This window comes from Metabacillus litoralis, assembly GCF_003667825.1.
Classification (GTDB): domain Bacteria; phylum Bacillota; class Bacilli; order Bacillales; family Bacillaceae; genus Metabacillus; species Metabacillus litoralis_B.
The window spans coordinates 4,392,672-4,450,000 of record NZ_CP033043.1 but is presented as its reverse complement, the minus strand read 5'-3'; the positions used below and the strand labels follow the sequence as shown (position 1 = coordinate 4,450,000).

Sequence of the window (57,329 nt, the reverse complement as noted above, 5' to 3'; positions counted from 1 at the left end):
TAGTACAAAGATGACAAACAGTCCGTACATAACCGGGTGAATTTCTTTTCCTCTACCCTTCATGATCATTGTAATTGGATAGAAGATGAATCCAACTGCAATACCTGTTGCAATACTGTAAGATAAAGGCATTGTAATAATTGTCAAGAATGCTGGTACAGCAATTTCAAATCGTTTCCAGTCAATTTGCCCTAAAGATGATACCATTAGAGCCCCTACAATGATTAATGCAGGTGCGGTAACTGCTGAAGTAATAACTCCTAAAAGTGGAGAGAAGAATAAGGCCAATAAGAATAGGATAGCAGTTACGACTGATGCGAAACCTGAACGAGCTCCAGCGGCAACACCTGCAGAAGACTCAATATATGAAGTTGTTGTAGATGTTCCTAAGACAGAACCTACTACTGTTGCAGCTGAATCTGCGAATAACGCTTTTCCTGCTCTCGGTAACTTATTATCCTTCATTAGACCAGCTTGGTTAGCTACTCCAACAAGGGTTCCAGCTGTATCAAAGAAGTCTACGAATAAGAACGTTAAAATAACAACTAACATTTGAACAGTAAAGATTTGATCTAAGTTCATAAATGCTTGTCCAAACGTTGGTGCTAAGCTTGGAATTTGGCCAACAATTTCAGTCGGAACAGCAATTTGATTAAAGATCATTCCTACAATTGCTGTAATAAGCATTCCATAGAAGATACCACCATTTACTCCACGAACCATTAAAATAACTGTCACAATAATACCGAAAATAGCTAATAACGTTTGAGGATTAGTGAAATCACCTAACCCTACTAAAGTAGCATCATTATTAACAATAATGCCTGCACCTTGAAAACCAACAAATGTTATGAATAATCCGATTCCGGCACCCACTGCAAACTTTAGTTCTGCTGGAATGGAATTAATAATCTTTTCGCGAAGACCTGATAGTGTAAGAAGAATAAAAATAAGTCCTGATACTAAAACCCCTGATAAAGCTGTTTGCCATGGTACTCCCATTGTCAGGACAACTGTGAATGAGAAAAACGCATTCAACCCCATACCTGGCGCCAATGCAATTGGGTATTTGGCTATAAGGCCCATTAACAATGAACCAACAGCTGCCGCAATAGCAGTTGCTGTAAAGATAGCTCCTGTATCCATTCGCATTTCTGCAGGTAGATCTGGAATTGACGTCATGGCTAATGTGTTAGGGTTAACAAATAAAATATAAGCCATTGATAAGAACGTTGTTAAACCACCAATAATTTCACGTCGATAATTTGTACCTAATTCATCAAACTGAAAAAACTTCTTCATAAATAGGTGTTCCTCCTCAGTATTAGTTCAAAAGCTTTTACTACCAAATACATTGTCCCCTAATAATATTTCCAAATAAAAAAGCGCACACCTATACGTGAGCGCTTGACTTTGAAAATATTAATGGCCGGTAACAAACAGTAGTTACCTCTGCTATTAATACCTCGTAGTCAAGCCATTTACGGTAGCTTGGTAGAAACTTTCGAGCCATATCCTCGACATTATACGACGTATTTCGACTATATTGATTACTTTTTTATTTTATCAGTGTATCGTTTGCTCGTCAATACAAAAAACGAACATTATTTAAAATAATGTTCGTTTCGTTCGTTTTTTACTCCCACTCGATTGTTGCAGGTGGTTTACTTGTAATATCATAAACTACACGATTAATGTGCTTTACTTCATTTACAATTCTTGTGGAAATCACTTCAAGTACATCCCAAGGAATTCTAGCCCAATCCGAAGTCATTCCATCGATTGATGTAACTGCACGAATACCAATAGTATAATCATAAGTTCTAGCATCACCCATTACACCAACACTACGGATATCAGGTAGAACCGTGAAGTACTGCCAAATATCACGATCTAGTCCAGCTTTTTTAATTTCATCACGTAGAATATAGTCTGATTCACGAACAATCTCCAATTTTTCTTCCGTGATTTCACCTAGCACACGAATCCCCAATCCTGGACCTGGGAATGGTTGTCTCCAAACGATTTCATCTGGAATACCAAGTTCTGTGCCTAATGCACGAACTTCATCTTTGAATAATGTATTTAGAGGTTCAATAAGTTCGAATTCCATATCCTCTGGTAGCCCACCTACGTTATGGTGAGATTTAATCGTTTGAGCTGTAGCTGTTCCACTCTCAATAATATCTGTATATAGAGTACCTTGTGCTAAAAATTCAATTCCTTCTAATTTAGCTGACTCATCATCAAATACATAGATGAACTCATTACCAATGATTTTACGTTTTTGCTCCGGATCTGAAACACCTTTTAACTTATTCATAAAGCGATCCTTTGCATCCACTTTAATAACATTCATATTAAAACCTTCAGTGAATGTTTTCATAACACTATCAGCTTCATTTTTACGTAACAGCCCATGGTCAACAAAGATACATGTTAGTTGATCACCAATCGCTTTGTGAATTAACACTGCAACAACTGAAGAATCAACACCACCACTTAACGCACAAAGCACTTTTTTATTGCCTACTTTTTGTTTGAGTTTATCTGTTTCCATTTCAATGAAATTCTCCATTGACCAGTTACCAGCACAACCACAAATGTTAAAAACAAAGTTCTTCAATAAGTCATTACCATATTCAGAGTGACGTACCTCTGGATGGAATTGAACACCGTAAAATTTACGGTCTTCATTACTCATTGCAGCAAATGGACAAGATGTACTTGTAGCATCCACATGGAATCCTGCTGGAATTTCTTTCACCAAGTCACCGTGACTCATCCATACAACCTGTTGTTCCGGTAACTCAGCAAATAACGCTGGTTTTCCATGAACATCAATTGTTGCTTTACCGTATTCACGGTGATCTGCTGGCTCAACTTTTCCGCCAAGCTTATGAGTCATCAGCTGCATACCATAGCAAATACCTAATACAGGGATACCTAAATCAAAGATCGCCTCATCACAGTCAAAAGCATTTTCACCGTAAACACTGTTTGGACCACCTGAAAGGATTACTCCTTTAGGGTTCATTTGTTTAATTTCTTCAGCCGTCAATGTGTGAGGGTGTAACTCACTGTATACACCAAATTCACGGATACGTCTTGTGATTAACTGATTATACTGACTACCGAAGTCTAAAACTACTACCATTTCATGAATGTTTGCCACCATCGTCACCTCATCGTATTTTCATGCACTATTGTTAGTATGCTATTAAGACTATTAAGATCATACAAAAAGTATCATAACCCAGGAAATACTTACTAATATGTCTATATAGCAAAAAAAACTGAATTCACCTTCAATAAAGAAACATGACTGATCACCAAGTAAAGGTACGAGTCTAATTTCCTTATATTAAAAGAAGGCAGAATCCAGCTGACTTTCGAACTTATTCTGCCTTCATAGTCGGATGTTTTAAGGTTACCCGGTAGAGACTCTCGAACCGTATTATCGAGGATATATGAAGGGTCTATTAATTTTTTCTATTCTATCAATCTCTTATACAATTGGTCAAGACGATGTTCTTTTAATTAAATTTTCCCACAATTCAACTGACTTATTCCATTCTTGTTTTGCATCATCGCGTCGATACAATGCTCTTTCATAGTTTTCCGTTAAGGCTGTCATATGGCCCATATGAAAATATCGATCAATATACCGAGCATAATCCCTCAAGGTTTGGCCTTCTTTCCTTTTAATACCACGCCGGGCAAATTGTTTTAATAGTGATTCATAAGCTTGAAAGAATACTTGGTCATCGTTACGGTTTTTATATTTTAAAATGATAAGCTTTGGTATCCATTTCGTCCTAGTTTTGAAAATCGCAAAAGCTAGTATTGCTGTAACGATCATAATACCATATAAACTGGTACTCCCTAGACGCAGACTAAAGAGACCGAAGAAATCACTTGTAGAAGAAGATGTTTCTTTGTTAGTTTGCTCAGGCTTTTCTGGAGTTTCTTCAGGTTCCTTTTCCTCTTCTTCAACAGGTTCCTTCTCCTCTTCTACCTCTTGCTGATTTGGTGTATCTTTATAGTCACTTACCAAATCATAAGGGTTTACAAAGCCTTTAGTAGGTTCAAACGGAACCCATCCCACTCCAGTGAAATACACTTCAACCCATGAATGGGCATTATTATTTGTTACTTTATATTCGCTATTACTGTTCTCTACAGTTTGAACAAAGTCACCTTCTGTGTATCCTTTCACCCATCTTGCAGGAATATCAATTGATCTTAGTAAAACAATCATAGAAGTAGAAAAATTATCACAATAACCTTTGAATGTTTCAAAGAGAAATTGATCTACATAATCTTGATCACCTTCAGGTATGGCCACATCTTCCTTATCATAAGTAAATTCCGGCCTTCCTAAATAGTCTTCTATTGCTTTCACTTTATCGTATTGATTAGATTTTGTTTCTGTAAGAGACACAGCAAGTTCTCTCACCCGTTCAGGTAATGTATCAGGTAGCTGTGTGTATCTTTCAACAAACCCATCAGGTATATTTTCAAAAGCCTGTGCTTTTTTCATTTCATTTAATGGATAAGAGGGAAGCTCATACTCAACCTGATAAGTTAAGAATTCCTCTCTTGATCCGTCGCCTTGCTTCTGAAAAGGAGAGATTAATTCTGTATTTCGGTTCAGATAAATTGGTAAATTCGCCTCTGTCTTTATAGCCGTTAAACCTAAAGGATAAATAACATGTAAATATCGGTATTCTTCATTGATTGTAACGGCCGATTCCAGGCTTTTTGTCTTCACACGATCATCTATCCAAGTAACTTCATCTTGAATTGATGTAATGACTTCACGTTCTGCATCAGGGTCAGAAGCTTCCCATCCCTTCCCTGTATACACATCCTTAGATTCTACTCGCCAATAATGTCGATCACTAGATATATGGGTGAAAACTTCGGTATCATCCCCTACGAATGATCCACCTAAGTTTTCATCATTTGGGCTATACCCAATTTTCTTTGTACCGCTACCCCCTTCATCTTCTCGCCCAACAGCTGTAATATACGGAACTGGATCAGGCCACTGTGGTGATGCCTTAGGAGCTAAAATGGCTAGAATCATAGAAAGCATGATAAAAGCAAGTAGTGGCATGATCCATCTAAGGGAAGCAAGCTTTTTCACTTTTAAATTCTCTAGTTTCTTCAATCGGTCAAAATACAGGAGCCCAAGCATAAAGAAACCTATTAAAACAACTCTTACAATTGCGTAGGATGCATCGTATGGAGTAAAGGTATCTAACACTGTAATGTAAAGGAGCGTTAACACAAAGAAAAAGAAAATTCTCTTTTGGAACAAAATCCAATAGTGTATTAAATAAACAAGTAACCAAAGCAAAATAAAAAATAACAATGATCGAAAAGCTGAAGTCATCCCCATCCATTCCGCACTTGGTACTAACGAAAGATTAAAGGCAATATCACCAATTAGGTCCTTTATCCAAAGGAAACTAAAAAACATTCCTTCAAAATATAACCCGTGAAGCATAAACAAAATAATGAACATTTTTACCGGAAATGTGATGAACCATCGCAACCTGAAAAATGTCATAACAAAACTGACAGCAATAAAAAACACAAAAATAAAGGTGTTCGCTGTATCAGTAAATTCCCCAAGAGGTCTTAACCATTCCCATAGCAGGATAAATGCAAACAGATAATACAGAAGAGTAATAGATATCCCTTCCTGGTCTTTAGGTGTTTTCACTAGATATTCACCTCTTTAAAACGCTTATTTGCATCCTGTTCTTTTACTACACTTACATGAACTTGACGCTGCTTCAATCTTTCAACTAAAACAGACTCTTCTTTTGAAAGTTCATGAAGCTTCTCTTTTATAAGGTATAGAATAAATGTCTGCTGACGAGCTGATAATAACTCGAGCTTTCTCGCCAACTCCATGTTTAGAGCTGAGGTAACAAGAATACTGGTAACTTGTTTCATTTCCTTATTTAAATAGTTACCTCCAAGTACAGCAGAAAAAGGTGTTTGGCTATCCCAATCAACTTTTGCCAAATGGTAAAAGATGCTGCTTACATGCTGCTCATCAGCCTGCAGCGGAAACATCTTTTGCTGCTGCCCAACTGAAACTAACCCTACCCTAGCGCCACTTTTAACAACAGCGCGAATCATTGATGCGGTATAGGAAACAACTGATTCAAATGCCTCAGAATGTGACCTGTCAATAAATACAACAACATCGTGACTTTGCATTTGTTCAAATTCCTTTGTCATAATTGAATCTCTTCTAGCCGTAGCTTTCCAATCAATCCAAGCAAATTTATCTCCTGGTTGATATTCCCTTACACCGACAGCCATGGTTGAATCCTGCCAATACTTAGTTAATGTTGATGCTGATCCTTGCTCATACTGTTTTTGCTTTGAATGATAAGCTAAATCAACAGTTGAAGGGTAAACTAGAAAATAGTTTTCAACCTCTAAAGAAACTTCCTTTTCAATTAGACCAAATAAATCCCCTGTTCTTATGCGGACCGATTTAAATTGGTGTTCACCTCGAGGCATCTCAAGAAGGGCATAGCTAAAGGAGATCGACTTCTTAAACCACGGAAAAAAGAGTTTTTTTGGCTCTTTAAGTTTTTGAACACCCTTTAATTTATCATTAAGCTCATCTTCAACTAATAAATAAAATAACGGGAAAGGAAAAGATCTTTTAACCGTTATTGTACCTATAAACCTCTGTCCAACTGAAAACTGCTCCTGATTAATCCTCCTTGTTACTTGGAAGGTGCGGATTGGGTAGATCATTAGTAAGAAAGAATAGAGAGCAAACGGTAGAAAGCTATAAAAAAGAAACCAGCTAACAAATCCACCTTGAAACATTGCATAACTAAATGCTGCTAAGGTAAGAAATAAGAGGGATAAGACCTTCCAGCCAGCTTTAAATCTCGTTAATAATGTCATGATTTACCACTTAAAGACCTTTGAACCGGTACTGGTGTTTTAGAAATAATATCATGTATAAGTTCATCAGCAGATTTCCCCTCAAACTTCGCCTCTGACCTTAAAATAATCCGGTGAGCCAACGTATACGGAGCAAGGTATTGAATATCATCAGGAATAATATAATCTCTACCCAAGATAAACGCATATGCTTGTGCGGCCTTCATTAACGCGATTGACGCACGTGGACTTGCGCCAAGATAAACAGAAGGATGCTTTCTTGTTTTCCCAGTGATTTCAATAATATAGTTCTTAATCGTATCATCCACATAAACAAACTGAATTTCATTTTGCAACTCAACTAATTCTTCATTTGAGATTACACTTTCTATTTTATAGATAGGCCTTTCTCTTTCTGCTAATGTTAACACTTCAAATTCTTCCGCTTTGGTTGGGTACCCCATCCTTAACTTAAATAAGAAGCGATCTAACTGAGCTTCCGGAAGCGGATATGTTCCTTCATAATCAACTGGGTTTTGTGTAGCCATAACAAAAAATGGTTTCGTAAGTATTCTTGTTGTACCATCAACAGTAATGCTTCCTTCTTCCATTCCTTCTAACAAAGCGGACTGTGTTTTTGGAGAGGTACGATTAATTTCATCTGCCAAAATGATATTTCCAAAGATAGGTCCTTCACGGAACTCAAATTTTAATTCTTTTGGATTATAAATAGAAACTCCCGTCACATCCGAGGGAAGTAAGTCTGGTGTAAACTGAATTCTCTTGAATTCGGCCCCTATCGATTTCGAAAGAGCGCGAACCATCATCGTTTTTCCGACACCCGGAACATCTTCAAGCAGCACATGACCTCCAGCTAGAATGGCCACAAGGCTTAAAATACTAACATCACGTTTTCCTACCATTACGTTTTCGATATTTTCAATAACTCGACCGAGTTTTGGATGCATTGCTTCATATTGAGACATGATTATCCTCCTAGGGTGAATTTCTCCTTATCTTCTATTATAGTATTCTGAAAAAGTTAACAAAATCCTTTTGTATTTAGCAATATGTTCTATTTTTACATATAATTAATAAATTTGATGATAATTGTCGTCTCCTAACCTTCCTATTGTAGTTTCTTGTATAATTATGTAAAATTTCGTTAATAGTATATTAGTTGATAGGGGGGTTCAATTATTAAACAAAACAAAAAAATTAAATTTATTATTTTCCTATCGATAACCATCTTTCTATGCTTAATTACTCTTAACATATCAGTTTCTTATTTTACTGCGAAAAAAGCAGCAGAAGTTTCTGTAGCAAATAACGCTATGGAAATGGCAGCCTCAATTGCTAAATCAATCGATGTTGAGGCTTATGAACGTTTCCTTGAAAATCCAGAAAGAAATACAGATTACTGGAAGATAAGAAAATCGTTAAATGAGGCAAAGCAACATACCGCCGCCTTATATGTATATACTTTATCGTTTGACGATCCTAATTCACGTCCTAAAGTCATGATTGCTGGATTTCCATCAGATGATCGCAACTATTATGATATAGGTATGGATTGTCTTGTTCCTCTTGACCAAATCAAAGAAGCATATGCTGGTAAGCCATACTTTACAGGAAAAATTAGTGACCCTCATTATACAGAATATATTTCAGCCGGAGCACCTATTGTAAATAAAGCTGGGGAAACCATAGGCTTTCTAAGCATTGATATTGAAACAACGATGCTTGATCGAATTGATCAAACTGTTGTTAAAAACAGCACCCTAGGTTTTATTCTAAGTGGGCTGTTAATCATCGTATTAGTATCATCGTTCATGCTTATTCAAAAATGGTATAACCACGAGCTAAAAAAACAAGTGGGCGATACTGAGGAAACCTATCATTCTGAACTTCATTCATTAATACAATCTGTCCGCTCGTTAAGACATGATTTTGCTAATCACATTCAAGTTCTCAACGGATTATTAAAGCTAGGCAAGCAGCAGGAAGCGATTGATTATTCCAACTCAATGCGCGAAGAGGCACAATTACTCTATAAAATTCCGATTCAATCAAATAATCCAGCATTATCTGTTCTTTTTCAAACAAAATCTCTGTCGGCACAAAGTCATAACATCAATATTCAATTTCATCACTCTAACGCTTCATTTGAGTTGATTCAACCAACTGATTTAGTCAAAATTTTATCAAATCTCATTGATAACGCAATAGATGCTACTAAAGAGATCTCAAAGGAAAATAGATCAATTGAGGTATATTGTGAGAAAAGAAATCATGAGTATATCTTTAGAGTAACAAACTCAGGATCTGAAATATCTCAAGAAGAATTAACGAAGATCTTCATACCAGGATATTCGACGAAATCAGGAGAAAATACTGATAAGCAAGTGAGAGGACAGGGACTTTATATTGTAAAGCAAATTGTTGAGAATTATAATGGGAGAATTATAGTTGAGTCGTTAAATAGAAAGACTTCCTTTGAAGTGAGAGTCCGGGTGTAAGAAATATGGGCTCCTATGTCCCGATCATAGGAGCCTAAATAATGGTTATATCAAATCTTTAAAGGATATATTAAGAAAACTTACAATGGTAAAACTAGCAACGTTTTAAATAATAACCCTCCCTATAGAAGATAGTTTTAAAATCAGCCCCCTACCATTCCTTGGATATCTTGAAGAATACTATCAATAATATTGCCTATCGTTCCAGATCCATCCTGTACAGCAGTAGAAATAATCGCCAACACCATAATTAATAATGCTGCTAACCCAAGCCATCCTAATGATTGGGCACCTCTTTCATTGTTAACTAATGTTATAAACTTTTTATATAATCTATTCATCTTATTCTCTCCTTTTTATTTTCTATTTCCTTCATTCAGTGGTTACAGTGTCTTGCTAAAAAATAGCTAAAACACCACCTCCTTAAAATGTTTTATTGGAATAACTTAAATAGATTTTGGTTTGCGGAAAACATATACCTTGAACTTACAGCTAACAGAAAGGCAAGTGATAGAAAAATAATGGCTCTTCTTTTTGACTCCAACATACAATGTGGCCTCTTTTCGTCAAATATATTTAAAATAGGAAACTATTACTTGTTTTTACAAAAAAATACAAACTTCAATCTTATTTTAATGACAATTGACCTTTTTTCAACTTATACAAAACCTATTAAAACGTATTGTCGAATTCTGTCTGTTAAATTATGCCTAGTTTTTACTTCGAAGCCGGAGAATAATAAGAATAAGGTTCTTGTACGGTTGTCACATTCATCTATAGAAGGATTAATAATAGGGATTATTAACCTAAGAATGAATCCTAAAATATTTTTTTATGACTTTTCAATCATTTTTTGGTAAGCAAATTTATAAGTATCACTATATGGTAAATAAAAGGAGATGTAGGATAGGACGCAGTTTTCCTTTGCGAGGAAGTAAACTAATACACCAGACATTGTACCTAAAGAAAAAACCAGTGTATTCTGCTAAATGCAAAATAACACTGGCTTTTTCCTTACATATTTATATTGATATTTTTTCTCTCTTTACGTTTTTGAAAGAACTTTATAATAGCTGGATAGCTAATTGATAGGATCGTTAAGAAAATGAGAGTAATTGAAATTGGTGATGCAAAGAAAATGTCGATACTACCATTAGAAGATAATACGGCCTTTCGGAAGTTTTGCTCCATATCTGCTCCAACAATTAAAGCTAAAACCAGAGGGGCAATTGGAAAATCCAAAACTTTAAGCATAAGTCCGAATAATCCGAAAACTAATAGTAAGAAGAAGTCAATAGCGCTATAGCTTAATGTATAGGTTCCAATGAAAGCTAGTAACACGATGATTGGATAAAGCACCTTCGCTGGTGTATCAAGAATTTTAACAAGAACACCCACTAGTAAAATATTAATTATCACTAAGGCTATATTCCCGATAAACATACTGTTAATTAAAGACCAAACAGTTGTTGGGTCATTTTCAAAAAGAAGTGGTCCGGGTTTAATTCCGAGCATAATAAGTGCCCCAAGCATAACTGCTGTTGTTCCAGACCCCGGAATTCCCATTGTTAATAACGGGATCATTGCACCCACTGATGCAGCATTATTCGCAGATTCCGGTGCAGCAAGACCTTCAACAGCACCCTTACCAAATTCCTCAGGCTTTTTAGACATTTGCTTTTCCGTAGAATAACTGATCATGGACGCAATAGATCCACCGGCTCCAGGAAGCACCCCAATAATAAATCCAAGTGGTCCAGATCTTAGAATTGGCCACTTTGAACGTTTCCATTGTTCTTTGTTAAACCAAATCTTCCCGACCTTTTTCTTTTCCTTCTTAAGCTGATCAATTGTTAGGAAATTGTACAACACTTCACCAATTGCATAAACCCCAATAATCACAATTAAGAAATCGATTCCTTCACTGAAATGAGGAATCCCCAGCGTGAAACGGTAAACACCTGTTTGTGTATCAATTCCGACTGTACTCAATAACAGTCCCAATGACATGGCCAAAAACCCTTTGATCATTTTGCCGATTGAAAGTGATACAATTGCAGAAAGTGTCAGAAGCATTAAAAGAAAGTATTCCGCTGGTCCAAATTTCAAAGCAAAATTTGCAAGTGGCTCAGCAAGGAAGACAAATCCTATTACAGCCATAATTCCGCCAATAAAGGAGGCTACTGCTGAAATAGCCATTGCTTCACCCGCTTGGCCCTTTTGAGCCATAGGATATCCATCAAAGGTTGCGGCAATAGCTGATCCATCACCAGGTGTATTTAATAAAATCGAACTCCTTGATCCCCCATACATGGCACCATAGTAAATCGCTGCCATTAGGATGATTGCACTGATCGGTTCCATCCCAAATGTAATGGGTATCAATACCGCTACAGCTGTTGCTGGCCCAAGCCCTGGTAACATCCCAACGATTGTCCCTAAAAACCCGCCAACAATAACCCATAATATATTCATTGGCTCTAAGGATGTCATTAATCCTTCGAGATAATTATTCATATCCATTCAAGTCACCTCCTATGGTAAGCTAACACCTAGTAACACACTAAATGCATACCAGGATAAAAATGAGAAACAAACCGTTACAATCAAATTAACCTTCCACTTTTGTTTGCCATTCACGACAAATAACAGTGCGCCTAGAAACAGAACTGTCGAAAACAAAAATCCAATGATCTCAAAAATGAACGCATACCCTACGCCTAATAAAACGGTTATACCAATAAGTTTAGGTGTTCGCCCAGAAAGCATTTGTGTGATTTTCTTGTTTTCTTTATTTAAGGTTTTAAGTTCTTGGAAGAGATATAAAACACTAAAAATCAATAATAAAAAACTTAATCCGATTGGAAAATAAAGAGGACCATTTGGATTGCCTAAATTTGCTTTTGGTAAATTGAAAGATCCAATTATGAAAACAATGCTTAGTAGGATCAAGAAGATTGGCATTCCCATTTTAATTATTTTCATTAGAACTCGCCCCTTTCTCTATTTTTTTCTAACTAAGTATCCTTACTGATGAAAAGTTAACCTTCCCGATGGGAAGGTTAACTTTGTAATTAATTTACAAGTCCAGAATCATTAACTAACTCTTTATACGATTTTTCTTGTTCTCCTAAGAAGGTTTTTGTATCTGAACTATTTTTATAAAAATCGTCCCAATCATTATTTTCAAGTACTTTTTGCCATTGATCTGTTTTTACCAATTCTCCGATTTTTTCATCCCAGTACGCAATTTCTTCTTCTGTCATATCAGGTGGTCCCATGATTCCTCTCCAGTGAGGGAAAACCATGTCAACACCTTGCTCCGTCCACGTTGGAACATCATCAAGCTCTTCTACTCTTTCCTCAGATGAAACAGCTAGAATTTTAAGCTTCCCAGCTAAATGCTGATCTTTCACTTCAGATAATGCAGTTGTAATCACATCTACGTGATTTCCTAGTAATGCTGTTACAACATCTCCGCCACCTTCATAAACAAGAAAATCAAGTTGAGAAGGATCTCCTCCGTATTCACTAAAAGCTTGAACAAATGATAAGTGATCATTATTTCCAAGTGCTGGACCTACTCCAATTTTTAATGATTTAGGATCTTCTTTTAACTTTTTCATTACTTCTTCTGCTGATTTAAATTCAGAATCAACTGGAACGGCAATCGAAATCCATTCAGTAGCAAGTGTTGCTATTGGTGTAAATTCCTTGTGTGTTAACTGACTTTGCCCTAGTAAGTTGTTTGTAAGAAGTAAGCTTGAATTTACAGCTAAGAAGTGAGCATCCTTAGATTCTAAGTACTTCCAACCAACTTCTCCTCCGCCACCAGGCTTGTTGATTACATTTATATTGCTATCTACTAAACTATTATCTTTTAAACCTTGCTGAATGGATCTGGCTGTTAAATCCCAGCCACCACCTGGTGATGCAGGAGCAACGATTTCAATATTTTTATTTGGAAATTCCTTGTTACCTGAGGCTGAATTTGAACATGCTGTTAAAATCGCCATTAATAAAAGTAAGATTCCTATCTTTTTCATAAAAACTAACACCCCTTATTAACAATTTTTGATACACATACCCTCTTGCTATAAAATGTGTGTTGCTTTACCTATAGATATCGTATCGATTAAGCTTTTTTATGTAAACGTTTTCAAAATATTGAGTAATAAATAAATTAAATTTAGTTTTGTTCATTTTGTTCACCAAGCAGCAGAGAGACGCTACTACTCTGCTTTTTTCGAGTAGTAACGTCTCTCTGGTCTTCCAACAATTCCATATACATGCTCTGATATAGCTTCACCCGTTCCAACTAAATATTCGAGATATCTCCTCGCCGTTGTTCGTGAAGCACCCATTTTTTTACCGACTTTCTCTGATGTAATTCCATCAAATTCAGTTTCGATGATTTCCTTTACTTTTTTTAAAGTAACATAATCTATGCCTGATGGAAGCAGAGGCTTTTCAATTTGCTTATCTCCTGATCCAAATAGAGAATCAAGAACATCTTGATTCACATCGGTTACAGACTTCAACAACTCTTTTTTCTTATTATACTGATCCATTACTTCTTTAAATCGTTCAATGGTGATCGGCTTTATTAAGTAATGTTCTACTCCATAGTTTAGTGCTTTATTTATAAAGGCCTTGTCTGTTGCTGCTGTAATCATGATAATGTCAACTTCAGGATAGGCTTCTCTTACTTTGGCTAAAAGCTCTGTGCCTAGCTGGTCAGGCATGTACACATCTAATAAAAGTAAGTCAACATCTAATTTCTCCAATAATTCAAACGTTTCCTTAGCATTGCTTGCTTTTCCTACTAAATTCATCTGCTTCACTTCTGCTAAATATGCCTCATGAATTTGAGCAACCCGAAAGTCATCCTCAGCTATGATGACGTTAATCATACCCGTTCCCCCTCTTTATCTATTACTTTGGTAAAAATACCGAAAACACAGTTCCCTCTTCTTCCGTACTTGTCAATTCAATAAAGCCACCTAAAAGCTCCACTTCCTCTTTCACATTCGCAAGGCCATACCCTCTTTTTTCTCCCTTTAGTGAGACACCTTTTTCAAATATGGCTTCTTCCATGCCATTTGGTATTCCCTTACCGCTATCTGTTATCTCAAACAAAACATCATTCCCAAAATCCGTTGCAAAAAAAGTAACTTTTTTTTCTTCGCTTTCTGCTGCTGCATCAAACGCATTATCTAATATATTTCCTAAAATAATAATTAGCGGTGCAAGTTTAAATTTTTCTGATAGAGGTGATACTGAACTTTCTTCTTCAATATGAAAGACAATTTTCTTTTCAGATGCTTTCGCAAGTTTTCCTAGTAAAATTGCTTGAATTTTCTCATCTTGTATTGAATTAAAAATTAGTTCGCCATGATGTTCTTGTGATTTTGTTTCTTCTTGAATTAGTTGTATGGCTTCTTCTTTTTTACCAAGTTGAATTAATCCTAATATGACATAAAGCTTATTTGTAAACTCATGTGCTTGTGCTCGTAAATCTTCTGAATACTGCTTCACCTCAGAAAATGCATCAACCATCTTTTTCATTTCCGTTTTGTCTCTAAAGGTGGCAACTTTACCGACTCTTTCTCCATCCTCTAAAACTGGCTGAGTATTAACTATAAGAGTTCGATCCTTGTACTGCACTTCCTCATTTACAACATCTTTTTTTGATTCCATTAGTTTTAAAATAGTATCAGATGAGATCATTTCATTAATTTTCTGAACTTCATCTCGACTTGAAATGTCTAAAATTTGTTGAGCTGATTTATTCATCATCGTAACCCTGCCGTATTGATCAATGGCAATAATACCTTCTTTGACTGATTGTAAAATGGCATTACGCTCTCTAAACAATAAAGCGATTTCATAAGGCTCCAGCCCAAGAGTATCTTTTCGAATATTACGTGCAAGAACAATACTGCCGACCACTCCTATTAATAATACAATTGCGGAAGTCATCGCCATTCCTTTTACTTCACCTGAAATACGGTTACGGATTTCCAGCATCTGAAACTCAACAACTACTGCTCCTTCTACCTTTGTATAATCACCGTGATCAAGAATGATTGGAGCTATTCCTCTTAAAACCTCTTCCTCTTTCTTTCCAACATGAGTAATATAGGAACTCCCAAAAACAAGAGCTTTATATGTTTCATGTGATCGTGATATAGGCTTTTCTCCAGCGATTATTTTCTTCTCCCGATTTTCAATAAAAATACTTGAAGCATCTACTTGATCCATCATTTTAGTTATAACCAAATTCATATTTTGCCTATTACCATTTTGTTCCCGAAAACCCTCTTGAACCGCAGGCATAAACGAGAGAGTTTGAGCTGTTTGAAGAGCCAATTCTTCAGCCTGTTTAACATCCTCTTTTGTTTCATTATAAGCAAATGTAGCGGTAAGAACTCCAATAACAAGTAAAATAAGAAAGAAAATGAGACCTAAAATTTTAGTTTGTAATGTAAACTGAACCTTCATATCAACCTCCATTTTACTTGTAAACTACTATATTAAACAAAATAATATAATTTGAGATATTTATATTTATAATACATGAATGAATATTTCGACTCAAATGAACTTTCAAAAAAATAAAAAAGGTCTTTCACTGTATGATAATGAAAGACCTTAATAACACTTAAACAATTATGGTAAAATAGATGAATTACGAAACAGATGAGAATACCTCAAGGTAGCTTAGGAGTGGAAAGTCATGAACAAAAAAGATGTTGCACTTATTCGAAAACAATTCAAAATAGATAATGATTTACTCAAAATCTCCGACATTTTTAATGTTTATATTATGAAAGAATCAAGTGAGATTTATCATCACCAAAGTCAACCATTTGAAATGCTTGATCAGGATCAACAGGAGTTATTTATGAATAACTTCAAAAAATTGCTAGCTGGCCAGCTCGATGAGAAGCTATTTGAATTAAAGTTTCAACGAAATGCTGAAAATAATAGCCAGCTTATCTTACATCAAGGATTACTTAGTAATGATGTTGAAGGCTGGAAAGAGCAAATGCTGCAAATTGTAGGCAAAATGCTGCTTATACGACAATATGAAATGGACATAGTTGTTACATTTATAAAAGGAGAATACCTCAAGCCAACAAAACGACGAAGCGATGAAGCTGAGGAAAGCGATCGAGATACTGTTTATTCTCATCCCTTTATTTTGTGCAGTATTAATAACACACAAGAGCCAAAGAAAGAACTACTATTTGATTATGTTGAGAGGGAGTTCAAATATAACTTTGTTGTTGATCCGATTATTAACCTTAATGCTCCAATTGCTGGGTTTCTGTTTCCATGCTTTACCGACAATGCAGCTGATGTTAATCACATTCTGTATTCAGCAGGTAAGGTACATGAGCCAGATCATCAGTTCATTGAAGAAGTATTAAACGGCGAAGAAACAATGACCGCAAAGGACGATAAAATCGTTTTTGAAGAAATTATCAAAGACGTAACTGGTGATCAACTAAATACATCTACTCTTTCAAATGTGTATGAAGAGATAAACCGTATGATTGTAGAAAATGAAGAGGAGGAACTACCAAAGTTAGACACAAAAGATGTTGAACGAGTTTTAAAAATGAGCGGTCTAGAAGATATCAACACCGAAAAGGTAGAAACAGCCTTCAAAAAAATAATTGATGATGACAAATATGAGATAAAAGCAAACAGTGTTCTACCAAAGTTCACTTCAAAATCAATTAAAATCAATACAAAAATAGCGAATATCTCTATTAGCCCACAAGACTTAAGGTACGTCAAACAAGTACAGTTAGGTGGCAAACGTTATTTGATGATTGAAGTGGAAGAAGATACTGTAATAGAAGGCTTTACAATGATTCCAGAGGCTTTTGGTGGGGAACAAAAGGAAGACTAGCTTTTACTTTGAAACGAGTGTCTTAAGAATTAATCTAATTTTTCTATTTAAATGGAAGCACAACACAAAATACTAAGATTTTGGGAAATAGAGCCATAGACAAAAGGAAATGTACCACCTTTTCACATTTCCTTTTGTTTATTATCTTACCCGCTAGCTAATTACCCTTAGTTGTTACTAGTGAATTCCTTTACTTATTAACCTATTGTCGTTTTTCAATCATACTCATAATTGTGTCAATAACGATCTGCGGGTCATCTTTGTGGATATAATGACTAGCATCCTTAACAACGATATGTTTACTATCTGAGGATAACGAAGCAGTTTGGGCTTGCAGTTCTGACCACTCTGGGTATTCATCATGCTCAGCTGACAAAATAAATAACGGGATATTTCCGAAGCCTTCCGCTTGAGCGGTACGAACCTGTTCTGCTGATTTGGTCATCATAAATTCTAGCTCACTTATTTGATTATCGTTATAAAAATGTTGATGGAAAAAGTGAACAGATAGTTCATCATTTGAATAGATAGGTAGCATATTAATCAACTCTAATATTCTTCCGACACCTAATTCTTTTAGCCCTCTAATTAGGTAACTTTCACCTTTTGAAAATCCTCCCTCTTGATCAACATGTGAAGAATCTATAAGCACAAGTCCAGCCACATCCTCTTTGTATTTATGAGCAAATACTTGTGATGTAAACCCACCAAAAGAGTGGCCGACTAAAAGAAACGGACCCTTTTCCTCCGCCTGTTCAAGCAATTTAAATAAATCATCTGCAATTTGTTCTGCTGTTCGCTCATTTGAAGCAGACTCACTCCAGCCATATCCTGCTCGATCATATGAAATAACTCTCGTGTATTTTGATAGTTCCTCTTGTATATTCTCCCAGTCCTTATACGAAGATGGCGTACCCAAACCAGATTCAAGAATAATTGTCGGAAGGTTCGTTTTCTCCCCAAGAGCATGCAAATGTAATGTATACTCTCCTATATCAATCATTTCACCTACCGGAGGATACATGTCAGCTGTTACTCTAGTCATAATTTGCTGATAAGTAAAACCAATTAACATTAGCATACCTAGACAAACCCCAAACCATCTTAAAAAATTGAACCTTTTCTTCTTTACATTTACATGAATTTGTTTCTCCATTTCCTCACCACCTTTTTTGTAAAATTATACCACCATGTTATTTTTAAAATATTTTTATTACGTTAATTTTTTATTACTATTTTCCTTTATTTAGATGGTACAAATTTAAGGATAGAAGGTGTAATCCTTCACTTTTTATACAGAATGATTCTTGAAGAAAAAAAACAAACATTACCGTTTGATAAACAAGTTGAGAATTGATGAAGCTATTTAGATCATTCTCCTTTGCTTTTATTGACAATTAAAAAAGGCTTCCATGTAAAAACCACATAGAAGCCTCCCTGACCATACCTGTTATAATTTTTAAAGCTCTTCTCCATTCGTAGAAATAACATTTTTATACCAATGAAATGATTTTTTCCTACTACGCTCTAAGCTTCCACTTCCATCATCATGCTTGTCTACATAAATGAATCCATAGCGCTTAGACATTTCACCTGAGGAAGCACTTACTAAGTCAATACATCCCCAAGCAGTATATCCCATTAATTCAACACCATCTTCTACCGCTTCACGCATTGCTCTAATATGCTCTCTTAAATAATCAATGCGATAATCATCGTTAATGCTTCCATCTTCTTCTACCTTATCGTAAGCACCTAGACCGTTTTCAACAACGAATAAAGGAACTTGATATCGGCCATATAGTTCATTTAAAGCAATCCGAAGACCAACAGGGTCAATTTCCCAGCCCCAATCGCTTGCATCTAAGAATGGATTTTTCACTCCACCAATCAAGTTTCCTTGACCAATTTCTTCAGGAGTTTTGTTCTTCTTATCAGTTCGTGACATATAGTAACTAAATGAAATAAAGTCCACTGTACCTTCTTTTATGATTTCAAGGTCACCGTCTTCAATTTTGATGTTAATGTCGTTCTCTTTGAAGTAACGGTCAATGAAGCTTGGATATTCACCGCGAACATGAACATCTCCACAGAAATTATTGAAAATACGAGCCTCTTGCTGTGCGTACATAATATTTTCAGGATTACTATCAAAAGAATAAACAGGTGCATAGATAAGCATACAGCCAATTTGTGAACCTGGAATAATTTCATGTCCTAGTTGAACAGCTTTAGCACTTGCAACAAATTGATGATGAAGCCCTTGGAAGCTGTCTTGAAGACGTGTTTCTTCACTTTCGGGTGAAAAACCAAGACCAAACAATGGCATATGTGTTGCTCCGTTAATTTCATTAAACGTAAGCCAATATTTCACCTTATCTTTATAGCGATTGAAAAGAACTGTTACATAACGCTCAAAGAATTCTACTAATTTACGATTTCTCCAGCCACCGTATTCTTTTATTAGGTGCAATGGCGTTTCATAATGTGCAATTGTTACTAATGGCTCGATGTTGTACTTTGCTAGTTCATCAAACACTCGATCATAGAATGCTAGACCCTCTTCATTTGGCTCTACTTCATCACCGTTCGGAAAAATCCGAGACCAAGCAATACTTAAACGAAACGTTTTGAAGCCCATTTCTGCAAATAATGCGATATCTTCTTTATATCGATGATAAAAATCGATTCCTTCATGATTAGGATACACATATTTTGAGTGGTCAATTTCAAAATTAAATCCAGTATCAGTTAAAAGCTTAAGTCTCCCTTTTCCTCCTGGAAGTACATCCGCTAAATTAAGGCCTTTTCCACCTTCTTGGTATGCTCCCTCTAATTGATTAGCAGCTGTTGCTCCACCCCATAAAAATCCTTCTGGAAATTTGCTAGTCATTATTTATCACCTCATCTAGTATTTTGAAACATTGTTAAAAATGAAATAGCTCATCACTAATAAAAGGTCATTTTTTGCATAAAAAAAACCTAAATTGCTCAAGAAAACAGAAGGATTCCCTCCTCTATTTCTAAGCAACTTAGGTTTTGCCTGCTTTATCAGTAACAATCCATAAGTTATATAAACTTTGATATTAATATATCATTCTACCAAAAGAATGTAAAGGCTTTCGAACTGTAGAAGGATTCACCAACTACTACCGATCATTCATTCCTGTATATTCACCAAATTTACGAATATATATACGTACAACATGTATCACCAACCAGATAAACACAGTACCTATTCATGCAACAGATAATGGAATTATACGAGACGTACGTACATAATTTGTTTTTGTAGCCCATTTCAACCTTTAAAAAGGATATTTTTTTACAATAATTGAGATTACGATTGACATACGTACGTACAACTGGTAAATTAAAAAACAGAACATCACTTTATGAATTCAAGAATGAAATCATTTTCCCTAAAGCTAACTAAGTAGATAAATAGAATGATTCATTCATTCTATTTAAAAATTAAGCGTTAACATGCATTTAAAAAGGAGTGTTTTAAGATGGCAGAAGAAATTTTGAATCCAATTGTTTTACAACGAGCAGACCCTTTCGTCTATAAACATACGGATGGTTTTTATTATTTTACAGGTTCTCATCCTCTTTATGATCGTATTGTTTTAAGAAGAGCAGAAACATTGAATGATCTACACGATGCCACAGAAGTAGCTGTGTGGTGGAAACATGATAATGGACCATTAAGCAACTTAATCTGGGCTCCAGAAATTCATCGAGCAAATGATAAATGGTACATTTATTTTGCAGCTGCACCTGATACGAATATTAACGACAATACATTTAACCATAGAATGTACGTTCTTGAAAACGCATCCGAGAATCCACTAGAGGGTACTTGGGTTGAAAAGGGCGAAGTTAAAACTGAAATGTCAACGTTTTCTCTTGATGCTACTACCTTCTTCCATAAAGGTGAACAATATTACGTTTGGGCACAGCAGGACTTAGATATTAAAGGACATTCAAATCTATATATCTCTAAAATGGAAAATCCATGGACCATATCAACTAAACCGGTCATGCTTACCAAGCCTGAACTACCTTGGGAAATTAAAGGATTTTGGGTTAATGAAGGACCTGCTGTTTTAATTAAAAACGGAAAAGTATTTATCACATTCTCAGGAAGTGCCACTGGGGTAGACTACTGCATGGGTCTTTTAACTGCAAGTGAAGATGATGATTTACTAGATCCAAATTCATGGACGAAAGGTCAGGAGCCAGTATTCCAAAGTTGTCCCGAAAATGGTCAGTATGGACCAGGACATAATTGTTTTACGGAGTCTCCAGATGGTAAAGATACGATTCTAGTCTATCACGCTCGTAACTACACAGAATTAGTCGGGGATCCACTTTATGAACCAAACCGCCAAGCACGTGCTCAAAAAATCGAGTGGGATGAACAAGGAAATCCGATATTTGGTGTACCTGTTCCAGATAAAAGATGGACACCAAATACACCAGAAGTTTTAAAGTAGAAAGAAGGATTCATAGATAATGAGAAACTTAAACCAACTTAAATTTTGGAATTTTGGCGGTATGTACTATTTTTACTTCATGATCTGGGCTTTAATATTCGCCTTTTTACCATTTTGGTTGCATAAAACAGCCCATCTGGATACAAGTGTTTCAGGAATCGTATTTTCAGCAATGGCTATAACCGCCCTAATATTAGAACCAATTTATGGATTAATTCAAGATAAGCTAGGCTTAAAAAAATACCTTTTTGGCTTTGTCGTTCTATGTCTTTTATTTATTGGCCCATTCGTTCAATTTGCATTTATCCCACTACTTCAAATCAATGCTATATTTGGGGCAGTAGTTGGTGGGGCTTTCTTAAGCCTATGTTTAAATGGTGGTGTCGGTGTTGTCGAAGCATACATCGAACGTAGTACACGTGAAAACAATTATGAGTATGGCCATGTTCGTCTATTCGGTTCATTAGCTGGCGGTACTGCTGCATTTATTGGCGGTATCATGTTTGTACGTAACCCTTATAGTATTTTCTGGGCATGTACCGTTTCTGCCATTATTCTTGGTGTACTTCTCTGGGCACTTCGTGTAAAAAATGATGATACTAGTACCCAAGGAGTTTCAAAAGAAAGTGAAGAAAACCCTGTTACAAAAGAAAATATCATGAATGTATTTAAGAACAGAAGCTTTTGGGGATTCTGTATCATGATGATTGGGATCGCAACAATGTTTGATGTCTTTGATCAACAATTCCCAAATTATTTTACTAGCTTTTTTGATGATACATCTAGAGGAGAGCTCATTTTTAGTCGTATCACATCCTTACAAATCTTTCTTGAAGCAGGTTTTATGCTGTTAACACCATGGTTTATTAACAAAATAGGAGCTAAAAACGGACTCATTCTAGCGGGTATTATTTTATTTGTCCGTATCCTAGGATCTGCATTTTTAACTGAGATATGGATGCTTTCCTTCTGGAGAATACTAGCATCTATTGAAATGCCATTGATGCTCATTTCTATTATGAAATATATTACAGGTGTATTCGATGTTCGCCTATCAGCAACTGTCTATATGCTTGGATTTAACTTTGCAAAACAAATTGGTATCACCATCTTCTCTTATGTAATGGGGATACTATATAGTGCAATTGGATTCCAAAACTCCTATATTGTATTGTCATTGATCGTCATTGTATTCGTTACCATTGGTGCGTTCATTATGAAAAGTGAAAAACAGCAGCCTCAGTTTAACAGAAACTTGGTTGCCTAGTGATATAAATAGAAAAATGATGAAGGTTTAATCTCATAAACTAGCAGAATAAAAAAAGAACGCAATTTGCCTAACTGGCTAAAAATTGTGTTCTTTTTCATCTAGATTACCTTCATTCTAATTGTACCTTCTCCTCCTGAGAAGGTCTCCCATATAAAAATCACATTCTTCTTAGACACTACTAGCAAAGGAAAATGTTCCCTTAACTACTGCAGCCCCCTCCACAGCTGGAGCAGCTGGAACCTCCTCCTGAATCTCCACCGCCACCCGAGTCACCTGAATCACTGCTACATGCAAAACCAGAACAAGAAGATCCACCACCACTGAAAGGAACACCTTTATCATATTCTTCAGGTACTACTTCACTCATATGCTCATGAAATTGATCTTCGTCATATAACGAATAAAAGATAGCTGCCATTGCTGCATAGGAATAAATATTGGTATCACTCATTGATGTATGTGGAGTAAACTTTTTCGAGCCTGATTTTTGCTGCTCTGCCTCAAGAATCTCGTTTTTCATTTTACGAATTAAATATCTCTTTACTTCTAACCAGTCTTCATTTTTTCTAAAATATGTTGAAAGCAACTCATCTTCAGATAATTGACGAAAATCCTCTATTATTTCACGCTTTATTGGGTTCTGTAAAAAGCGCCCCCAAATAGCTCTGCTGTTCGTAGTTACTTCAAACAAACTAATATATACCCAATCAAAAAAGGCTCGTTCACCCGGAATCGGTGTACGATCCATATTCGGCGTGTGATGCAGCGTATCATTATAAAAGTCCTTTGAAAACTTTTCATAATCTCTTGTAAACATTAACATCTCATGCCAAATTTCATCTACGTGATGGCTAAACATCGGAACTGATTTTAATAAGCTATTCATGAAGAAATAACGCTTTAACTCAAACATACCCCAATCAAACTCATGATCCTTCCATTTCGGACGCTCCTGCAAAACACGGTTTTTCACATTATCGATATAAGAGTTTGTTAAGGATTGATCGAGCTTCTTCACAATCGGTATTCCTTCCTCTAACTGAACACCTAGTTGCTCTGGGATTGGGTCATTTCTTAATGATTTGTTCTTAGGTGCTGAAAATAATGTACTTCCTAAAATAATAAAGAATGCAATTATAATAAATCCAATAAAAATTTCCGCCATGGCCCTCTCCCCTTCTAAGTTATGTTAATTACTCCAATCATTACCTATTATACGATTTAAACTTATATAAGTTTCGTTAAATTTCTAGAGGGGAGCTCCAAACAGGTATAAAACAGGTTTATACCTAAACGCCATAGGTGAATCCTAGCGCTTACTCAGATTTAACTTTTACAAACAAACTAATTCTGTAACACTAAAAAAGGGCTGAAACCAAAACGTTTCAACCCTTTAATCTACTTACTGCATATTTGCTTCAACTGTTTCCTGCGCTTTCTTTAAAGCATCTTCAGGAGATTCAGATTTCTGTCTTAGTACATTATTTAATGTATTGGTATTAAGTTCGGTCAGAACATCTGGATATTGTTCTGTTACGTTAATACCATTAATTTCATCTTTAATTTCTAGTAAGGTTTCAAAGATATCTGTACCGAAGTATTGATAGAATTTGTTATCCTCTTGAACTGCAGGATCTTCCCACACATCCCAACGAGGTGGATCAAAGCCTAGAACTGTCCATAGTTTAATATTTGCTTCCTTAGAAAGTTTCGCAAATGCTAGGAATTCCTTCGCAAGCTCAGCATGCTCAGTTTGATTTGTAACAACGGTACCAGTTCCACCAATACCTACCGAGCGATCTCCGCCTTCTTCCCAAGCAGGCATTGGTCGTATTACCATTTTGCCTTTTAGGTCAGGCATATAATCAGTGAAACGTCCCATATACCACATTGGCATAGAGATAGATGCCGCTTTTCCTTCATTCATAAATGCATAAAACTCTTCAGCATGCGGCTCGCCACCAGGTGTTAACTCAGCAATTTTATGTGTATTAAGCATATCATTCAACAAAGAAAGTGTTTTGATGTTTTCTGGGCTATCTATGGTTAAATTACCCTCATCATCAAATAGGTCAGAACCTTGTTGACTGATCATTTGTTGGAAAGTAGTTGCATCACCCGTATGAACTGTTGTCATAACAGCATCAGTGTTTTCAACAACCTTTTTACCCGCTTCTACATAGTCATCCCACGTTTTGATTGAACTAATATCAACACCTGCTTGGTCCATAATTTCTTTGTTATAATACATAACAGTAGCACCAACATGTGTAGGCATACCGTAGTAGTTACCATCTTTAGCATAAATGTCAAATCTAGATTGGATGAAATTATCCATCTCAGGCTCAACATATTCATTCATAGGTAAAAGCTGTGGCTCACCTTGTAAAAAATTCGGAAAACGACCTACTTCAATATCAGAAATATCAGGTGCACCTTTACCAGATTGTAGCGCTAATAATAAGTTGTTGTGCATTTGATCATAAGGAAATGTTTCAGCAACAAGTTTAATCGGTTTATCTGGGTGAAGTTCATTCCATCGAGGAACTGCGTCTTTAAAGAAATCCATATGCAATTCAACAAATGTCCAATACTTTAATTCAGTTGCATTTTCAACCTCTCCACCAATAACTTCCTTTTCCGTTGCCTCACCAGATGCTGAATCTCCTCCGTTACATGCAGCTAATATAAAACACATTAGTAACCCCAATAGTACTGATAACGACTTTTTCAATTTTCTTCCCCCTTGGTTATCATTTTTAAAGCCTAGAGTTTTTTCATAATGAAATTAATTCGATCGTTTCACCTCCCTTAAGTTCGCCACCTCAGGACAAGCGCTTACAAACTAACTTTTATGCATACTCATAGCTGTATTTATTTTTACTATAGGTAGGAATAAACATTTAATAGATGCTACAGCATTTCACAGTGATTTCACGGTTACTCCCTGATCCATTTTAGTAAAGACCCGCAACGTAACCCACATCACACCTATCCCTAAGACACTAATCGTGAAAAAAGGAATGATCCCCGGATAGCTTAAAGATAGATACAATATCGCAAAAATCGCTAAGCCACACATTAGGGTATAATGAATTTTTGATAAACCTACAATAATGGCATTCTTAAGATGTTGTCTCCAGGTAGCTTTATAATGAACAAGCATTGGAAAAGCCCAAATTAATAGAATCATATAGAAGAAAACCATTAAATAAAAGGCAAAAGGAGTTACAACAGAGAACACACTTACTGAGTTCTTCATTAATTGAAAATTAACATACAGAATCACTCCGGTTATCGTTAAAATCCATCCTAATATATTGGCTGTAGCAAATTCTTGACGATATGCGTTCTTAAATGTTTGGAAAATCTTAATATCATGTTCACCCAGAATCCACTTCCGAGCTACACTTAACATAGCGGCAGTAGCCGGAAAGATACCTGCTACAAATAATCCAAGAACCGAATAGAAAATCCATGCTACATTTAACACAACAAGGCGGAAAATCCATTGAAGTATAAAATCTAATTTTGATACAATTTCTTTCCCATTCATATCAATACTCCACCTCTTTATATCCGCAATAGGATTACCCCTTCACTCCACCAACTGTAAGTCCTGCAACAAAGTACCGCTGGAAAAAGACAAAGAGAATAATGATTGGAATAATCGTCATAACAGAACCCGCAATGAGTACATCATAATTATTTCCGTATGGTGTTAATAACGTTGCTAAACCGATCGGTAATGTAAACATATCGTTCGATCTTAAAACAATTAATGGCCATAAGAAGTTGTTCCAACTTCCTAATCCTTGAAGAATCGCCATCGCTGCCATCGATGGTCCCATAAGTGGAAGCATAATCTTAAAGAAAATTCCATACTCTGTAGCTCCATCAATCCTTGCTGCATCCATTAATTCTTTTGGAAGACCAATCGCATATTGTCTGAAGAAGAATACTGCTACAGGTGCAACTACAGCAGGTAGAATAACAGCTGTGTACGTGTTGATTAAGTTCATACTAATCATTAATTGAAAGAGCGGGAGCATAAGAATTTCAAAAGGAACCATTAAAATAAATAGTACAAATCCAAAAATTAGATTTCTTCCCTTAAAGTCGTATAACGCAAGTGCATACCCCACCATCGAAGAGAAAAATAACGATAAAACGATTGTAATCGCCGAAATGGTCAAGCTGTTCACATACCATCCCCAATAATTACCAGCCTGTGTAAAAATATACGTGTAGTTATTAAAACTCAGTGTGCTAGGATCAAAAGCCAAGCTAATTCCATTTCGCATTAATTCAGAGGAAGGTCTTAGTGATGAAATTAGCAAATTTAAAATAGGGAATAACGCAATAAATGAAATGATGCAAAAGCCTATATTGATTAACCAAACGACTAATGTATTTTTACTCTTTTTCATTTACTCATCCCCTTTCTTAAAGGCTCCAGTTAAAATAAGTTGAATGAAGCTAACTGCAAAGATGATTAACATTAAAACAACCCCGATTGCTGCACCAAATCCCATATCATTCTGCTGAATTCCTTGCTGATATAAATAACCAACAACTGTTAATCCAATATTTCCTGGGGAACCAGCTTCCCAGAAAACAAAGCTTTCTTCAAACATTCTAAAACCATTAATGACGGAAATGGTTGTTACAAAGATTGTAACCGGCTTTAAAAATGGCAATGTTACATAGAAAAACTTCTTTATTGTTGATGCACCATCCATTTCTGCTGCTTCGTATAATTCCTTAGGAACATTTTGCAGAGCAGCTAAGAAATAAAGAATGTTCACACCCATCCAACGCCAACTGCAAAGAAGAACCATGAGAAACATACCTGACCAAGCGTTATATCTCCAATCAACTGACTCTAAACCTATCCAATTTAAAATTTGGTTAGCCACAGCTGTATCCGTTTCACCAAACATAAGTCTAAACACCATACCAGCTACAATTGTTGAAGCTAATGCAGGTAAAAACAAAGATGCACGGAAAAATGTTTTAAATTTTACAAGCTTAGAATCTAGTAATACAGCTAGAATAATTGGTGTTATGACTAAAATGAGAACGGTTAGTAAAACGTAGATAGATGTATTTGATAGAGCCTTATAAAAGGTTGGATTAAGAACCCTTGAATAATTAGACATTCCTATAAATGTTGTTTGTCCCGGAAGTACTCGCTGAAAGCTCATGATGATTGCTTGTATTGAAGGATATAAAGATAAAACCAAAAAAGAAAGAATAAACGGAGAGACAAAAATATACGGTACTACTTTTTTTGAATTGAGAAATTTCAACACTTTATTTGATCTATTTGCTGTTACTGTCATTTCAGGTGATGTATTCTTCGAAGTAGGTAACATGTAAAAAACCTCCCTTTGATACATAATAGCTGAAAACCTCTTAAGAGCATGGAAAAACACACAATACATTTTTATCATGACCTAAGACTGTTTAAAGCGAGATCGAAATGAGTTCTAGAATAGAAGTATGAAAGTCATGTTATTTATAAGATTTGAATCAAATAAAACCACCCCTTTGTAGCACATTAAATGGTAACGCTTACACTAATCGTATTAAAAATAGTTCATACGTACCAATAATATGTGAGTTTATTTTGTACGAACAAATGTAAAGATAATTCGCCAATAACTCATACGTATATGTTGGATATATTTTGATTATAAATAACTAGATATTTAATTTCAAGTATTTTCTAAATCTTTTATTCACTATAGAAAATTTGTCTAATATTGTTGTTTTTCAGTAATCATAACTAATGGTACCTCTATTTAGTAAAAAATAATATTTTACTATTTATAATTACAACCAAACTTGTTATATTTAACTTGTAAGTATATGTTCACTAAGTTATATTCCTAACTCTAAAAAATTAGTTCTGGTTTAAAATCATAGAATTTTCACCATATCCAAAATTATTCTATAAAAACAAAAGTTAATGCATTCCTTTTGAACTCGGAACCCCCTAAAGTGATTAAATACACGTAAAAAGGCTTTCCACAAGTTTAGTCAACTTATGAGAAGCCTTTTTAATATTTAGAACCATTTGATAGGTTCAGGTTTAAGGTTTTGGTATATATGCTTGGTTTCGGTATATTCTTCAATACCTAATCTTCCTAATTCACGTCCAATACCAGACTGTTTAAAGCCACCCCAAGGTGCATGTGGGAAGTATAGGTTGTAGTCATTAATCCATACAGTGCCCATACGCATCTTTGCCACACAACGTTCAGCTTTGACGATATCACTAGTCCAAACACCACCAGCAAGTCCATAGATCGAGTCATTAGCAAGCTTCACTGCTTCCTGTTCTGTACGGAACCTTTCGACTGTGATAACAGGCCCAAACGCTTCATCTTGAACAATGCTCATGTCTGTTGTACAGTCCGTAAAAATTGTTGGTAGAAAGAAAAAACCATTTTGTAGCTCTGGCTCATTTGGGCGACTTCCACCAACTGCTAATGTCGCACCTTCTTTAATGCCTGTTTCTACATATTCTTCTACTTTCGCAAGGTGTTCAGCTGAAATAAGTGGACCCATTTGTGTTTCTTCGTCAAATCCGCTTCCTAACTTAAACTTGTTAACCCGCTGAACAAGAGCGTTAACGAACTCATCATGAATACTTTCTTCAACGATTAATCTTGTGCCCGCTGAACAAATTTGCCCTGCGTGGAAAAATACTCCGTTTAATGCTTGATCAACAGCTGTCTCAAAATCAGCATCAGCAAAAATAATGTTAGGGTTTTTCCCACCAAGCTCAAGTGCAAGCTTCTTTACATTCACGCTTGCTGCTTGCATAATTTTCTTCCCCGTAACAATGCCACCTGTAAAGGAAATAAGATCCACATCAACATTTTCTGCTAATTCTGCACCAACTGTATGACCAGCACCAAGTACTAGGTTTGCAACACCAGCTGGAACCCCCGCCTCTTCCATTAACTCGAATACTTTAATTGTTGTAAGTGGTGTAATTTCACTTGGTTTCATAACTAGTGTATTCCCTGTAGCTAGTGCTGGAGCTAATTTCCAAGATGCTTGTAATAATGGGTAATTCCACGGGGTAATTTGACCGCAGACTCCAACAGGCTCACGCACTACCCTACTGATCGAGTTTGGGACTGGAGAAGCAATCAGTTCCCCGCCATCTTTATCTGCAAGGTCTGCGTAATAACGAAAGACTCCTGCGATATCATCCATGTCTCCACGGCTTTCTTCTACTGTTTTACCAGTATCTAAAGATTCCAATCTAGCAAGCTCTTCTTTATCTCTTATTATTAGTTCAGCAATATTTCTTACGATACTTCCTCGCTCAGTTGCTGGAGTAGATGCCCATTCTCCATTATCAAATGCTGTTCTAGCTGCAGTGATTGCTGCACGTGCATCTAACTCATCACCTTCTGGAACAGTTGCAATCATTTCCTGGTTAAATGGGTTAATAATATCACGCGTATTACCCGATATTGCTTCTACCCATTCACCATTAATGTATTGTTTTTTTAGACTCAAATCAAACCACTCCAATTTTTCGTTCAAAATTAAGTTTGTTAAAAATTTATTTAACTTTTTAAAAATAGTAACATTTCTTACTATCGCTGTCAAAGATAACTACAAGACAGTAATACATAGATAAGAATAATAATGAACTAGATTAATTATGACTTCCTAGTAAGTTTTCTAATAAATTAGGGTAAAATTATGTTTTCCATTTGACATTTTATCTGAACACGGTATCATAAAGTTTGTAAAGAAAATTAAAAAAATATTTAATACACTTTACTCTATATTGAAGGAGCTACTTTATGAGTGAAACTACTGAAAAATCCAGAATTAAAATTGAAGAAGCAAAAGATAAAGTCATTAGTGCCATAGCAGAGACGATGGACTTATATGGTGTAACACCGGCTGCTGCAAATTTATATGCGACAATGTATTTCCAAAATCAGATGACTCTTGATGAAATGCGTACGGAGCTCGGTATGAGTAAACCAAGTATGAGTACTAGTATTCGTAAGCTTCAAGAAATAGAAATGGTAAAAAAGACATTTACACGCGGCTCTAGAAAACACACCTATATTGCTGAGAAAAATTTCTTCCGTTCTTTTATGGTGTTTTATTGTCAAATGTGGGAACGAGAAGTAAAAACAAATATGGAAGCAATTGAAGAAGCACAAGAAGATTTTATTAATCTTATTAAAGATTCTTCTAGTACACAGGAAATTGTAGCAGAGGCAAAAAAGTACTACGATCAGTTAGAAGAGTCTAAAACTTACTATCATTGGTTAGAAAGCTTAGTTGCAAGTATAAGAAGCGGTAAGATATTTGAGTTTTTACCTAAAGATCAACAAGATTAAAATAAGAAAGTAGGTACCAGGTGGTCTTTAGTAAATAGCTATCGACTACCTGTATACATATACTGATCTCTTCAAAAAAGAGATAAATTAGCTTTGTATTTTTGTTAAAAATATTCTTAACGTATTTAATTTTTAAGATGTTTTTGACTTAATTACATAAAAAATAGAGGGGAGTTTTAATGCATGAGCAAATGGAAAAAAGGACTTAGTTTTATTTTAGTTCTACTAGTAGTAGCTGTATTCACTGCATGTGGAAGCACTAGTGAGGAAACAAACAGTGGACAATCAGATGCAGAGGTAAATAATCAAGATATAACAATCGGCCAAATAAACTGGGCTGAAAATATTGCTGTGACAAATATGTGGAAAGCCATTTTAGAAGATAAAGGTTATAACGTGGAATTAAAAGTATTGAACATGGGCGCTACAATGAAGGCATTAGAAAGTGGCAACTTGGATGCTAGTTTAGAAATATGGTTGCCTGTCCAAGATGCTATTTATTTAGAAAAATTTCAAGATACGGTTAATTTCTCAGAATCCACTTGGTTTGACAATGCAAAAGTAGGACTTGTTGTTCCAACATACTTAGAAGATATTAATAGTGTGGAAGATTTGAATGAACATAAAGAACTATTTAATGGAGAAATTGTTGGATTTGATCCTGGAGCAGGTACGATGGAAGTTACCGAGCAATTAATTAAAGATTATAATCTTGACCTTGAACTAGTACCAAGCTCCGAACCTGCTATGTTATCTCAGATTGGAAAAGCAATAGAAAATGAAGAACCAATTGTGGCACCACTTTGGAGTCCTCACTCGATATTTTCAAATTATGATTTAAAATTCCTAGAAGACCCTCAAAACACATTCGGTGGTGTAGAAAAAATTCACCACGCAACAAGACATGGTTTTGAAGAAGATTATTCAGAAGTAAGTGAATGGTTCAATAACTGGAAGATGGATGATCAACAAATCGGTCAGCTAATCGACTATGTAGAAAGTGCTGAAGACCCACTTGATGGGGCTAAGAAATGGATTGAGGAGAACCAGGAACTAGTTGATGAATGGGTAAAATAAAGTAGCAAGAAGTGGATCTCTCGTATTGAGGGATCCACTTCTTTTTGATTCATATTATCTGAATGCAATTGTTCATATATTGATACTATTTCAGGACAAAAGAGATCCAGAAGCACTTCTGAAGAAAGCTAAATCCTTTTATTCTTTCAAAAAATAGAAAAGGCATTCTATCATTAATGATTGCTGGGCAATTACATTTGATAGGATGCCTTTCATGTAAAGCACTATGAATAGTTAACTCTTAATTGTTCCTGCATCGGTCGGATGTACCCCGTGACGATAGAAGTCAGCTTTAATAGGATCCAATGGTTTTTTTCCAAGGATGATATCTGCTGCCTTTTCAGCCAACATCAGCACTGGTGCATGGATATTTCCATTTGTTACATAAGGCATAGCAGACGCATCTACTACTCGTACATTGTCCAGTCCATGGACTTTCATCGTTAAGGGATCTACGACAGACATTGGATCTGAAGCAGGCCCCATTTTTGCCGTGCAACTAGGATGAAGAGCTGTCTCTGCATCTTGTGCCACCCAATCTAAAATCTCCTTGTCTGTACGTACGGAAGCACCTGGTGAAATTTCTCCTGAATTGTAAGGCGCCATAGCTGGCTGTGAAAGAATTTCCCTTGAAACCTTTATTGCTTCAATCCATTCACGACGATCCTGCTCTGTCGATAGATAATTAAAGACCATACTAGGATGCTGAGTAGGATCAGTCGAACGAATTTTCAATGATCCGCGAGCATCAGAGTACATAGGTCCAACATGCACCTGGAATCCGTGCGCTGTTTCTGCTTTCTGTCCATCATATCGTACTGCAACAGGTAAGAAGTGAAACATAAGATTAGGATATTTGACATCCTCATTTGAACGAACAAATCCTCCACCTTCAAAATGGTTGGTCGCTGCAGGACCTTTACGTCCTAGTAACCACTGCAAGCCAATCCAAGGCATCCGTGCTTTGCTTAAGTTAGGCTGTTCCGAAACTGGTAGTGGACAAGCGTGTTGAATGTAAACTTCAAGATGATCCTGAAGGTTTTCTCCTACACCAGGAAGGTTAACGACCGGTTTGATACCAAGTGAACGTAGATGTTCAGCATCACCCACACCTGAAAGTTGAAGTAGCTGTGGTGTGTTAATTGCACCACCAGCAAGTATAACTTCACCTGCAATAACCTGATGAGTCTTTCCATTTCTTTGATACGTCAAGCCCTTCGCTCGAGTACCCTCGAAATCAATACTTGTAACAAATGCACGAGTTTTTACAGTGAGGTTCTCACGCTCCATAGCCGGATGCAGATATGCACGTGAAGGTCCAAATCGTTGACCTTTGTACACATGCTTATCAAACGGACCGAATCCTTCTTGCCTAAAGCCATTCACATCAGGTGTTCGCGAGTAGCCTGCCTCAACAGCTGATTCAAAGAAGGCTTGGAATAAAGGATTAGTAGCCGGACCACGTTCCAATTTAAGAGGACCATCGTGACCACGCAACTCATCACTTGGGTCTGAACCTAATGCATTTTCCATGCGCTTAAAATAAGGAAGACAGTGCGCAAAATCCCACGTTTCCATTCCAGAATCTGCTCCCCAACGTTCATAGTCAAGTGGATTACCACGTTGAAAAATCATTCCATTTATTGATCCTGATCCCCCAAGCACCTTTCCTCGAGCATGCTTGATACGTCGTCCATTCATATAAGGCTCCGGATCTGATTCGTATCTCCAGTCATATAATGGCTTCCCTGCAGGAAACGGCAAAGCTGCTGGCATTTGGATTAATAGATCCCATGAAAAATCCTTACGCCCTGCCTCTAAAACAAGAACCTTACGTGTTCCATCTTCACTAAGGCGATTGCCAAGTACAGAACCAGCGCTACCCCCACCTATAATCACAATATCATATGTTTCACTCATATTAAGAACCTCCTAGGATGTAGAAATTGTATTTAATAATCAAATAAATATGAAAAAGCATTCATTAAAAATTTGCCGATAGTAAAAGGCAAGATTAATAGGTTATTTTTTAATGCCTTAAGCCAATTAGTAATCTAGCTATGATTATTCTATAAATAATTCTTTATTTCATATGTAAAACTAAGAATTTATATTTGCCTAATTGCATCCTGTGACCAATCGTCTACATGGACACTATCATTTGAGTAATGTCCCATGTTATTCCAGAACGAACTCAACCATTCCTTTTTTATGAACATTTCTCTCCTTGTTAATTTTGTTAAATTTTTATTTAACATATTTAATAAATTTAATATAACATAGTGGTTTTTTTTTGTAAACCAGGAGATATTCGTAATCGGAGGCTTTCTAACGCAAAATAAAAAAAGACTTCCTAAAGGTTTAATTGACCTTTGGGAAGTCTTTAAAGCAGTATATAAATTACGATTAAAACGCTTGTATATCTAGGGGGTTGGGCAATGATTACATCATACCACCCGTAAGCCGAGAGTGTGTAATATTGTTAGCTTGGTGTGGATAGAGTACAACAAATCAATGTATTATTAAATTCCTACTGTAACATCTTTAACAGGAATTAACCGTTTTTCACTAGATTGCGTTAGCAAAATATTAGCAATCAAAGAAGATACTCTCCTCATTTTTCTACACTTTAATTTTCATAATTCCAATCATTTCAATCAATTGCTTTCTGGCATATAGCCTCTCCCGTATTATTGCTCCAATCCCGCTACCCCGAAGCCCCCAGCACCAGAATGCGTTGAAATCATACCACCCGCCTGGATCCACCTTATATTGTGGAATCCATTTTCTTTTGCAATCTCATCCATCCGCTGCCTGATTCTTTCATCAAACCCTATTGAATAAATAAAATATAGCTGCTTTCTATCGATGTTGTATGTATTTAAGTAATCACTAAAAAGTTTTTCAGTAGCTCCACTCATGTTCCCGCGGTACTTTTTTGTGGACATAAGCTTTCCATCCTTCAACTCTATGCATGGCTTTATTTTCAACAAAGTTCCAATCAAAGAAGCCATATTACTTACTCGTCCTCCTGCTTTAAGGAACTCAAGACTACCTGGAATGAAAACCAATCTTGATTTAGGAACGATTGCCTCAATTTTTTCAACTAAATGTTCCGGTTCAATGGAAGGTTCCTTTTCTAATAACTCAGCAGCATACAGTACAATCGCCGCTAATCCTCCAGTAACGTTCAGAGCATCAATGAGAAAAATACCTTCAAATTCTTCCGCAGCAATGACTGCATTTTGAAAAGAAGAAGAAGCTTTTGATGTATAACCAATATGGACAATGATACAATCTGGGAAACTCTCTCTTATATTTGCAAAGAACTCTTGATACTCATGTGCATTTGTGGAGGTAGTAGAGGGTATTTTCTTCGTACGTCCGTAATAGTCATAAATATCCTGTACTGGAAGATAACCATCTAAATAATCTTTTCCATCCATAATGATATGCATTGGAACTATTTGAACATCGTACTTTTCAGCTAAATCACTCGGTACGTCAGCACCGCTTTCGGTCGATAAGATGATCCTTCGCATTCTATTTCCCCCTTGGGTATATTTAGGTCCGCGTTTACTCTTCCTACATTGTGCTTTAATTATACACGAGAAAGCCTTATAACGTCTGGCATCAAAAAAGTCTTCAAAGGTGAATTTTAACAACAAAAAAAAGACTACCTCCTCAAATTAAGGAAGTAGTCTTTCATTTACATGACTAGTTTAAAAAATGGGTGAAAAATAGATTAACTATTTCTTAAATTTGTGGCTCATGAAATAGTGACGCCCCTGAATTTGTCCAATTATAAACAACTAAAACATGTAAAAAATAGAAAGAGGTTTCCTAAAAGTTTCATCAACATAATGGATATAAGAAATCTATTAGTGGAACAAAATTATCCAGGCTGTCGCTGTGATAAATATTTAAATGAAAAAAGGGGCCTGCAATCCCCAGTACGATAAAGCACTAAAGTAATGGGGTCAGTCAGTCACATTAATTTAATCAAAAATTTGATTTAGGTCTAATTCTAATCCGGTTAATATATTTACAGAAATTTTATCAACTTTTGTAAAGACTCCTTGAAATTTGTATTGCTCATTGATTAAAAGATATATTTCTACAGATTCGTTAACCGGGTCAACAAGCCAGTACTCTTTCACCCCTGCTTTTTCATAAAGTTGGAACTTTATCCAACGATCTAACTTAACAGATGAAGGTGAAAGGACTTCAATAATCATATCCGGTGCTCCATTGCACCCCTTGTCATCAAGCTTTTTCTGGTCACACACAATCGATAAATCGGGTTGAACAACATTATTTATATCATCATCTTGTTTATTTTCCACTAATAGCCGTACATCAAATGGCGCAAAAAAAACTTCACATTCTTCTTCTCGCAAGAAAATCGAAAAAGCTGTAGATAGCTCTCGGAGAACCTGTTGATGCCTGCGTGATGGAGCAGGAGACATATTAAAAACTTCCCCATCAATTAATTCGAATCTTCCACCTTCGTCCCATGTTAGATAATCGGCATACGAATACTTCTCTTTTTTATCCGGAATGGTCATTAAATCATCCCTTTCAATTCAAGCTTAATCATATTTTAGCATATTCAAGAGCATTACACAGATTCACTTCAAGCACTCATAATATAACAAGTCTTGCCCCAACTGGTCCGTTTACTAAAGAAAGAGGCTTCTCAATAAGTTCAATCAACTAATTGAGAAGCCTCTTTTATAAACCGAATGTTAGCATTTTGTTAGCTAATAAAGCTGCTAAATGGTACTAGATCTGCCGTGGTTTATACAATATTTCCACAAAGTGGTTATTACCGGACTTTACTATACAATGTAACGCCTTTCCTATCACATGCAAACTACTTACTTCACCATTTATAAAATTTTATGGCCGATAATTCTATTAAAATTACTGTTTCTTTGTATTGAAGGACCTATTTTTACTAGTCTATTCCTAACATCACAAAATAACTTATTTTCGATTTGTGCAATCTTCCCCAATACCCAAGAGCTATTTACAATGAACTTAGCTCTATCCATACGCATGTCTTCAAAGGTCTTGACAGTGTGTGAAATTGAGTTTCCTTTTTCTAGAGTTTGCGCAAGAATTACGGCATCCTCCAAAGCCATACACGCACCCTGTCCTAGATTAGGTGTTGTAGGGTGCGCTGCATCGCCAATTAGCAATACTCTACCTTTTGACCAATTCTGTAATGGCTTTAGATCATAGATCACCTTTCTAGTGATGTCTTTCTCTTTTGTAACTTTAATAACGGTCGGAACAGGTTCGACAAATTCTCTAAACGTATGGGTCAATTGTTCTTTAGATATCTGACCTTCACTCAGATTCTCCGAGGTATTCCTTGTCGCAAACCAATAAACTAGTGAATCTGACATAGGAATAAAACCAAATCGCATCCCATTACCCCATGCTTCAAACGCAAGACCAGATTTCGTATATTGATCTGTATAAGTAGAGATACCTCTCCAAGCTTCATATCCACTAAAACGTAAGGAATTATTAGGAAATATCTTATTTCTTACCGCTGAATATATTCCATCTGCTCCTAATAATAGATCCCCTGCTTGTTCATGACCATTTTCAAAACGTGCGATTACTTCTTCATTAGTTTCTTTTAGGTCTACTAGTCTATAGCCTTTTTTTATTTCTGTCTGTTTTAAATTACTAGCTAGTATGTGATGAAGGTTGGCTCTTAAAATACCTACTGTGTGTGTACCATATTTAGTTGCTAACTCTCTCAGTGGTATAGTGGCTAGTGTTTGTCCTGACGATGTTTTAAGGGTTGATTCACTTATGACTTTGCTGTTTTGATAAATTTCTTCTAATAGACCCATCGAATGAAGTGCATCTGTTGCATTGGACCAAAGGGTTAAACCACCGCCATCATTTCGAGAGCAATCCGACTTTTCAAAGATTACTGGTTTATAACCAATCTTTTCAAGCATAAGGGCACTTGCTAATCCACTAATCCCAGCCCCGATGATAAGGATTCTTTTTTTCATACTATCTCCTCATTCCCTAAAAGTGGTGGGTCTATTACTATTCAAACTTAGCTTTATACAATGTTTCACTACTTAAAGAAACAGAGTCCTAAAATAACCATGAAGTCATAAATATTAATCCTAAAAATAAGCACAGAGGAGAGTAAAACTTCGTATCACACCTAGAGAAATTAGTATTTTTGATCCTCTTGGAAAACCCCAGATATTTGAAGTCTCCAATTGCTCTTAGTAAAAAAATGAAGGTAATTATGATACATGACCATTTCGTAAAGGCATTCGGTGTGAAAAAGGGAATTAAATTATTTTGAGCTAATAATATAAAAGCCATACCTATTAATCCTATTGCAACAATTAAAGTTTCAATCCACCTTGGAGTAAATACAGCTCCGCCCTCTACTTTTTCAGGTAACGAGACTCGGAGCCCCCATTTTCCACCAAATAGCCAATAAAAATGTAACACACTTACTAAACCTAAAATTATGATCGACAAGTAAATGAATAGTTGCATCTCTTTACCTCCACTCTTAATTTAGATCTTGTTCAATCCCTTCCCAAATCACTTCATATTGCCCTTCAAAAATAGAGACAATATTCACACTCTCATCTTGACTTACAGACCAACTAATTAGGGTGTTAAAATAGATTCCTACAAGAACAGAGGCAATCATTTTTGAATCAAAACGGGTATTTATTGTTTTATTTGTTTTTGCTTCTTCTATTAAAATAGTCATGGTTTCTTTAAATAAGTTTATATTCCTTGATTCATCCTTTAGAGCAGATCGAATGGTTTCTGACAATGCGAGTTTAAGGAGATCTGAATTTTCCAAGTAAACGGACAAAAGCTCCTTAAAGATGAGTAGAAGTTGTTGTTTAATTTTTACATTCTTATATTTTTGTGTGATCTCTTGAAGATAATCATTTTGTGAATTCCCTAAATATAGTAGTACATGTTCCTTCTTTGGAAAATAATTAAAGAATGTACCCTTAGCAATTCCACAGGATGATGCAATCTTTTCTACAGTAACATTGTCATACCCATACTCCTTAAAAAGTTCGATTGACTTAAAAAATATTTGTTTTTTTAATTCATTTTTTCTTTCTTCTCGTAACATAGAATTCAGCCTCCTTCATAAAATGACCTTGGTCATTTTATGACTAAGGTCATTTTAACACCAAAACCATATTTTAACAATAAAAATTCGAAAGGTTCTTATTCCATTCAAAAAGAGCATCCCACGATAAAAGAGATGCTCACCTTTTAATTATTACCTCAAAATGTTGGCTGCTACTAAGAACCTTTGCTGCACAGTAGTAATCTACAACTAATTCAAGAGTTACTCCATATTTTGTTCCATTTAGGGAAAACTGATCTTATTAAAAATCATCAATCGTAGTATATATTACTTGTTGTAATTAGAGATCCACTAAAACATATATGTTATGTCCCCAACGTTAACCACTTGGTTCTCAATACGGTAATTATAAATTCCCCTAAAAGTATTTCAAATTTTTTGATATTCGTTTTTGTTGTGTTCTTGAAACGTCTGTCATCCAACAATCTTGATACGCAAATTTTACAACACAAAAAACCACTCCCTAATCTTTATCGGAAGTGGTTATTGCTATTGATATAGATTTTTCACATGACTACTTCACAGAATGGAAGTCGATGTTTGGCTAAGGAAGCCTTACATCATGCCGCCCATTCCACCCATGCCGCCCATGCCGCTCATATCAGGCATGCCGCCGCCTTCTTCAGGTTTGTCAGCGATAACAGCTTCAGTTGTTAAGAACATAGCTGCTACAGATGCTGCGTTTTGAAGTGCAGAACGAGTCACTTTAGTTGGGTCAACGATACCAGCTTCGAACATGTTTACCCATGTGCCGTTAGCTGCGTTGAAGCCGATGCCAACTTGTTCGTTTTTCAAGCGCTCAACGATAACAGATCCTTCAAGACCAGCGTTGTGAGCGATTTGACGTACTGGCTCTTCAAGAGAACGAAGGATGATGTTAACACCTGTTTGAGTGTCACCTTCTTCTTGAATAGCAGCAACTTTATTGTATACGTTCACTAGAGCAGTACCACCACCAGAAACGATACCTTCTTCTACTGCAGCGCGAGTAGAGTTAAGAGCATCCTCGATACGTAGTTTACGCTCTTTTAATTCAGTTTCAGTTGCAGCACCAACTTTGATAACTGCTACACCGCCAGCTAATTTAGCAAGACGCTCTTGTAATTTTTCTTTATCGAACTCAGAAGTTGTTTCTTCTAATTGAGAACGGATTTGACTTACGCGACCAGCGATTTGATCAGCTTGGCCAGCACCTTCTACGATTGTTGTGTTTTCTTTTGTTACAACGATTTTAGAAGCGCGTCCTAATTGATCGATGTTAGCTGATTTAAGATCTAAGCCTAGTTCTTCAGTGATCACTTCACCGCCAGTTAAGATCGCAATGTCTTCTAGCATTGCTTTACGACGATCACCGAATCCTGGAGCTTTAACAGCTACAGCATTGAATGTTCCACGAAGCTTGTTCACAACTAAAGTTGCTAATGCTTCACCTTCAACATCCTCAGCGATTAGTAATAGTGGTTTACCTTGTTGTACCACTTGCTCTAATACTGGTAGAATTTCTTGAATGTTTGTAATTTTTTTGTCAGTAATTAATACATATGGATTTTCAAGAACTGCTTCCATTTTGTCAGAATCAGTTACCATGTATGGAGATGCATATCCACGATCGAATTGCATACCTTCAACTACTTCTAATTCAGTAGAGAAACCTTTAGACTCTTCAATTGTGATAACACCGTCGTTACCAACGCGCTCCATTGCTTCAGCGATTAATTGACCTACTTCATCATCAGCAGCAGAAATCGCAGCAACTTGTGCAATAGATTCTTTACCTTCGATTGGTTTAGAAATCGCTTGAAGCTCTTCTAATGCAACAGCTACAGCTTTTTCAATACCTTTACGAACTACCATTGGGTTAGCACCAGCAGTTACGTTCTTTAATCCTTCACGGATCATTGCTTGAGCTAAAACAGTTGCAGTAGTTGTACCGTCACCAGCAACATCATTTGTTTTGCTAGCAACTTCAGCTACTAATTTTGCACCCATATTTTCGAATGCATCTTCTAATTCGATTTCTTTAGCAATTGTTACACCATCGTTTGTGATTAAAGGTGAACCGTATTTCTTTTCTAATACTACGTTACGTCCTTTAGGTCCTAATGTAACTTTTACAGCATCTGCTAAAGCGTCAACACCACGAAGCATTGAACGGCGAGCTTCTTCGCTAAATTTAATATCTTTTGCCATTTTTACATAACCTCCTCAAGATTATAAAATGTTCTATGATATAGGGCTGTTCTATTAACCGATAACAGCTAAAATGTCGTTTTCACGTAAAATTAAGTATTCAGTACCTTCATATTTCACTTCAGTACCAGCATATTTTGAGAAGATAATACGATCGCCTTCTGCTACTTCAAGCGCCACTTTTTCTCCGCTATCTAGTACACGACCTGTACCAACAGCAACTACCTTACCTTCTTGTGGCTTCTCTTTCGCACTATCAGGAAGGACGATACCACTAGCAGTTTTTTCTTCTGATTCAACTAACTCGATAATAACGCGATCACCTAATGGCTTTAACAAGTGAAACAACCTCCTCAATTTCATAAATAATTGATTAATTTTTCCTTTTTATTAGCACTCGCTAATCTTGAGTGCTAACACAATTAATATATTATATAAGTTCCTTTTTAATTTCAAGTATGAAGCTTAATTTTTTTGAGAACTTTTTCTATTATTTTTCGACTCGGCAAATTCCTAATAGAAAACGGTATCATTTTGAACCTTAATCATTTTATCTCATGAAAAGAGATATCATACATAGGATGGAATATGGGTATGTTACAATAAAGTTTGGTATAATTATTCGTTGTTATATCACCGATGGTTTACAAGGAGGCTAATATGAAAAGGCATTATTGGTTTATTTTATTAACATATATGCTACTACAGCTATCATCGTTTCTAGGAATAAGGTTATTAGACCTATTAAATATAGGAGAAACCACAGTTGAGAGGTTTGCATATTGGACAATCCTCAGCTTTTCATTGGCTTTCTTCATTATTCTCTTTCTTTTAAGACACGACCGTCATGCAGAAAGCCGCTTCCGAGGGGAACCATCTTCTGTTGGGGCTTCAATTGGGTGGGCTGTTGCAGGTTTCTTTTTAGCTTTATTTGTACAAAGTGTTGCAGCAAACATAGAAGTAAATGTATTTGGGGTCGAAGCTGGGTCAGAGAACACTCAAATGATTGTTAATGTTATTAAGGTTTCACCTCTGGTTATCATTGTGACCTCAATTTTAGGTCCTATACTAGAAGAAATTATTTTTCGAAAAATTCTTTTTGGGGTACTTTATACTAAGACAAACTTCTTTATTGCTGCTGTTATTAGTTCACTTATTTTTTCACTATTACATGGTGAACCACAGCATGTTCTATTGTACGGTTCAATGGGATTCACGTTCGCGTTTCTTTATGTTAAAACAAAACGAATACTCGTCCCAATCTTTGCTCATGTCGCTATGAATACAATGGTCGTTATTATCCAGACTGTATTCCAGGAAGATATAGAAAGAATGATGAAGCAAATGGAACAAATGCAAGTAATTATTGGAGGCTTTTTATCATGAGAACAAACCCTATTTCCATGGCCATTTTTTATTTGATTATGGGGTTGCTATTTACTTATCTAGCAATAAACAGTGCCCAGGACGGAATATTTACCTTTCCAACTATTTTATTAATGCTAATCGCAACCTTCGATATTGGTGTTGCGATTCGGATGTTTACTTTATCAAGAAAAATTAAAAAAATGAACATAAAAAAATGAGACTTTTCACGAGTCTCATTTTTTTATGTTCTCTTCTTCAAAACGCATCTTCTGTGCTTTTCGATAGGAAATACGCGAAATCCAGATGCTAATTTCATATAAAATAAACAGCGGTATGGAAACCATCAAATGTGACGCTAGTTCAGGTGGTGTGATTAAAGCTGCAATAACTAACAACACAAAGTATGCGTATTTTCTAACCTTTGATAAAAACATAGGAGTGACAATGCCTAATCTAGTTAGAAACATAATCACAACCGGTAATTGAAACAGGATACCAAATGGCACCGTAAGCTGTAATAAGAACGAGAAATACTCATTCACTCCGATGACTTGATTAATATCTAAGTCAGTTGATATTCTTTCCATGAAGTCGATCACAAACGGAAATAGGATAAAGTAAGAAAAGGAAATCCCGAGAAAGAATAACAAAAGTGAAATAGGAATATAGCTTAATGTCACTTTTCTTTCTTTTTCATATAATCCTGGACTAACAAACGACCAGAGCTGATACAAAATAATCGGTGAAGTAATAACAAATGCTATTATGAAAGCGAACTTCATATAAACCATTAATGGATCTGTTAAATTAAAAGCATTTAATGTTAGTGATTTTGCTTCATCAGTTTGCTGCAAATAAATAATGATCGGTCTGGAGAGGAGAAATCCGGCAATAACCGCTACGAAAAAGAAAACGACAACAATAACGAGTCGTTTTCTTAGTTCGGTTATATGTTCCATGACCGACATTTCATCATGTTTCATATCGGTTCATCCTATCTTACTTGACTTCTTCCTTTTTCTCTTTTTTGCTGTCTTGCTCATCATCATCGTCTGCTAAGCCCTTTGTTGCATTTTTAAATTCACGAAGTGTATTACCTGCTGCTTTTCCAAGTTCAGGTAGCTTTTTTGGTCCAAAAATAAGTAATGCTACGAATACGATAAGTAAAAGGCTTCCGATTCCTACTGTTGGCATCGAATCCACCTCCTTTTCTATAATGGTTATTAGTTATTTCTCCTCATGAGGATAATGTTTTAAGAAATAAACTAGTGACTGTAGCTCCACTGCTAAATCTATGTGGTGAATTCTTATTTCATCCGGCACGTTTAACCGTGCTGGTGTAAAGTTTAATATTCCTTTAATACCCTTTGTAATGAGACGGTCTGTGATAGATTGTGCTACTGGTGCTGGTACAGTTAAAATCGCAACTGTAACATCATCAGGAAGATGATGCTCCATCTCATCTAAATGGAAAACCGGTACCCCACCAATTTCTGTACCTACCTTATCTTCGTCTACATCAAAAGCTAGAGAAATAACTGTATTGTTATTTTTAGTGAAATTATAATGTAAAAATGCCGTTCCTAAATTCCCTACTCCAATTAAACATACTTTCGTTATCTCATCTTGATCTAATGTTTTTCTAAAAAAGGATAACAAATAATTTACATTATATCCATATCCTTTTTTTCCAAGAGCTCCAAAATATGAAAAATCCCTTCGGATTGTAGCTGAATCTACCTTTACTGCATCACTTAACTCGGCGGATGAGACTCGTTGCTTTCCTGACGAGTGTAAATTTTTTAAAAACCGATAATATAAAGGCAATCTCTTAGCAGTTGCCTGCGGTATTTTCGTTTGGTCTATATTCAATCTTATCCCTCACATTCACACAAACACATATGACAATGCTTATAGGATTTTGGAGATACTAGTAAAATCCATGTCATATTTCGTTTCTTAGGAAATCGCCGCTTTTACCACCTGTTTTCTCTACTAAATAGGTTGGGCCTATAATCATTCCTTTATCCACTGCTTTGCACATATCATAAACAGTTAGTGCTGTTATGCTAGCAGAGGTTAACGCTTCCATTTCAACACCTGTACTTCCCTTTGTTTTCACAGTAACTGAGATCAATAGAGTATAATGATTCGTATCACGAGCATCCCATTCAAACTCAATGTTTACACCTTTTATTGAAATTGGATGACACATAGGAATAACCTGTGATGTTTGCTTAGCTGCCATAACTCCAGCTACTTGTGCAACCGATAATACATCACCTTTTCCTATTTCATGGTTGATCATTTTTTCATAAACCTCTTTTGTTACTTGAATACTTGTCTTAGCTTGAGCTGTTCTAACAGTCTCTTCTTTAGCCGAAATATCAACCATCTTTGCTCGGCCTTGTTCATTAAAATGAGTAAAATCTGACATATACAAATCTCCTTATATTAGACTATACACTATTTTTTAGCTTCTGTCTGTTTTGTTATTGTGACAATTATATGGATACAAAAAGCAAGAATCACCCGTTTAACATCTAAGAGTATATGACACACTTGAATCGAGAGCACTTTTCTTTTCCGTCGACAAAATTCGGGTGGTGACAGGCACCCCAAAACTAAGCTAAACTTAAAGCATTAGTAGAGGTGAAAACAATGATATTGTTACAAATAAATCAACTTAGTAAATACTTTGGTGCTGACCCTATTTTATCGAATATTAAGTTGGAAGTACAAACGAGAGATAAAGTTGCGATTGTTGGTCGTAATGGAGCAGGGAAATCAACACTTTTAAAAATTATTTCCGGAGCCATGTCCCATGATTCTGGTGAAATTATTAAGCCTAAAGATGTTTCGGTTGGATATTTAGCTCAAGACACCGGGCTTGAATCTCAATTATCGATTTGGGAAGAAATGAATTTAGTGTTTAAAGGTCTCAAATCAATGGAACAAGAAATGCGAAATCTTGAACAGAAAATGGCAACAGTTGATCCGGCCACTGAATCACAAAAGTTTGAACAGCTTTTAAAAGAATATGATACCCTTCAAGTTAGATTTAAGGAAGAAGGCGGATATCAATATGAAGCTGATATACGTTCTGTTCTACATGGCCTTGGATTTCATCATTTTGATCCGACAACAAAAATTGCTTCTTTAAGTGGTGGCCAAAAAACAAGACTTGCTTTAGGTAAGCTATTACTTACTAAGCCTGATCTCTTAATATTGGACGAGCCAACGAACCATCTTGATATTGAAACATTAACCTGGTTAGAACAATATTTACAAAACTACCCTGGAGCAATACTAATTGTTTCCCATGACCGATATTTCCTAGATAAGATTGTTACACAAGTATATGAAATCAGCCGCCATACAAGCACAAGATTTATTGGAAACTACAGCCAATATCTAAAGCAAAAAGCTGACTCATATGAAAAGGAGCTAAAAAGCTTTGAAAAGCAACAGGAAGAGGTAGCAAAACTAAAAGACTTTATTCAACGCAACTTAGCTCGTGCTTCAACTACAAAGCTGGCCCAAAGCAGAAGGAAAAAGCTAGAGAAGATGGAGTTAATGAACAAGCCTCTAGGTGATGAAAAATCAGCAAGCTTTCAGTTTGATATTGACCGACAAAGCGGTAACGATGTGTTAAAAGCTGATCATATTTCTGTTTCCTATGACAATGTTCATCCTGTTATCTCTAACATCTCCTTTTCTATATCCCGCGGTGATAGCATTGCCTTAGTCGGACCAAATGGAATTGGGAAATCAACTTTACTAAAATCAATTATTCAAAAATTAGATTCGTTGACTGGTACCTTTTCTCTTGGCTCACATGTACAAATTGGTTACTATGATCAGCAACAAGCCGATCTTACATCAAATAAACGAGTTTTAGACGAGCTGTGGGATGAATATCCACAAATGACCGAAAAGGAAATTCGAACAATTCTTGGAAACTTTTTATTCTCTGGTGACGATGTATTAAAGCCTGTATCTGCACTAAGCGGAGGAGAGAAAGCAAGAGTCGCACTCTCTAAGCTGATGCTACAAAAAGCCAACTTCCTAATTCTTGATGAGCCAACCAACCATCTTGATTTAGATAGTAAGCAAATCTTAGAAAATGCTTTAATCGATTTTCCTGGTACAATCCTTTTTGTTTCTCATGACAGATACTTTATTAATAGAATTGCCACAAAAGTTTATGAGCTTTCTAGCACTCATCTTACTGAGTACTTAGGAGATTATGATTATTATCTTACAAAAAAGGAAGAACAACTTGAACATGAACGGTTAGAGCAGGAAGGAAATGACTCTCCCATCCAAAAAAAATCAGGACAAGAACCTGAGGGGAAACTAAGTTATCAACAAGAAAAAGAATTAAAAAAACTTGAAAGACAAAAGCAAAGAAGAATAGAAGAAATTGAAAATGAAATAAGCGAACTTGAAGAAAAAGTTGAAGGAAATGAAGCCCTGCTTTGTGATCCAGATGTTTATCAAGATCATGAAAAAGTACAAAAAATTAACGAAGAAAATGAACAAATCCATTCTAAACTAGAAGGTCTAATGGCAGAATGGGAACAATTACATTAATTATTAAGTAATCAACGGAATATTTATTAAACAGCGGGTTTTCCTCGCTGTTTTTTTATTGATTCATTCAGAAAAGTAAGATTCAAAAACGTATTCGACAATCTTCTCTTAAGTTCATGTGAATAACTATTATTTATTCACATCCACACTTTTTATCCACACTACAAATCCTTTATTTCCAACATATCAACAGACTTATACACATTGTCCACATATTTGCTTTAATTTCCTCAAGTTATACACACTCTAAAAAACATTGATTTGACAGCATTTTAAATAGTTTTACACATTTCTACAAAAATCGTGTACATTCTGTGGATAACTATGTGAATAATCCTATTTTTTTAGAAATTAGGAGATTTTCTGTGAATGCACTCACCTTTTGTCAAAAGAAATAGAAAAAACAGGACCCTCAGATCCTGTTTTACTTTATTATTTATTCACTTTTGTTGATAAGATGTTAATTCTAAACCAGGATTTGCATTTAATGCTAAATCACTTCTTACTCCCTTTTCATATAAAATGCTTCCAGCAGCAGCAATCATGGCAGCGTTATCTGTGCATAATGATAATGGTGGGATTGTTAATGTTAATCCTTCCCTTGAAGAAAACTCTTTTTCTAATGCTGTTCTTAAACCTTTATTAGCTGCAACACCGCCTGCTAATAACAACTGTTTAACATGATATTTATCCACAGCTTGTGAAGTCTTTGTGACTAAAACGTCGATAACACTTGCCTGAAAGCTTGCTGCAACATCTTTAGGGTCAAGTTCAATCCCCTTTTGTTTTGCATTGTGGAGTGTGTTAATAACAGCTGACTTAAGTCCACTAAAGCTAAAATCAAAGGAACCTTCACTTAGCCAAGCCCTTGGTAAATCGATAGAGGCTTGACCTTCATGAGCTAATTTATCAATATGAGGACCACCCGGGTATGGAAGGCCAAGAGTTCGTGCAACCTTGTCATAAGCCTCTCCGGCAGCATCATCGAGAGTTTCACCAATTACCTCAAAATCTCCATGCTCCCTCATATATACTAACTCCGTATGTCCACCTGAAACCACCAGCGCAAGTAAAGGAAATTCCAACTCATGAATAAGTCGATTAGCATAAATATGGCCCGCAATATGATGGACTCCTATTAGTGGAATACCATGTGCAAAGGCTAAGGCTTTTGCTGCATTAATGCCTGTTAATAGCGCTCCAACTAGTCCAGGTCCTTCAGTAACTGCAATTGCTGATAGATCCTCAAAAGTAAGATCTGCTTGTTTCATTGCTTCCTCAAAAACAATTGTTAATTGCTCAACATGATGTCGGGAAGCGATCTCTGGAACTACCCCACCAAACCGTTTGTGACTTTCAATTTGTGATGCAACAACATTTGCGACAATTTCACGGCCGTTTTTTATAATCGCAGCAGCTGTTTCATCACAGCTTGTCTCTATTCCTAGTATATATTGATCTTTTTCAATCATATTAAATTCACCCACATTACTAAAGCATCTTCTTGATTATCTGTATAATAACGCTTCCTTATACCACCAGGTGAAAATCCCACCTTTTTGTATAGGGACTGTGCGATGTGATTGGACACTCTAACCTCTAAAGATAATCTTTTTGCACTCATTTCTCTACTTAATTGAATAGTAAATCTTAAAAGAGCTTCACCTATTTTTTTCCCTCTGTATTCAGGGTGAACTGCTATATTGGTTATTTGAGCTTCATCCATGATTACCCATAATCCACAATAGCCGACCACTTTACCATCCAGTTCAACTACTAGATATTTGGCAAATAAATTTTGCTCAAGCTCATAATATAGCGATTCCTTCGTCCATGGTGCTGAGAAGGACTGACACTCTATATGATATACGTCTTCAATATCTTCTCTTACCATTTTTCTTATTGTTAACTCGTTATCCACAATAGCCACCATCTTATTTTTGCTGTTCTAGCCATTTCGCTTCAGCTTCAGCTAGTCTTATGTAATTTGGTACAAGACTATGAACATCTTCAGCATTCTTTCTAACCCCTATAAGTGCTAACTCACTTGGTCTCGGATTATGTAGAGCTACTTGTGCAAATTCCGCCAATCCACCAAGTATATGTGTAATTGTTTCCTCATGAATAGGGAGATCATTACCGAGAAATAGAATACGCTCATTTTTAGACTTTAACATCTCTAACCAATCTGTTAACAATAAATTTTGATCATTTTCCACAGTAACTAAATTCTGATTATCATATTGATATAAGCCTGTGTATACTTGCCCTCTTCTAGCATCAAATAGTGGAGATATCAATCCATTAAAGAAACGTCCATTTGCCGCTAATATTTCCAAGCTTGAAACACCTACAATGGGAAGTTGAAGGGCCCATGCCATTGTTTTAGCAATTGAAACACCAATTCGAACACCTGTATAAGATCCAGGACCAGTTGCTACAATAATTTTATCTAGCTGTTTTGGTGTTATATCACAATCACTTAAAAGTCTTTCAACAGCTGGCATTGCTCGTACAGAATGATTTTTCTTTAAATTTGTGATATATTCTCCAATGACTTTATCTTCTTCAACAATTGCAATTCCCAACACATTATTGGTTGTATCAATGGCTAATGCTTTCATCATTTAACTCCTTACACAGTCCAACATAATAAGATCCCTTAGGACTCATGATAATTGTTCTTGTTGTATCATCTACATAAAGAATTTTTATATCTAACCGTTCACTTGGTAACTGTTCTTCTATCAGATGAGCCCATTCTACAACAGTAACTCCATTGGCATGAAAATATTCATCGAAACCTAGGTCCTCATCAGAATCTTCTACTCGATAAACATCCATGTGATATAATGGCAGTCTCCCATCATGATATTCCTTAATAATAGTGAATGTTGGGCTGTTAACATTACGTTTAATCCCTAGTCCCTTTGCCAAGCCCTTAGTAAAAGTAGTCTTACCTGCACCTAAATCTCCCTCTAAAGTAATGACAGCATTGGGCTCTAGTTTTTTTGAAAGATTAATGGCAATCATAGTTGTATCTTCAGTACTTTTTGTTATAAACTCATATTTTTCCACTCTACTCACCTTACTTATTTCTGAAGTGGTTATACCCTGATTTTTCAATTCTGACTAATTCGTGATTAACAGTCTGTAGCATAACGCCAGAATGCTTTTGATTTACTATTCCAATTTGTGTTATTTTTACATCCATTTCATTACAAGCTTGCTTTAACTTTTCCCATGAGTTCCGTGAGGTGGTTCCGACTAATTCAAAATCTTCACCACCATAAAGAATCCATTTGTAAATATCATTTGCTGAACTCAATGACAAAAGCTCATCACTGATAGGAAGCTGATCTTTAAAGACTGTTATACCAACATCACTTGCTTCACAAATTTCATTCAATTCACTAGCAAGCCCATCACTAACATCATTTAATGAAGCGCGATCTAATGCACCTATAAGTCTACCTGCATTTACACGAGGTGTAGGCTTTTTGTGACGGGTTATAAGGTATTCTTTCGATTGTTGATTATGTATTTGTACGTGACCTAATAAAATAGCTAAACCTGCAGATGAATCGCCAATACTACCTGTTACAAAAACAATATCATCATCACAAGCCTTGCTTCTAAGAGTCTGTGTTTTTTGTTCAACTTCTCCTATAACCGTAACCGTAATAACAAGTTTGTCAGATGTAGAAACTGTATCTCCACCTAATAAATCCATTTTATATTCCTTTGCAAGCTGGTCCATGCCTTTATAAATCTCTACTAGCTCCTCTTCTTTCCATCTAGGTGGAACAGTAATAGAAACTAGATAATAAAGAGGGATACCTGCCATAGCAGCAATATCACTAATATTAACTGCCAATGCTTTATAGCCTATTTCAAAAGGAGTAGATAAATGTTTAAGAAAGTGAACTCCTTCTACCATAGTATCTACACAAACAACTTGGTTGCGATTTAGACTCGGTTCGTAAACAGCTGCATCGTCCCCAATTGCTACTTTTACATTCTTTTGAAAAGTACGATTTGGTTTTACTTTAAGAATAAAATCAAATTCATCCATTTCATTCTCCATCTTTTTTAGTTATTCGCTAATATTACGAAAAAACCTTAGGAATTGTTTCCTAAGGAGTCACTGTTAGCGTGTAAGCGTTAAACTTAGTTTAACCAAGTTTTATCTATTCTATCGTACCATATAAGGCTTAATGGTGGTATTAATTAAATTCTTATCTATGAACATAAATATTATGAGTAAACATAAAAAAAACGAAACATCATCGTTTCGCAAGCAATCAATATATGGCGGTCCGGACGGGACTCGAACCCGCGACCTCCTGCGTGACAGGCAGGCATTCTAACCAACTGAACTACCGGACCAAGTTTTTTTGACGTCAGTCAAAATAAACATCATTGAATTTTTTTGGTTGCGGGGACAGGATTTGAACCTGCGACCTTCGGGTTATGAGCCCGACGAGCTACCAGACTGCTCCACCCCGCGATAATAAGAAAACTTATAAGATTCTATGCACTTTTATTATTGCTTATACTGACCGTCCCGATTTCAGGATGATTATTCAAGATGCTGCTCAATCGGTACGCTGATGCCATTCAATGAAGCATATTCAATCGTGCTCCACCCCGCGATAATAAGAAGAAAACTTAAACTACTTGGCGACGTCCTACTCTCACAGGGGGAAACCCCCAACTACCATCGGCGCTGAAGAGCTTAACTTCCGTGTTCGGCATGGGAACGGGTGTGACCTCTTCGCCATCATCACCAAATAATTTAGTTTACGGCTTCCGATGAACTGTTCGTTCCTCGAAACCCTTTCACTTTGTATAAAGTTTTCAGGAATAATATATTCCTTCAAAACTAGATAACGATTCACAATTCAACTTCACTAAGCTTACGCTTTTATTAGGTTAAGTCCTCGATCGATTAGTATCAGTCAGCTCCACACGTCACCGCGCTTCCACCTCTGACCTATCAACCTGATCATCTTTCAGGGATCTTACTCACTAATGTGATGGGAAATCTCATCTTGAGGGGGGCTTCATGCTTAGATGCTTTCAGCACTTATCCCTTCCGCACATAGCTACCCAGCTATGCCTTTGGCAAGACAACTGGTACACCAGCGGTGCGTCCATCCCGGTCCTCTCGTACTAAGGACAGCTCCTCTCAAATTTCCTACGCCCACGACGGATAGGGACCGAACTGTCTCACGACGTTCTGAACCCAGCTCGCGTACCGCTTTAATGGGCGAACAGCCCAACCCTTGGGACCGACTACAGCCCCAGGATGCGATGAGCCGACATCGAGGTGCCAAACCTCCCCGTCGATGTGGACTCTTGGGGGAGATAAGCCTGTTATCCCCGGGGTAGCTTTTATCCGTTGAGCGATGGCCCTTCCATGCGGAACCACCGGATCACTAAGCCCGACTTTCGTCCCTGCTCGACTTGTAGGTCTCGCAGTCAAGCTCCCTTGTGCCTTTACACTCTACGAATGATTTCCAACCATTCTGAGGGAACCTTTGGGCGCCTCCGTTACATTTTAGGAGGCGACCGCCCCAGTCAAACTGCCCACCTGACACTGTCTCCCAGCCCGATCAGGGCTGTGGGTTAGAATTTCAATACAGCCAGGGTAGTATCCCACCGACGCCTCCACCGAAGCTAGCGCTCCGGCTTCTCAGGCTCCTACCTATCCTGTACAAGCTGTACCAAAATTCAATATCAGGCTACAGTAAAGCTCCACGGGGTCTTTCCGTCCTGTCGCGGGTAACCTGCATCTTCACAGGTACTATAATTTCACCGAGTCTCTCGTTGAGACAGTGCCCAGATCGTTACGCCTTTCGTGCGGGTCGGAACTTACCCGACAAGGAATTTCGCTACCTTAGGACCGTTATAGTTACGGCCGCCGTTTACTGGGGCTTCGGTTCAAAGCTTCGCTTGCGCTAACCTCTCCCCTTAACCTTCCAGCACCGGGCAGGCGTCAGCCCCTATACTTCGCCTTGCGGCTTCGCAGAGACCTGTGTTTTTGCTAAACAGTCGCCTGGGCCTATTCACTGCGGCTTTTCCGGGCTATTCACCCTAAAAAGCACCCCTTCTCCCGAAGTTACGGGGTCATTTTGCCGAGTTCCTTAACGAGAGTTCTCTCGCTCACCTTAGGATTCTCTCCTCGCCTACCTGTGTCGGTTTGCGGTACGGGCACCTCTCACCTCGCTAGAGGCTTTTCTTGGCAGTGTGGAATCAGGAACTTCGGTACTATAATTCCCTCGCCATCACAGCTCAGCCTTCACGACAACGGGATTTGCCTCGTTGTCAGCCTAACTGCTTGGACGCGCATATCCAACAGCGCGCTTACCCTATCCTTCTGCGTCCCCCCATTGCTCAAACGGTGAGGAGGTGGTACAGGAATTTCAACCTGTTGGCCATCGCCTACGCCTTTCGGCCTCGGCTTAGGTCCCGACTTACCCTGAGCGGACGAGCCTTCCTCAGGAAACCTTAGGCATTCGGTGGAGGGGATTCTCACCCCTCTTTCGCTACTCATACCGGCATTCTCACTTCTAAGCGCTCCACCAGTCCTTACGGTCTGGCTTCACAGCCCTTAGAACGCTCTCCTACCACTGTTCGTAAGAACAGTCCACAGCTTCGGTGATACGTTTAGCCCCGGTACATTTTCGGCGCAGAGTCACTCGACCAGTGAGCTATTACGCACTCTTTAAATGGTGGCTGCTTCTAAGCCAACATCCTGGTTGTCTAAGCAACTCCACATCCTTTTCCACTTAACGTATACTTTGGGACCTTAGCTGGTGGTCTGGGCTGTTTCCCTCTTGACTACGGATCTTATCACTCGCAGTCTGACTCCTGAACATAAGTCTTTGGCATTCGGAGTTTGACTGAATTCGGTAACCCGATGGGGGCCCCTAGTCCAATCAGTGCTCTACCTCCAAGACTCTCATTTCAAGGCTAGCCCTAAAGCTATTTCGGAGAGAACCAGCTATCTCCAAGTTCGATTGGAATTTCTCCGCTACCCACACCTCATCCCCGCACTTTTCAACGTGCGTGGGTTCGGGCCTCCATTCAGTGTTACCTGAACTTCACCCTGGACATGGGTAGATCACCTGGTTTCGGGTCTACGACCACGTACTCTTTCGCCCTATTCAGACTCGCTTTCGCTGCGGCTCCGTCTTATCAACTTAACCTTGCACGGGATCGTAACTCGCCGGTTCATTCTACAAAAGGCACGCCATTACCCATTAACGGGCTTTGACTACTTGTAGGCACACGGTTTCAGGATCTCTTTCACTCCCCTTCCGGGGTGCTTTTCACCTTTCCCTCACGGTACTGGTTCACTATCGGTCACTAGGGAGTATTTAGCCTTGGGAGATGGTCCTCCCTGCTTCCGACGGGATTTCACGTGTCCCGCCGTACTCAGGATCCACTCTGGAGGGAACGAAGTTTCAACTACAGGGTTGTTACCTTCTTTGACGGGCCTTTCCAGACCTCTTCATTTACTCCGTTCCTTTGTAACTCCGTATAGAGTGTCCTACAACCCCAAGAGGCAAGCCTCTTGGTTTGGGCTTCTTCCGTTTCGCTCGCCGCTACTCAGGAAATCGCGTTTGCTTTCTCTTCCTCCGGGTACTTAGATGTTTCAGTTCCCCGGGTCTGCCATCATCACCCTATGAATTCAGGTGAAGATACTACTCCATTACGAGCAGTGGGTTTCCCCATTCGGAAATCTCCGGATCAAAGCTTACTTACAGCTCCCCGAAGCATATCGGTGTTAGTACCGTCCTTCATCGGCTCCTAGTGCCAAGGCATCCACCGTGCGCCCTTAACAACTTAACCTTTGACATCGAAGATGTCGTTTAAATCAATTATTAAGAGAATCACTAAACTAAGCGTTTAAACTCAGTGAATTACTTGAATTGTTTTCGTTATCTAGTTTTCAAGGAACATAAAACACAGGATGTTCAAATGCACTCTGCATTTAGACTCCTATGTATTGAGTCTTACTTATATAGAAAGATCAGAATGATCTCTCAAAACTAAACAAAATACCAAGCGTGCCTCATTTTCCTTAGAAAGGAGGTGATCCAGCCGCACCTTCCGATACGGCTACCTTGTTACGACTTCACCCCAATCATCTGTCCCACCTTAGGCGGCTGGCTCCTTACGGTTACCCCACCGACTTCGGGTGTTACAAACTCTCGTGGTGTGACGGGCGGTGTGTACAAGGCCCGGGAACGTATTCACCGCGGCATGCTGATCCGCGATTACTAGCGATTCCGGCTTCATGCAGGCGAGTTGCAGCCTGCAATCCGAACTGAGAATGGTTTTATGGGATTGGCTTGACCTCGCGGTCTTGCAGCCCTTTGTACCATCCATTGTAGCACGTGTGTAGCCCAGGTCATAAGGGGCATGATGATTTGACGTCATCCCCACCTTCCTCCGGTTTGTCACCGGCAGTCACCTTAGAGTGCCCAACTGAATGCTGGCAACTAAGATCAAGGGTTGCGCTCGTTGCGGGACTTAACCCAACATCTCACGACACGAGCTGACGACAACCATGCACCACCTGTCACTTCGTCCCCCGAAGGGGAACCTTCTATCTCTAGAAGTAGCGAAGGATGTCAAGACCTGGTAAGGTTCTTCGCGTTGCTTCGAATTAAACCACATGCTCCACCGCTTGTGCGGGCCCCCGTCAATTCCTTTGAGTTTCAGTCTTGCGACCGTACTCCCCAGGCGGAGTGCTTAATGCGTTTGCTGCAGCACTAAAGGGCGGAAACCCTCTAACACTTAGCACTCATCGTTTACGGCGTGGACTACCAGGGTATCTAATCCTGTTCGCTCCCCACGCTTTCGCGCCTCAGCGTCAGTTACAGACCAGAGAGTCGCCTTCGCCACTGGTGTTCCTCCACATCTCTACGCATTTCACCGCTACACGTGGAATTCCACTCTCCTCTTCTGCACTCAAGTTCCCCAGTTTCCAATGACCCTCCACGGTTGAGCCGTGGGCTTTCACATCAGACTTAAGAAACCGCCTGCGCGCGCTTTACGCCCAATAATTCCGGACAACGCTTGCCACCTACGTATTACCGCGGCTGCTGGCACGTAGTTAGCCGTGGCTTTCTGGTTAGGTACCGTCAAGGTACCAGCAGTTACTCTGGTACTTGTTCTTCCCTAACAACAGAACTTTACGACCCGAAGGCCTTCATCGTTCACGCGGCGTTGCTCCGTCAGACTTTCGTCCATTGCGGAAGATTCCCTACTGCTGCCTCCCGTAGGAGTCTGGGCCGTGTCTCAGTCCCAGTGTGGCCGATCACCCTCTCAGGTCGGCTACGCATCGTCGCCTTGGTGAGCCATTACCTCACCAACTAGCTAAT

The 57,329-nt window shown here is 37.2% G+C and carries 45 protein-coding genes, 2 tRNA genes, 3 rRNA genes and 2 riboswitches (2 of these 52 cut by a window edge); of the genes, 9 read left to right on the top strand and 41 right to left on the bottom strand.

The window, feature by feature from the left end:
- The 5 genes from D9842_RS21830 to D9842_RS21810 form a co-directional block, all read right to left on the bottom strand.
- Positions 1-1,302, bottom strand: partial view of an NCS2 family permease gene (locus D9842_RS21830; protein ID WP_121664291.1) — the 5' portion only. It extends 21 nt beyond the left edge of the window; only the first 1,302 of its 1,323 coding nucleotides appear in the window; the start codon lies at positions 1,300-1,302; its stop codon lies beyond the left edge, outside the window.
- A gap of 147 nt (positions 1,303-1,449) precedes the next feature.
- Positions 1,450-1,551, bottom strand: a riboswitch (purine riboswitch).
- Positions 1,552-1,636: 85 nt separating this feature from the next.
- On the bottom strand, positions 1,637-3,178 hold the full coding sequence (gene guaA, locus D9842_RS21825; RefSeq protein WP_121664290.1) for a glutamine-hydrolyzing GMP synthase: 1,542 nt from the start codon (positions 3,176-3,178) through the stop codon (positions 1,637-1,639).
- A gap of 214 nt (positions 3,179-3,392) precedes the next feature.
- Positions 3,393-3,494: riboswitch (purine riboswitch) on the bottom strand.
- 26 nt (positions 3,495-3,520) lie between these two features.
- Positions 3,521-5,734: a transglutaminase TgpA family protein gene (locus D9842_RS21820; RefSeq protein WP_121664289.1), complete on the bottom strand. Its 2,214-nt coding sequence runs from the start codon at positions 5,732-5,734 to the stop codon at positions 3,521-3,523.
- Positions 5,734-6,948: a DUF58 domain-containing protein gene (locus tag D9842_RS21815; RefSeq protein WP_121664288.1), complete on the bottom strand. Its 1,215-nt coding sequence runs from the start codon at positions 6,946-6,948 to the stop codon at positions 5,734-5,736. The genes D9842_RS21820 and D9842_RS21815 overlap by 1 nt, the downstream gene beginning before the upstream one ends.
- Positions 6,945-7,913 carry an AAA family ATPase gene (locus D9842_RS21810; protein WP_121664287.1) on the bottom strand — a complete coding sequence of 323 codons (969 nt, stop codon included), beginning with the start codon at positions 7,911-7,913 and terminating at the stop codon, positions 6,945-6,947. The genes D9842_RS21815 and D9842_RS21810 overlap by 4 nt, the downstream gene beginning before the upstream one ends.
- A 348-nt stretch (positions 7,914-8,261) precedes the next feature.
- Between D9842_RS21810 and D9842_RS21805 the strand changes: the two genes are divergently transcribed.
- Positions 8,262-9,446, top strand: coding sequence for a sensor histidine kinase (locus tag D9842_RS21805; RefSeq protein ID WP_121664286.1), 1,185 nt, complete (start codon positions 8,262-8,264; stop codon positions 9,444-9,446).
- A gap of 143 nt (positions 9,447-9,589) precedes the next feature.
- Here the strand turns inward: D9842_RS21805 and D9842_RS21800 are convergent, their stop codons facing one another.
- The 6 genes from D9842_RS21800 to D9842_RS21775 all read right to left on the bottom strand — a co-directional run bounded on the left by D9842_RS21800 (position 9,590) and on the right by D9842_RS21775 (position 15,950).
- Positions 9,590-9,787, bottom strand: a complete 198-nt coding sequence (locus D9842_RS21800) for a hypothetical protein (RefSeq protein WP_121664285.1) — start codon at positions 9,785-9,787, stop codon at positions 9,590-9,592.
- Between the two features lie 673 nt (positions 9,788-10,460).
- Positions 10,461-11,963 (bottom strand): tripartite tricarboxylate transporter permease, encoded by a 1,503-nt coding sequence (locus D9842_RS21795; protein ID WP_121665156.1) that lies wholly within the window; start codon positions 11,961-11,963, stop codon positions 10,461-10,463.
- Positions 11,964-11,981: 18 nt separating this feature from the next.
- The gene (locus tag D9842_RS21790; RefSeq protein ID WP_121664284.1) at positions 11,982-12,431 is read right to left on the bottom strand and encodes a tripartite tricarboxylate transporter TctB family protein; all 450 of its coding nucleotides are present in this window, start codon (positions 12,429-12,431) and stop codon (positions 11,982-11,984) included.
- Between the two features lie 89 nt (positions 12,432-12,520).
- Entirely contained in the window at positions 12,521-13,492 is a 972-nt protein-coding gene (locus D9842_RS21785) for a tripartite tricarboxylate transporter substrate binding protein (protein WP_121664283.1), read from the bottom strand.
- Positions 13,493-13,678: 186 nt separating this feature from the next.
- Positions 13,679-14,359 (bottom strand): response regulator, encoded by a 681-nt coding sequence (locus D9842_RS21780; RefSeq protein ID WP_121664282.1) that lies wholly within the window; start codon positions 14,357-14,359, stop codon positions 13,679-13,681.
- Between the two features lie 22 nt (positions 14,360-14,381).
- Complete coding sequence (locus D9842_RS21775) at positions 14,382-15,950, bottom strand: sensor histidine kinase (protein WP_257535934.1); 1,569 nt, start codon at positions 15,948-15,950, stop codon at positions 14,382-14,384.
- A gap of 235 nt (positions 15,951-16,185) precedes the next feature.
- On the opposite strand from D9842_RS21775, the gene D9842_RS21770 reads away from it, so the two are divergent.
- Positions 16,186-17,370, top strand: coding sequence for a DUF4317 domain-containing protein (locus D9842_RS21770; protein WP_121664280.1), 1,185 nt, complete (start codon positions 16,186-16,188; stop codon positions 17,368-17,370).
- A gap of 202 nt (positions 17,371-17,572) precedes the next feature.
- Here D9842_RS21770 and D9842_RS21765 read toward each other — a convergent pair whose 3' ends face one another.
- Complete coding sequence (locus D9842_RS21765) at positions 17,573-18,526, bottom strand: alpha/beta fold hydrolase (protein WP_121664279.1); 954 nt, start codon at positions 18,524-18,526, stop codon at positions 17,573-17,575.
- 303 nt (positions 18,527-18,829) lie between these two features.
- A complete protein-coding gene (locus tag D9842_RS21760) occupies positions 18,830-20,263 on the bottom strand; it encodes a glycoside hydrolase family 1 protein (protein ID WP_121664278.1) in 1,434 nt (477 codons plus the stop codon).
- A 619-nt stretch (positions 20,264-20,882) separates the two neighbouring features.
- Here D9842_RS21760 and D9842_RS21755 point away from each other — a divergent pair.
- Together D9842_RS21755 and D9842_RS21750 are read left to right on the top strand one after the other, a co-directional pair.
- The gene (locus D9842_RS21755) at positions 20,883-21,869 is read left to right on the top strand and encodes a glycoside hydrolase family 43 protein (protein WP_121664277.1); all 987 of its coding nucleotides are present in this window, start codon (positions 20,883-20,885) and stop codon (positions 21,867-21,869) included.
- A gap of 19 nt (positions 21,870-21,888) precedes the next feature.
- Positions 21,889-23,136: an oligosaccharide MFS transporter gene (locus D9842_RS21750; protein WP_121664276.1), complete on the top strand. Its 1,248-nt coding sequence runs from the start codon at positions 21,889-21,891 to the stop codon at positions 23,134-23,136.
- Between the two features lie 202 nt (positions 23,137-23,338).
- Here the strand turns inward: D9842_RS21750 and D9842_RS21745 are convergent, their stop codons facing one another.
- From D9842_RS21745 to betB, 6 genes are all read right to left on the bottom strand, one after another.
- Entirely contained in the window at positions 23,339-24,304 is a 966-nt protein-coding gene (locus tag D9842_RS21745; RefSeq protein WP_121664275.1) for a glycine-rich domain-containing protein, read from the bottom strand.
- 237 nt (positions 24,305-24,541) lie between these two features.
- A complete protein-coding gene (locus D9842_RS21740; protein ID WP_373995081.1) occupies positions 24,542-25,873 on the bottom strand; it encodes an ABC transporter substrate-binding protein in 1,332 nt (443 codons plus the stop codon).
- 189 nt (positions 25,874-26,062) lie between these two features.
- On the bottom strand, positions 26,063-26,695 hold the full coding sequence (locus D9842_RS21735) for a YesL family protein (protein ID WP_121664274.1): 633 nt from the start codon (positions 26,693-26,695) through the stop codon (positions 26,063-26,065).
- A 34-nt stretch (positions 26,696-26,729) separates the two neighbouring features.
- Positions 26,730-27,569, bottom strand: a complete 840-nt coding sequence (locus D9842_RS21730) for a carbohydrate ABC transporter permease (RefSeq protein ID WP_121664273.1) — start codon at positions 27,567-27,569, stop codon at positions 26,730-26,732.
- Positions 27,570-28,517: a carbohydrate ABC transporter permease gene (locus D9842_RS21725; RefSeq protein WP_121664272.1), complete on the bottom strand. Its 948-nt coding sequence runs from the start codon at positions 28,515-28,517 to the stop codon at positions 27,570-27,572.
- 694 nt (positions 28,518-29,211) lie between these two features.
- Positions 29,212-30,681 (bottom strand): betaine-aldehyde dehydrogenase, encoded by a 1,470-nt coding sequence (betB, locus tag D9842_RS21720; protein ID WP_121664271.1) that lies wholly within the window; start codon positions 30,679-30,681, stop codon positions 29,212-29,214.
- 293 nt (positions 30,682-30,974) lie between these two features.
- On the opposite strand from betB, the gene cudC reads away from it, so the two are divergent.
- The gene (gene cudC / locus D9842_RS21715) at positions 30,975-31,526 is read left to right on the top strand and encodes a choline uptake/conversion transcriptional regulator CudC (RefSeq protein WP_121664270.1); all 552 of its coding nucleotides are present in this window, start codon (positions 30,975-30,977) and stop codon (positions 31,524-31,526) included.
- Between the two features lie 183 nt (positions 31,527-31,709).
- On the top strand, positions 31,710-32,603 hold the full coding sequence (locus tag D9842_RS21710) for a glycine betaine ABC transporter substrate-binding protein (RefSeq protein WP_121664269.1): 894 nt from the start codon (positions 31,710-31,712) through the stop codon (positions 32,601-32,603).
- Positions 32,604-32,837: 234 nt separating this feature from the next.
- Here the strand turns inward: D9842_RS21710 and betA are convergent, their stop codons facing one another.
- From betA to groES, 8 genes are all read right to left on the bottom strand, one after another.
- The gene (betA, locus tag D9842_RS21705) at positions 32,838-34,523 is read right to left on the bottom strand and encodes a choline dehydrogenase (protein WP_121664268.1); all 1,686 of its coding nucleotides are present in this window, start codon (positions 34,521-34,523) and stop codon (positions 32,838-32,840) included.
- Between the two features lie 770 nt (positions 34,524-35,293).
- Positions 35,294-36,145, bottom strand: a complete 852-nt coding sequence (locus D9842_RS21700; RefSeq protein WP_121664267.1) for a DegV family protein — start codon at positions 36,143-36,145, stop codon at positions 35,294-35,296.
- Positions 36,146-36,601: 456 nt separating this feature from the next.
- On the bottom strand, positions 36,602-37,171 hold the full coding sequence (locus tag D9842_RS21695) for a Uma2 family endonuclease (protein ID WP_121664266.1): 570 nt from the start codon (positions 37,169-37,171) through the stop codon (positions 36,602-36,604).
- Between the two features lie 324 nt (positions 37,172-37,495).
- Positions 37,496-38,644 carry an FAD-dependent monooxygenase gene (locus D9842_RS21690; RefSeq protein WP_121664265.1) on the bottom strand — a complete coding sequence of 383 codons (1,149 nt, stop codon included), beginning with the start codon at positions 38,642-38,644 and terminating at the stop codon, positions 37,496-37,498.
- An 88-nt stretch (positions 38,645-38,732) separates the two neighbouring features.
- Complete coding sequence (locus D9842_RS21685) at positions 38,733-39,152, bottom strand: DUF3995 domain-containing protein (protein ID WP_121664264.1); 420 nt, start codon at positions 39,150-39,152, stop codon at positions 38,733-38,735.
- Between the two features lie 16 nt (positions 39,153-39,168).
- Positions 39,169-39,756, bottom strand: a complete 588-nt coding sequence (locus D9842_RS21680; protein WP_121664263.1) for a TetR/AcrR family transcriptional regulator — start codon at positions 39,754-39,756, stop codon at positions 39,169-39,171.
- Positions 39,757-40,332: 576 nt separating this feature from the next.
- Positions 40,333-41,967 (bottom strand): chaperonin GroEL, encoded by a 1,635-nt coding sequence (gene groL / locus D9842_RS21675; protein WP_121664262.1) that lies wholly within the window; start codon positions 41,965-41,967, stop codon positions 40,333-40,335.
- Positions 41,968-42,021: 54 nt separating this feature from the next.
- Positions 42,022-42,306 (bottom strand): co-chaperone GroES, encoded by a 285-nt coding sequence (gene groES, locus D9842_RS21670; protein WP_026561982.1) that lies wholly within the window; start codon positions 42,304-42,306, stop codon positions 42,022-42,024.
- A gap of 321 nt (positions 42,307-42,627) precedes the next feature.
- Between groES and D9842_RS21665 the strand changes: the two genes are divergently transcribed.
- Together D9842_RS21665 and D9842_RS21660 are read left to right on the top strand one after the other, a co-directional pair.
- Complete coding sequence (locus D9842_RS21665; protein ID WP_121664261.1) at positions 42,628-43,353, top strand: CPBP family intramembrane glutamic endopeptidase; 726 nt, start codon at positions 42,628-42,630, stop codon at positions 43,351-43,353.
- On the top strand, positions 43,350-43,553 hold the full coding sequence (locus tag D9842_RS21660) for a YdiK family protein (protein ID WP_121664260.1): 204 nt from the start codon (positions 43,350-43,352) through the stop codon (positions 43,551-43,553). The genes D9842_RS21665 and D9842_RS21660 overlap by 4 nt, the downstream gene beginning before the upstream one ends.
- A 15-nt stretch (positions 43,554-43,568) precedes the next feature.
- Here the strand turns inward: D9842_RS21660 and tatC are convergent, their stop codons facing one another.
- The 4 genes from tatC to moaC all read right to left on the bottom strand — a co-directional run bounded on the left by tatC (position 43,569) and on the right by moaC (position 45,772).
- On the bottom strand, positions 43,569-44,318 hold the full coding sequence (gene tatC / locus D9842_RS21655; RefSeq protein WP_121664259.1) for a twin-arginine translocase subunit TatC: 750 nt from the start codon (positions 44,316-44,318) through the stop codon (positions 43,569-43,571).
- A 16-nt stretch (positions 44,319-44,334) separates the two neighbouring features.
- Entirely contained in the window at positions 44,335-44,529 is a 195-nt protein-coding gene (locus D9842_RS21650) for a twin-arginine translocase TatA/TatE family subunit (RefSeq protein WP_098798907.1), read from the bottom strand.
- A 33-nt stretch (positions 44,530-44,562) separates the two neighbouring features.
- Positions 44,563-45,207 (bottom strand): redox-sensing transcriptional repressor Rex, encoded by a 645-nt coding sequence (locus tag D9842_RS21645; RefSeq protein WP_121664258.1) that lies wholly within the window; start codon positions 45,205-45,207, stop codon positions 44,563-44,565.
- 73 nt (positions 45,208-45,280) lie between these two features.
- Positions 45,281-45,772 carry a cyclic pyranopterin monophosphate synthase MoaC gene (moaC, locus tag D9842_RS21640; protein ID WP_121664257.1) on the bottom strand — a complete coding sequence of 164 codons (492 nt, stop codon included), beginning with the start codon at positions 45,770-45,772 and terminating at the stop codon, positions 45,281-45,283.
- 224 nt (positions 45,773-45,996) lie between these two features.
- Here moaC and D9842_RS21635 point away from each other — a divergent pair, with 224 nt between their 5' ends.
- On the top strand, positions 45,997-47,931 hold the full coding sequence (locus D9842_RS21635) for an ABC transporter ATP-binding protein (protein WP_121664256.1): 1,935 nt from the start codon (positions 45,997-45,999) through the stop codon (positions 47,929-47,931).
- 440 nt (positions 47,932-48,371) lie between these two features.
- Here D9842_RS21635 and tsaD read toward each other — a convergent pair whose 3' ends face one another.
- From tsaD to D9842_RS21585, 10 genes are all read right to left on the bottom strand, one after another.
- Positions 48,372-49,403: a tRNA (adenosine(37)-N6)-threonylcarbamoyltransferase complex transferase subunit TsaD gene (tsaD, locus tag D9842_RS21630; RefSeq protein ID WP_121664255.1), complete on the bottom strand. Its 1,032-nt coding sequence runs from the start codon at positions 49,401-49,403 to the stop codon at positions 48,372-48,374.
- Entirely contained in the window at positions 49,400-49,852 is a 453-nt protein-coding gene (gene rimI, locus D9842_RS21625) for a ribosomal protein S18-alanine N-acetyltransferase (protein WP_373995080.1), read from the bottom strand. The genes tsaD and rimI overlap by 4 nt, the downstream gene beginning before the upstream one ends.
- Positions 49,853-49,865: 13 nt before the next feature.
- Complete coding sequence (tsaB, locus tag D9842_RS21620) at positions 49,866-50,555, bottom strand: tRNA (adenosine(37)-N6)-threonylcarbamoyltransferase complex dimerization subunit type 1 TsaB (RefSeq protein WP_121664253.1); 690 nt, start codon at positions 50,553-50,555, stop codon at positions 49,866-49,868.
- Complete coding sequence (gene tsaE / locus D9842_RS21615; protein WP_121664252.1) at positions 50,536-51,009, bottom strand: tRNA (adenosine(37)-N6)-threonylcarbamoyltransferase complex ATPase subunit type 1 TsaE; 474 nt, start codon at positions 51,007-51,009, stop codon at positions 50,536-50,538. The genes tsaB and tsaE overlap by 20 nt, the downstream gene beginning before the upstream one ends.
- 10 nt (positions 51,010-51,019) lie before the next feature.
- Positions 51,020-52,006, bottom strand: a complete 987-nt coding sequence (gene thiL, locus D9842_RS21610) for a thiamine-phosphate kinase (protein ID WP_121664251.1) — start codon at positions 52,004-52,006, stop codon at positions 51,020-51,022.
- A gap of 237 nt (positions 52,007-52,243) precedes the next feature.
- Positions 52,244-52,320: transfer RNA gene (locus tag D9842_RS21605), tRNA-Asp, on the bottom strand.
- Between the two features lie 44 nt (positions 52,321-52,364).
- A tRNA-Met gene (locus D9842_RS21600) sits at positions 52,365-52,441 on the bottom strand.
- Between the two features lie 168 nt (positions 52,442-52,609).
- A 5S ribosomal RNA gene (rrf, locus tag D9842_RS21595) occupies positions 52,610-52,725 on the bottom strand.
- A 137-nt stretch (positions 52,726-52,862) separates the two neighbouring features.
- A 23S ribosomal RNA gene (locus D9842_RS21590) occupies positions 52,863-55,791 on the bottom strand.
- Positions 55,792-56,027: 236 nt separating this feature from the next.
- Positions 56,028-57,329: ribosomal RNA gene (locus tag D9842_RS21585) — 16S ribosomal RNA — on the bottom strand (it continues 248 nt past the right edge of the window).
- Together the 16S, 23S and 5S rRNA genes with 2 tRNA genes alongside form the textbook arrangement of a ribosomal RNA operon.

Excerpts from the sequence above, each read along its gene's own strand:
- D9842_RS21770 (WP_121664280.1), top strand. The coding sequence starts at position 16,186 with ATGAACAAAAAAGATGTTGCACTTATTCGAAAACAATTCAAAATAGAT.
- D9842_RS21665 (WP_121664261.1), top strand. The coding sequence starts at position 42,628 with ATGAAAAGGCATTATTGGTTTATTTTATTAACATATATGCTACTACAG.
- D9842_RS21745 (WP_121664275.1), bottom strand. The coding sequence starts at position 24,304 with ATGGCGGAAATTTTTATTGGATTTATTATAATTGCATTCTTTATTATT.
- D9842_RS21690 (WP_121664265.1), bottom strand. The coding sequence starts at position 38,644 with ATGAAAAAAAGAATCCTTATCATCGGGGCTGGGATTAGTGGATTAGCA.
- D9842_RS21800 (WP_121664285.1), bottom strand. The coding sequence starts at position 9,787 with ATGAATAGATTATATAAAAAGTTTATAACATTAGTTAACAATGAAAGA.
- D9842_RS21635 (WP_121664256.1), top strand. The coding sequence starts at position 45,997 with ATGATATTGTTACAAATAAATCAACTTAGTAAATACTTTGGTGCTGAC.
- D9842_RS21685 (WP_121664264.1), bottom strand. The coding sequence starts at position 39,152 with ATGCAACTATTCATTTACTTGTCGATCATAATTTTAGGTTTAGTAAGT.
- groL (WP_121664262.1), bottom strand. The coding sequence starts at position 41,967 with ATGGCAAAAGATATTAAATTTAGCGAAGAAGCTCGCCGTTCAATGCTT.
- D9842_RS21680 (WP_121664263.1), bottom strand. The coding sequence starts at position 39,756 with ATGTTACGAGAAGAAAGAAAAAATGAATTAAAAAAACAAATATTTTTT.
- D9842_RS21780 (WP_121664282.1), bottom strand. The coding sequence starts at position 14,359 with ATGATTAACGTCATCATAGCTGAGGATGACTTTCGGGTTGCTCAAATT.
- cudC (WP_121664270.1), top strand. The coding sequence starts at position 30,975 with ATGAGTGAAACTACTGAAAAATCCAGAATTAAAATTGAAGAAGCAAAA.
- tatC (WP_121664259.1), bottom strand. The coding sequence starts at position 44,318 with ATGAAACATGATGAAATGTCGGTCATGGAACATATAACCGAACTAAGA.
- D9842_RS21695 (WP_121664266.1), bottom strand. The coding sequence starts at position 37,171 with ATGACCATTCCGGATAAAAAAGAGAAGTATTCGTATGCCGATTATCTA.
- moaC (WP_121664257.1), bottom strand. The coding sequence starts at position 45,772 with ATGTCAGATTTTACTCATTTTAATGAACAAGGCCGAGCAAAGATGGTT.
- guaA (WP_121664290.1), bottom strand. The coding sequence starts at position 3,178 with ATGGTGGCAAACATTCATGAAATGGTAGTAGTTTTAGACTTCGGTAGT.
- D9842_RS21730 (WP_121664273.1), bottom strand. The coding sequence starts at position 27,569 with ATGAAAAAGAGTAAAAATACATTAGTCGTTTGGTTAATCAATATAGGC.
- tsaB (WP_121664253.1), bottom strand. The coding sequence starts at position 50,555 with ATGAAAGCATTAGCCATTGATACAACCAATAATGTGTTGGGAATTGCA.
- D9842_RS21725 (WP_121664272.1), bottom strand. The coding sequence starts at position 28,517 with ATGTTACCTACTTCGAAGAATACATCACCTGAAATGACAGTAACAGCA.
- D9842_RS21710 (WP_121664269.1), top strand. The coding sequence starts at position 31,710 with ATGAGCAAATGGAAAAAAGGACTTAGTTTTATTTTAGTTCTACTAGTA.
- D9842_RS21810 (WP_121664287.1), bottom strand. The coding sequence starts at position 7,913 with ATGTCTCAATATGAAGCAATGCATCCAAAACTCGGTCGAGTTATTGAA.
- betA (WP_121664268.1), bottom strand. The coding sequence starts at position 34,523 with ATGAGTGAAACATATGATATTGTGATTATAGGTGGGGGTAGCGCTGGT.
- D9842_RS21815 (WP_121664288.1), bottom strand. The coding sequence starts at position 6,948 with ATGACATTATTAACGAGATTTAAAGCTGGCTGGAAGGTCTTATCCCTC.
- tsaD (WP_121664255.1), bottom strand. The coding sequence starts at position 49,403 with ATGATTGAAAAAGATCAATATATACTAGGAATAGAGACAAGCTGTGAT.
- D9842_RS21775 (WP_257535934.1), bottom strand. The coding sequence starts at position 15,950 with ATGAAGGTTCAGTTTACATTACAAACTAAAATTTTAGGTCTCATTTTC.
- D9842_RS21790 (WP_121664284.1), bottom strand. The coding sequence starts at position 12,431 with ATGAAAATAATTAAAATGGGAATGCCAATCTTCTTGATCCTACTAAGC.
- D9842_RS21700 (WP_121664267.1), bottom strand. The coding sequence starts at position 36,145 with ATGCGAAGGATCATCTTATCGACCGAAAGCGGTGCTGACGTACCGAGT.
- D9842_RS21750 (WP_121664276.1), top strand. The coding sequence starts at position 21,889 with ATGAGAAACTTAAACCAACTTAAATTTTGGAATTTTGGCGGTATGTAC.
- thiL (WP_121664251.1), bottom strand. The coding sequence starts at position 52,006 with ATGGATGAATTTGATTTTATTCTTAAAGTAAAACCAAATCGTACTTTT.
- D9842_RS21785 (WP_121664283.1), bottom strand. The coding sequence starts at position 13,492 with ATGAAAAAGATAGGAATCTTACTTTTATTAATGGCGATTTTAACAGCA.
- D9842_RS21765 (WP_121664279.1), bottom strand. The coding sequence starts at position 18,526 with ATGGAGAAACAAATTCATGTAAATGTAAAGAAGAAAAGGTTCAATTTT.
- D9842_RS21805 (WP_121664286.1), top strand. The coding sequence starts at position 8,262 with ATGGAAATGGCAGCCTCAATTGCTAAATCAATCGATGTTGAGGCTTAT.
- D9842_RS21735 (WP_121664274.1), bottom strand. The coding sequence starts at position 26,695 with ATGAATGGGAAAGAAATTGTATCAAAATTAGATTTTATACTTCAATGG.
- D9842_RS21650 (WP_098798907.1), bottom strand. The coding sequence starts at position 44,529 with ATGCCAACAGTAGGAATCGGAAGCCTTTTACTTATCGTATTCGTAGCA.
- D9842_RS21795 (WP_121665156.1), bottom strand. The coding sequence starts at position 11,963 with ATGAATAATTATCTCGAAGGATTAATGACATCCTTAGAGCCAATGAAT.
- D9842_RS21755 (WP_121664277.1), top strand. The coding sequence starts at position 20,883 with ATGGCAGAAGAAATTTTGAATCCAATTGTTTTACAACGAGCAGACCCT.
- D9842_RS21760 (WP_121664278.1), bottom strand. The coding sequence starts at position 20,263 with ATGACTAGCAAATTTCCAGAAGGATTTTTATGGGGTGGAGCAACAGCT.
- D9842_RS21660 (WP_121664260.1), top strand. The coding sequence starts at position 43,350 with ATGAGAACAAACCCTATTTCCATGGCCATTTTTTATTTGATTATGGGG.